This window comes from Streptomyces sp. SCSIO 75703, from assembly GCF_036607905.1.
In the GTDB taxonomy this organism is placed as follows: domain Bacteria; phylum Actinomycetota; class Actinomycetes; order Streptomycetales; family Streptomycetaceae; genus Streptomyces.
This window is the reverse complement of record NZ_CP144555.1, coordinates 6,463,245-6,520,915: the sequence shown is the minus strand read 5'-3', so window position 1 is coordinate 6,520,915 and position 57,671 is coordinate 6,463,245. Positions and strand designations below refer to the sequence as shown.

The window sequence follows — 57,671 nt, the reverse complement described above, 5'->3', positions numbered from 1 at the left end:
AACTGCTCCGGCGGCGGGGAGACGTGGTTCCAGCCGGTCAACGAGATCCTCAACCGCTACGGGCTGACGCTGCACACGGCCTGACGCCTCACGCGGTACGGAGGGGCCCCGCCGGTCGCACCCGGCGGGGCCCCTCCCGTGGCGGGCGCCGCCGGGCCGGACGTCGCCGGGCTCCGCCGGTTCCGGGACGCGCACCGTGGCGAGCCGGCGGTAGGCGGCGCGGGCGTGGACGAGGCGGGCCAGGGCGGTGCCGGCCAGGGCCGCGCCGAGCAGACAGGCCGGCCGGCCGGGCGCCGTCGCGCCCGGTCACCCGGGTCACGCTGCCGGCGGGCGGCACGGCGAAGCCGTTGAGGGAGAGCCGGAAGGGGGGCGGCCCGTGGCCGGGAGCGCGTTCCGGCTGCCGTCCGGCCATCCTCCGCACGCCGGTGACGGGCCCTCTCCCGCCGCCGGCCAAGGGCGGGGCGGGTGCCCGTCCCGGCACGGCGTGCGCCCCGCCGCGCGGGGCGGCGGGGCGCACGTGGCGCGGACGGCCCGTCAGGCCGGCGCGGTCGCCATGAGCCTCTCGAACGACGCCATGCAGTCCGGGCAGTGGCGTGCCCGTTCCCCGTCGGTCGCCTCGATCCGTTCGCGGAGCATCTGTCCGCACAAGGTGGCCGGGGCCTGTTTGGCCATCACGTGCCACACCAGTGCTCCGCCCTTCTTCTCCGGGCCCACGCACATCTCGTACATGACCGGCCTCCCAGTCTGGACGCCGCTGACACTCACCAGGAGACCCCACAACGGCCGCGGCCAGTACCGCTCGGGAGCCATTCGGGTGACGGCCGCCTCCCCGGCGCGGGGCTCCGGCGCACCCGTACGGGCCGAAACGATCAGCCAATCGGCTGGTCTCCGCCGGTTCCACGCGTCGCAACGCCGCGCGGCCCCCGGCCGGGGGCGGCCCGGACCGGGGCGGTGGACGAGCCGCGGCGAGTCCTGCCGGTGCACTACGGCGGCTACACGGTCTTCCGTTCGCCGCTCGACGTCTTCCTCGCCGAGGCGGGCGCGGGGGCTCGCCGACCGGGTCGTGCACTGCCCGCACGGCCGGCGGGCCGTCTTCCCGCCGGGCGGCGGCCCGCCCGTGGTGACCTGATCCGCCGGTGCCCCCGCCCGCCGCCCCGGGGGGCGGCGGGCGGGACGTGTGGGCCCGCGGGTCAGTACAGCTTGCGCAGGGCCGTGGCGGTCGTCTTCCTGAAGTCGGCGACGCGGGCGTCCTCGAAGGTGCCCATCTGGCCCCACTGGACGACGGTGACCGTCCTGCCGTCCCGGCCCACGGCGACCAGCCCGATGTCGGTGGCGCCCCACGAGGTGGCCGTGTGGACGCCGTAGACGTGGGCGCCCTCCTCGACGTTCACCCGGCCGTAGTACCGCTGGGCGGCGGTGATCTCCGGGTACCGCCGCATCAGGCTCTCGGCACAGTCCGCCAGGTCCGCGCGGAGCAGCTCGGCGAACCGCTCGGCCCGCCGGGCGTCGCGCTCGACGACGGTGACCTGCACGGCGCCGGTGTCCAGCTCGGTCCAGTACCGCCGGTGGACGGCGGTGGACGGCAGGGACTCGCCGACGCACAGCGGCGGCACCTCCGGCCGGCCCTCGGTGACGGGCCCGGCGTACCAGTCGGAGGCGGGGTGCGGCGGCAGGTCGGCCGGTTCCAGGAAGGCCGGCTGCCCGGAGCGCTGGGTCAGGGCGGCCGCCGGTACGGCCGCCGAGGCGAGGGCGGCGCCGGCCGCCACCACGGCGACGGCGGTACGGACGGCTCGGGCACGGACGTTCATGGTTCCCCCAGGTCGGTGCGTCGGTGTCGTCGGGCTCTGCCCTGTACGACCCGGCGCGGCGACGGGGGGTTGCCCCGCGGTGCGTCACGGATGGGCCACGGACGTCACCGCGCGCCACGCGGCTGCGGCCTCCCGGCGCCGGCCGGACCCGCGTGGCGCCGCCCGTGCGCCCGGTCAGCCGGCGGCGTGGCCGGTGCGCAGCCGCACCTGCTCCTCCAGCCGCCGCAGGCTGTCGTCGAGGGCGGCGGCGACCGCGCGGCTGCCCGGGTCGTGGCCCTCGTCGAAGAAGGACAGGTGCACGGTCACCTCGCTGGCCCCGCTGTCCAGTCCGGCGACCTGGAGCCAGCCCGCGTAGCCGCCCTGGTCGCGGGTGCCCCATTCGAGCCGCATCTGCTCGGGCCGGGAGCGCAGCAGCGCGGCGGTGTCCCGGCCGGCGTCGTCGTCGTGCACGGTGACGGCGGGCGGCTCCCCGGCGCGCACGTGCAGTCCGCCCGGCAGCCAGGTGCCGAGTTGGCCGACGTTGGCGGCCTGGTCGTAGACCTGCTCGGGCTGGGACGGCATGGTGCGGGAACGCTCGTACTCGGTCATCTGGCACCACTCCTCGGTGCTGGGGGTACCAGGCCCGCGTGCCCGGTCTGCCGGGTCCGAAGCACGGCCCGCGGGACCGGACCGGACCGGCGCGGGCGGCGGCGCGCGGGCGGCCCCGCCCTCCGGCGGGGCTCAGCGGCCGGCGGGCTCCTCCTCCGTGCCGCGGCCGAGGCAGGTGCTGCCGGCGGCGGCGAGGCCGGGCACGTCGATCTCGTGGAATCCCATGCGGTCGTAGAAGGCCCGGGCCCCGGTGTTGGCCGTCGCCATCACGAGGTGCACGGCCGGCACGCCGCGCTCGCGCAGCGCCCGCCGGAAGGCGCGCATGAGCCGCCCCCCGTGGCCCCGGCCCTGCCACTCGGGCAGCAGGTCGATGTGGAGGTGGGCCGGGTACGCCGCCGCCTCGGGGAAGACCATGCGCTCCGGGTCGTGCAGCAGGGTCGCCATGACCTCGTCCGGGGTGCCGGGCGGGCCCTCCGGCGCCGGGTACCGGTCGGCGACCCGGGGCAGCCACGCCGTGCGGAAGTCCGCGGCGAACCGGGCGGTGTCCGCCGTGCCGAGGATGTAGCCGACCGCCTTCCCGGTGCCGTCGTCGAGGACGAAGGCGAGGCCGGGGTCGAGGTGGACGTAGGGCGCGGCGAAGATCGCGGGCAGGATGGCGGGGTCGGCGTACACGGCCCGGCTGTCCCGGCCGTTGTGCCCGGTGCGGACGCAGATGTCGTCGAGGGCGGCGGCGTCGGCCGGACGGTAGGGGCGTATGGCGGCGGTTTCGGTCACCGGGGCATCCTGCCCATCCCGGGGGCGCTCGCTCAAGTACCCGGGTGCGCCGTATGCGTGGCACGGCCTCCCCGCGGCGCCGGCCCCGGCGCGGCCCCGCTCCCCCTCGCGACCTGCGCGGACCCGGTACGGCGGGGTCCGGGGCCCCGGGCGAGGGGCGCGGACGTCGAATGGCGCCGGGCGGGCGGGGCACCTGATGATCCGTACAGGTTCCCCCCCTCCGCGACTGCTTGGGAGAGCGTCATGAGTCTTCTGCGCGTGGCCGGCCGGCCGATGCTCGCCTCGATGTTCATCGCCGGGGGCCTGCGGTCCCTGCGCAAACCGGGCGAGGTGGCGCCGGCGGCCGAGCCGGTCGTGCGGCCGGTGGCCGACCGCGTGTCCCTGCTGCCGGACCGCACCGAGCACCTGGTGCGGATCAACGGGGCCGTGCAGGTCGTCGGCGGCGTCATGCTCGGGCTGGGCCGGTACCCGCGGCTGGCCGCGCTCGCGGTGGCCTCGACGCTGGTGCCGACCACGCTGGCCGGGCACCGCTTCTGGGAGGCGGAGGAGCCCGCCGACCGCGCCCGGCAGCGCGTCCACTTCCTCAAGAACCTCTCCATGCTGGGCGGGCTGCTGATCGCGGCCGACGACACCGGCGGCGCTCCCTCGCTGCTGTGGCGGAGCCGGCACGCGGCGAGGGACCTGCGCCGCGACGCCCGCCTCGTGCGCCGCACGGCACGGGCCACGGCCCGCCCGGCGGCGCTGGCGGGCGCGGTGCGGGCCAGGCTGGGCGGGACCGGCGGCTGACCGGGGGGCGGGCGAAGGCGGGTTCGGCGGCCAGGGCCGGGCCCGGCGCGGGCGCGGGCGGATGCCGGGGCCACGAGGCGGGTCGAGCGGGCTGCCGGGGGGCAGGTTCGGGGCCTGACGAGGCCAAGGTTCCGAGCCTGACGAGGGCAGGGCTCGGGGCCTTACGTGCGGCAGGGCCTCGGGGCCTGACGTGCGGGAGGGCGGTGGCGGGCGGTCTTGTCACCGTTCGTGCGGGTCGCTGCCCGGGGGGTGCCATCCTGGGGCCTGACGATCACCGGGTGGGTGCCCGGGTCGCCGGCGGGGAGGAGAAGCCCTGAGTACCGCCCTCGTCTCCGAGGCCGTCCCCGTGGCGCTGCTGCTGGGGGTGCTGGCCTTCGCCGTGCTGCGCCCGCGCGGTCTGCCGGAGGCCACGGCCGCCGTGCCCGCCGCCGCGTTGGTGGTGCTGCTCGGCGTGGTCACGCCTCGGGAGGCGTGGGAGCAGACGCGGACGCTGCTGCCGGTCGTCGGCTTCCTCGCGCTGGTGCTGATGCTGGCGCACCTGTGCGCGCGGGAGGGGCTCTTCGAGGCGGCCGGCGCCGTGGTGGCCCGCCGGTGCGGCGGCAGCCCGCGGCATCTGCTCGGCGGGGTGTTCGTGGTGGCCTGCGCGGTGACGGCGGTGCTCAGTCTGGACGCCACCGCCGTCCTGCTGACCCCGGTGGTGCTCGCCACCGCGGCCCGCGCCGGCGCCGTGGCCCGGCCGCACGTGTACGCCACCGCCCACCTGGCGAACTCGGCCTCCCTGCTGCTGCCGGTCTCCAACCTGACGAACCTGCTGGCGTTCACGGCCAGCGGCCTGAGCTTCACCCGGTTCGCGGCGCTGATGGCGCTGCCCTGGCTGGTGGCGATCGCCGTCGAGTACGCCGTCTTCCGCCGCTTCTTCCGCGCCGACCTGGACACGCCGGTCTCCGGGCCGGCCGCGGCGTCCGGCGTGGGACCGCCGCCCGGCGTGGCGCGGTTCCCGCTGGTGGTGCTCGCGCTGACGCTGGCCGGGTTCGCGGTGGTCTCGGCGGCCGGGCTGTCGCCCGCCTGGGCGGCGCTGGCGGGGGTGCTGGTGCTCGGCGGGCGGGCGCTGTCCCGGCGCCATGTCACGCCCCGGGAACTGGTGGGGGCCGCGGCGCCGCTGTTCTGCCTGTTCGTGCTCGCGCTCGGCGTCGTGGTGCGGGGCGTGATGGGCGGCGGGCTGGGCACGCTGCTGCGGTACCTGCTGCCGGACGGGGAGTCGGTGCCGGCCCTGCTCGGGATCGCGGTGGTCGCCGCGGTGCTGGCCAACGTCATCAACAACCTGCCCGCCGTGCTGGCGCTGCTCCCCCTGGCCGCGCCCGCCGGGGCGGGCCCCGTCCTCGCGGTGCTGATCGGCGTGAACCTGGGCCCCAACCTGACCTACGTCGGCTCGCTGGCGACCCTGCTGTGGCGGCGCATCCTGCACCGGCACGGCGTCGAGGCGGAGCTGGGCCGCTTCACCCGGCTCGGCCTGCTGACCGTACCGGCCACGCTCGTGGCCTCCACCCTCGCCCTGTGGGCGTCCCTGCGGCTGTTCGGCAGCACCTGACGTGCCGTGGCCCCGCGCCGGTCAGCGGCCCGTGGTCACCAGGCGCTCGGGGTGTAGGCGGGGCGGCGAACCGCCTCGGCGGCGTCGCGCAGGTGCAGGGCCACGCCGATGAGGGCGCGCAAGGCGGAAGGACGCAGGCTCTGGGCGCTTTCGGCGGCCAGGACGAGGAGGCAGCCGGCGGCCTGCTCGACGAGGGGCACCGCGAAGGTGTGGTCGCCGTCGGCGCCGCGGAAGGCCCGCCAGGGGGCGGCGGCGCCGTCGATGGCCTTGTGGACCGCGTGTTCGAGGTAGTCCGCGGCCTGTTCGCAGACCGAGGCGGGCAGCGTGATGCTGCGGGGGAACGAGGAACTGGTCATGTCCCCACTGGTCCCCCGTCGGCGGGGCTTCCAGGGCGTGCGGGGTGTTTTTCACCGGGTCGGCGGCGGGCGGCCCGGCCACGGGGCGAAGAGCCCGGCGGGACGTCACGGACACGGCCTACGCTGACCGGCATGACGCCCCCCGCCTCTCCCTCGGCCGCCGCGGCCCGCTTCACCGGCCGCGCGGTGACCGGTGAACGCCGCCTGTCGGACGCGCTCGCCGAGGTCGCCCTCGACGACGGGCGCACGGTGATGGCCAAACGCGGGGACGGCCCCGGCGCGGTGCGGGCCGAGGCGGCGGGCCTGCGCTGGCTGGCCGGCGCCGGGGCGGTCCCCGTGCCGGCGGTGCACGGCGAGGACGGGTGGTGGCTGGTGACCGGCCGGGTCGCACAGGGGCCGCCGGACGCGCGGGCGGCGGCGCGGTTCGGGCGGGAGCTGGCTGTCCTGCACGCCGCCGGGGCACCGGCGTTCGGCGCCGCGCCGCCCGGCGGCCCCGAGGACGCCCGGATCGGGCTCGCGCCGATGCGCAACGTGCCGGGGAACGACTGGCCCGGCTGGTACGCCGAGCACCGGGTGCTGCCGTACCTGCGCGCGGCGGTCGACGCGGGCGCCGTGGACGCCGCCGGAGCGGCCGACGTCGAGCGGGTCTGCGCGCGCCTGCCGGAGCTGGCCGGGCCCGCGGAACCGCCGGCCCGGCTCCACGGGGACCTGTGGAACGGCAACGTGCTGTGGGGCGCCGACGGGCGGGTGTGGCTGATCGACCCGGCGGCGCACGGCGGGCACCGGGAGACGGACCTGGCGATGCTGCGCCTGTTCGGCTGCCCGCACCTGGACCGGATCACGGACGCCTACGCGGAGGCGGCGCCGCTCGCCGACGGCTGGCGCGGCCGGGTCGGCGTGCACCAGCTCTTCCCGCTGCTGGTGCACACCGTGCTCTTCGGCGGAGGGTACGCCGGGCAGGCCGTCGCGGCGGCCCGGTCCGCCCTCGCCGCCGGGTGACCCGCGTCCGGGCGGGGCGAGGGGGACCGGTGCGCGTCAGCGGGTGACGACGTGCCGCTTGTCGGGGACGCAGTGCGTCATCGTCAGGCCCTCGACGTCGCGCGGCGGGTTCTTGCCGAGCCTGGCAAGCCGCTCGCGGTCCTCGTCGGTGAGGTCCTGTCCGGCCAGCGGCTCCAGACCCGCCACGTCCTCGGGCGAGATGCCGAGGCCCTCGCCGACCCGCAGGCCGAGGTCGTTCTCGACGAGCAGGAAGTGCCACACCATGCGCTCCTGGACGGGCCGGTCGCACTGGGAGAGCAGGTCGGTGAAGTTGGCGACGAGGTCGTCGCGCTCCCACTGCTCCATCAGGAGGTAGCGCTGTCCGGCCTGCTGGTAGTCGTTGGCGCGCGGGATGCGCTTGCGGGTGAGCCGGCCGCGGATCTCGGGGCCCTGCTCGTCGTGGGTCGGGTACTGCGCCTCGCGCAGGCCGCCGGTGATCGACGGCTCGTAGTTGACGCTCGGGTTCCCCTGGGCGCCGTCCACGTGGTAGGTCATCTGGCCGTCGCGCTGGTTGGTGCGGACCTGCGCGTGTTTGGCCTGGTTGACGGGGAGCTGGAGGTAGTTGGGGCCGACCCGGTGGCGCTGGGTGTCGCTGTAGGAGAAGGTCCGGCCGACGAGCATCTTGTCGTCGGAGAAGTCCAGTCCGTCGACGAGGACGCCGGTGCCGAAGGAGATCTGCTCGTTCTCCGCGAAGTAGTTCTCCGGCATCCGGTTCAGCACCATGCGGCCGACCGGCTTCGGCGGGAAGTCCTGCTCCGGCCAGGTCTTGGTGTCGTCCAGCGGGTCGAAGTCCAGTTCGGGGTGCTCGCCGTCCTCCATCATCTGGACGAGCAGTTCCCACTCCGGGTACTCGCCGCGCGCGACGGCCTCGTAGAGGTCCTTGGTGGCGTGGCCGAGGGACTGGGCCTGGACGTTGGCCGCGTCCTCCTCGGTCATGCTGTGCACGCCCTGCTTGGGCATCCAGTGGTACTTGACCAGGACGGTCTTGCCCTCGGCGTCGACCCATTTGTAGGTGTTGACGCCGAAGCCCTGCATGTGCCGGTAGTCGGCGGGGATGCCGCGCGGGCTGAAGAGGTTGACGAGCATGTGCATCGACTCGGGGGTCTGCGACATGAAGTCGAAGATGCGCCGGGGCTGCTGCTCGAAGGTGACCGGGTCCGGCTTGAGGGCGTGGATGACGTCCGGGAACTTGATCGCGTCCCGGATGAAGAAGACGCCGAGGTTGTTGCCGACGAGGTCCCAGTTGCCGTCCTCGGTGTAGAACTTGACGGCGAAGCCCCGCGGGTCGCGGGCGGTCTCGGCGGAGTCCCTGCCGCCGATGACGGTGGAGAAGCGGACGGCGACGTCGGTGCGCTTGCCCCGTTCCTGGAACAGCCGGGCCCGGGTGTACCGTGCGACCGGCTCGTCTCCCCAGGCGCCGTACGCCTCGAAGTAGCCGTAGGCGGTGACACCGCGGGCGTGCACGACGCGCTCGGGGATGCGCTCCCGGTCGAAGTGGCTGATCTTCTCCAGGAACTGGTAGTTCTCCAGCGTGGCGGGGCCGCGGGCGCCGACCGTGCGCTGGTTCTGGTTGTCGTAGACGGGGTGCCCCTGCCGGTTGGTGAGCACCTCACGGTCGTCGCCCGGGGCGGGGCCCCGGCTCGATACGTCCGTCATGGTCGTGGGCTCCTTCGACTCGTGGCCGTCCTCGGGCCGTCCTGAGCTGCGAGGCGGCCGTCGGCCGCGCACGCCGGCGGGCCGGGTACCCAGAGTGAGCCGCCCGTCACCTACCGGTTTGCCCGCATTTCAACACGGGCTCCGGGCCGGCGCCACGGGGGTCGGCCCGGTGGCGGCCCCCCGGGCGGGGGCCGGCGCGGCCCGGGGGGCGCGGCGGTCGGGTTCGGCGCCGGGCGGGTACCCGGGCCCGGACAGCGGACCGGACCGCCGGCGAAGGAGCACGCCATGAAGGCACTGCAGTACCGCACCGTCGGAGCGCCGCCCGAGGTGGTGACCGTGCCCGATCCGGAGCCCGGCCCCGGCCAGGTGCTGGTGAGGGTCACCGCGGCCGGCGCCTGCCACTCCGACATCGCGGTGATGGGCCGGCCCGCGGAGGGCTTCCCGTACGAGCTGCCCCTCACCCTCGGTCACGAGGGGGTCGGCACCGTGGCGGCGCTGGGCGCCGGGGCGGGCGGCGTCGCGAAGGGCGAGGCGGTCGCCGTCTACGGCCCGTGGGGCTGCGGCACCTGCGCGAAGTGCGCCCAGGGCAAGGAGAACTACTGCCTGCGCGCCGACGAGCTGGGCATCCGCCCGCCGGGACTGGGGCGGCCGGGGGCGATGGCCGAGTACCTGCTCGTCGACGACGCCCGGCACCTGGTCCCCCTGGACGGCCTCGACCCGGTCGCCGCGGCGCCGCTGACGGACGCGGGGCTGACCCCGTACCACGCGGTCAAGCACTCGCTGCCCAAGCTGGTGCCGGGGTCGACGGCGGTGGTCATCGGCGCCGGCGGACTCGGTCACGTCGCCGTCCAGTTGCTGCGGGCCCTCAGCCCGGCGCGGGTCGTCGCCCTCGACGTCAGCGAGGAGAAGCTGCGGCTGGCCCGGGAGGTGGGCGCGCACGAGGCACTGTCGTCCGACGCCCGGGCCGCGGACGCGGTGGTGGAGCTGACCGGCGGCCGGGGCGCCGAGGCCGTCCTCGACTTCGTGGGCGCCGAACCGACCGTGCGGATCGCGGGCGCCGTCGCCGCCGTGGAGGCCGACGTCACCCTGGTCGGCATCGGCGGGGCCGGACTGCCGGTCGGCTTCGGGATGCTGCCCTTCGAGGTGTCGGTCAGCGCGCCGTACTGGGGCAGCCGGGAGGAGCTGATCGAGGTGCTGGCGCTGGCCCGCTCGGGCGCGGTGTCGGTGCACACCGAGACGTACGCGCTGGACGACGCCCCGCTCGCCTACGAGCGGCTGCGCGAGGGCAAGGTCGGCGGGCGCGCGGTGGTCCTGCCCGGCGGCTGAAGGGAGCGGCCGGGTCTCCCGGCCGGTCCCGGACCGGCCGGGTCTCCCGGCCGGTCCGGGAGACCCGGCCGAGGGGGGCGCGACCGGTCCCCCGTTCCGGTCGTGCCCCCGCGGCTCGTCGAACCTACGCGTCCGCGCCCGGCGTTGTGAACCGTGTCGGTGCCCGCTGCGCACCGCCCAGGACTCAGCCGTGCACAGGTGAGTCCGGATGGGCCGGTTTCGTCCCGTGCAGCGGGGGCGGGTCGAGGTCGCCGAGGGCCAGGTGGGCGAGGACGACCTCGTACAGGTCGCTGCCGCCCGCGAGGAGCCGGCGCTCCAGGACGGGTTCCGCGCTGCGCACGTGCTCGCGGACGGTCTGGGCGTGGACGCCGAGCCGTCGCGCGGCCCGTTCGGCGTTGCCGCCCGCGGCGATCCAGGCGCGCAGGGTGCGCCGGGGGTTGCGGGTGTCGTGCTCCAGCCGTCCGAGCAGGTCGGCGGCCCAGGTGCGCAGCGCAGGCCCGGTGAGCAGGTCGGTGAGCCCGGTGCCGGCGGCCGGGCGCCGGGGCGCGGGGCGGTCGGCGAGGCCGGCGTGCGCGTTCAGCGCGAGGTGGACGGTGGCGCGCACGGTCAGGTCGGCGAAGTCGGTGCGCAGCAGTCCCTCGACGCGGTCCATGCGGGCGCGGACGGTGTTGCGGCTGACGCCGAGGATCTTCGCCGTGCTGACGGCGGTGAACTCCAGGCCGAGCCGGGTGGTGGCGAGGAGTTCGGCGCGGGTGTGGTGGGCGAGCGCGTCGAGGGGGTCCAGCACCCGGTCCGTCCACAGGCGCAGCGCCTCGGGGTCCATGAGGCGTTCGGGGCGGGTCCGCTGCGCGTACACGGCGGTCCGCCCGGGGCGGTACCGGGCCACGGCCAGCGCGCTCACGGCCTGCCCGTAGGCGGTGGCGGTGCGGGCGAGGCTCTGCCGGGCGCTGCCGCCGAGCCGGCAGCCGGGCATGCGGCCGACCAGGGCGCGCAGGGCCTCTCCGGCGTCCTCGCGCGGGGTCAGCGCGATCACGTGGCCGTCCATGGCGGGGCAGCGGACGACGAGGGCGCGTTCGCCGGTCGCCGCCAGGCACTCCTCGGCCAGGCGGTCGCGGATCTCGGGCCGCGACTCGGCGACGTAGACGCGGGCCGTGTCGGTGTCCAGGAGCCCCGGCCAGAGGCCGGCGGCCACGCGGCGGGCGGAGACGGTGTCCTCGACCATGAGCAGTTGCAGGATGGCCAGGCGCAGGTCGGCGGTGGCCCGGCGCAGCCGGTGTCCGGCGGCGGTCGACTCGTGGCCGGCCAGGAGGAGTTCCAGCACCTGCGCGGTGCGCGTGACGATGTCGGAGGCCCGCCGGTCGAAGGGGGTCTCGCGGATCACGGCGAGGGCGGCGGCGGGCGCGGGGCGGGCCCGTTCGACGCGGACCAGGCGCACGTGCCGGCCGCGGTCCTCGCAGGCGGCGGAGGCGATGCGGCCGGCGGCGATGTCGGCGACCAGGTCCTCGTCCAGGGCGAGGCCGCTGCCCGCCAGCAGCCGGCCGGTGCCGTCGCGCAGGGAGACGGCCGCGGACACGGTGGCCGCGAGCCAGGCCAGGAGCCGGCCGACGTCGCGCGCGGCGGGGCGCAGGTGTTCGAGGAGTTCCTCGGCCCATCCCGGGGGTGCGCCCGCCCTTGTCCCCCGGTGTCCCGTTCCGTCCGCTCGGCCCGCCACGTCGGCCTTCTCCTCGCCCTCGCCTTTCCTCCAGGTCGGGGACGTTACCTCATGAAGGATGCCGCGTCGGGGGCGCCCGCGGGGGCGGCCCCGGCGGAGGGGGTGCCCGGCGCGGCACCCGCCTGCGCGGTCCGGCCCTCCGGGCGGCATAAGCTCGGTGAATGGCGAAGTACTTCGACGTGCACCCCGACAACCCCCAGCCGCGCAGCATCGCCCAGGTCGCCGACAGCGTCCGCCGGGACGCGCTGATCGCGTATCCCACGGACTCCTGTTACGCGCTGGGCTGCCGGCTCGGCAGCCGCGACGGCATCGAGCGCATCCGCTCGATCCGGCACCTGGACGACCGGCACCACTTCACGCTGGTGTGCCAGGACTTCGCGCAGCTCGGCCGGTTCGTACGGATCGACAACGACGTGTTCCGGGCGATCAAGGCGTCGACACCCGGCAGTTACACCTTCATCCTGCCCGCGACGCGGGAGGTGCCCCGCATGCTCCAGCACCCGAAGAAGAAGACGGTCGGCGTGCGCATCCCGGACCACGTGGTCACCCAGGCGATCCTGACGGAACTGGGCGAGCCGCTGCTGTCGAGCACACTGCTCCTGCCCGGCGAGGAGGAGCCGATGACCCAGGGATGGGAGATCAAGGACCGGCTCGACCACGTGGTGGACGCGGTGATCGACTCCGGGGACTGCGGCACCGAGCCGACCACGGTGGTGGACTTCTCGGACGGCGAGGCGGAGATCGTCCGCAGGGGCGCGGGCGATCCGGCCCGGTTCGAGTGAGCGCCGGCCCGTCCGCCGCCGCCCGCCCCGGGCGGCCGTGAGGGCCTTTTCGCACCGCCCCGGCACCCCGCGGTGCCGTGCGCCCGCCGCGCGACCGACGACACAGAGAGGCAGGGCCCGCCATGACCGAGGTGCGGGGAACCACCGTCGACATCCCGACCGGGGACGGCACCGCCGACGCCCATCTGGCGCATCCGGCGGACGGGGAACCGCGCCCGGCGGTACTGGTCTACACGGACGCCTTCGGGGTGCGCCCCGGGTCGCGGGCCATGGCGGACCGGCTGGCCGCCGCCGGGTACACGGTCCTGGTGCCGAACGTGTTCCACCGGCACGGGCGGGCGCCGGTCGTGGACCTGCCGGAGTTCATCGACGCCTCGGCGCGGCCGGCCCTCTTCGACCGCCTCGGGCCGGTCATGCGGTCGCTCACGCCCGAGCGGGCGATGCGGGACGCCGGCGCCTGGCTGCGGTGGCTGGCGGACTGCCCGCAGGCGGCCGGCGGACCGGTGGCGGTGACCGGCTACTGCATGGGCGCGGGGATCGCCCTGCGCACCGCGGGCACCTACCCGGACCGGGTCGCCGCGGTGGCCGGGTTCCACGGCGGGCGGCTGGCGACCGAGGGTCCGCGAAGTCCGCACCTGGTGGCAGGGAACATCACCGCCGAGGCGTACTTCGGCCACGCCGACCACGACGCCTCGCTGCCTCCCGAGCAGCAGGAGCGGCTGGAGGCGGCGCTCACCGGGGCGGGCGTCCGGCACCGCTGCGAGGTGTACCGGGGCGCGTTGCACGGCTACACGCAGGCGGACACCGAGGCGTACGACGCGAAGGCGGCGGAGCGGCACTGGGAGGCACTGTTCGACCTGCTGGAGCGGACCTTCTGACGAGCGGTCGAGTCTCTGCCGGCCTGCCCCAATTGACCCCTACCGCACGGTGGTTGACGTAGCGGGGCACCAACGGGCGGTGATCCGCGGGTTGTTACCGTGGTGTGGTGTCCGACTCCTCACGTGATACCGCCGCGGGTGCCGGCTGGGGCGCGGCCGAGCCCGGCTCCTACCGGAGCCTGATGCCCGGCCGGGTGCGGAAGCTGTCCTGGCTGGACCCCCGGGTCCTGTGGGCCGCGCGCAACGGCGTCCTCGCCGCCTGGCTGGGCGACCCCACCGGCCGCACCCGCGCCCGGTGGGTGGAGCGGGCGGCGGCCCGGGGAGCCCCGGCCGACAAGGTGATCCGGCGGGACGACCCGGACCGCTTCTCCTTCCTGGTCGTCGGCGACACCGGGGAGGGCGGCGAGTCCCAGTACGCCGTGGTGCCGGGGCTGCTGACCGCCGGGCGGGACACCCGCTTCGCCGTCATCGCCAGCGACGTCATCTACCCGGTGGGCAGCGCCGACGACTACGGCACCAAGTTCTTCCGCCCCTACCGGGACTATCCGGCGCCCGTCTACGCCATACCCGGCAACCACGACTGGTACGAGGACCTCGGCGGCTTCATGCGGGTCTTCTGCGGCGAGGAGGAGGCGTCCCTGCCGCCCGAGCCCGTACCGCGCCGCCTCGTGAGGGCCCGGCTGCGGTCCCTGCTGTGGCACCGGCCGCGCCCGGACGACGGCAGGCACCTGGCGCGGGACCGCCGGCTGCGCTCCGCCCCCGGGCAGCGGGCCGTCCAGCCGGGTCCGTACTGGGCGATCGACGCCGGGCCGGTGCGCGTCGTCGGCATCGACACCGGGCTGCTCGGCACCGTCGACGCCGCCCAGGGCGCGTGGCTGCGCGAGGTGTCCCGGGGGCCGCGCCCGAAGATCCTCGTCACCGGGTCCCCGCTCTACGTGGACGGCGAGCACCGTCCCTGCCCGATCGAGGGCGGCGGCACCGTCGACGACATCGTCCGCGACCCCCGCCACCACTACGTCGCGGCGATCGGCGGCGACATCCACAACTACCAGCGCTACCCGGTCGACGTGGACGGCCGCACCGTCCAGTACGTCGTCGCGGGCGGCGGCGGGGCGTTCATGCACGCCACCCACACCATCCCCCGCGTGGCGGTGGCCGGGGTGAGCGAGCGGGAGTTCCGCTGCTACCCGCTGCGCGGCGACTCGCTCGCCTTCTACAGCGCCCTGTACGGGCGGCGGCTGCGGCTGCGGCGGCTGCTCACCCTGACGGAGGCCGAGGCGACGGCCGTGATCGCCGAGCGGCTGGACATCCGGCCGGGCCGGGCCGCCGGCACCGCCCGGGTCACCCGGCGCGCCCGGTTCGTCGCCGCGCTGCTGGGCACCGGGCGCCGGGCGGAGCGGCCCCGGCGGGTCAGGCTGCCGGTGCGCGCGACGTACGCGCGGCTCTTCTCGCCCGGTTCGGTGACGTACTCCCCGCCGTTCTTCAAGTCCTTCCTGCGCCTCGACGTCTCCCCGGACGCGGTCCGGCTGCGCTGCCACGCCGCCACCGGCAACCTCGCCCAGGAGACCGACCCGCCCGTCGAGGACGAGGTGACGATCCCGCTGCCCCGGGCCGCCGCCTGACCGGGTGCCGGGCCGCTCCCACCGGCGGCCCGGCGCACCGCCGGTGGGGACTTCGCGGGGTGCCGTCGGCGCCTCCCGCCGGCAGGCCACACCCGGTGCGTGACGCGCGGAGCGCGGGAGCGGGCGCCCCCGGCGGGGGCGAGGTGGAGGGTGGGCCGGCTGCCGCCCCGGAAGGCCACGCTGCCCGGCTCCCGGCGCTCTCCGGCACGCCCGGCGGTGACGCCGGCGCCTTCAGGACCCGGGGCGGGCGGACGCCGTCCGGCTGGTCGCGCGCCGGGGTGTCCGGGAGGCTGGAGGGAGGTCACCGCCCGGTCGAGGAGGTCCCATCGTGATCAGCATCCCGGCGTATCCGCTCAACGACGGCACGGCGCTGCCCGCCCTCGGGCTGGGCACCTGGCCGATGACGGACGACGAGGCCGAGCGCGCGGTCCGCGAGGCCCTGCGGTCGGGGTACCGCCTGATCGACACGGCCGCGAACTACCGCAACGAGAGGGGCGTCGGCCGCGGCCTGGCCGGGGCCGGGGTGGACCGGGAGGAGCTCGTGGTCACCACCAAACTCCCCGGCCGCGACCACGGCTACGAGGAGACCCTCGCCTCCTTCGAGGCGTCCCGCGCCCGGCTCGGCCTGGACCGCGTCGACCTGTACCTCATCCACTGGCCGCTGCCCCGCGTCGACCGGTACGTGGACTCCTGGAGGGCCATGATCAGGCTCCGCGAGGAGGGGCTCGTCCGGTCGATCGGCGTCTCCAACTTCACGGCCGCGCACATCGAACGGCTGGAGCGGGAGACCGGCGTCCGGCCGGCCGTCAACCAGATCGAACTGCACCCCTTCCTCCCCCAGGACGAGCTGCGCGCCTTCCACGAACGCGAGGGCGTCCGCACCGAGAGCTGGAGCCCGCTGGGCCGCGGCAGCGACCTGCTGGACGACCCGGCCGTGGCCCGCGTCGCCGCGGCACACGGCGTGTCCCCGGCCCGGGCGGTGCTGCGCTGGCACGTCCAGCTCGGCACGGTGCCCATCCCCAAGTCGGCCGATCCGGCACGGCAGCGGGACAACCTCGACGTCTTCGGGTTCACCCTGGACGACGCCGAGATGCGCGCCCTGTCCGACCGGGCGCCCCGGCGCATGGGCGGGGACCCCGAGGTGCACGAGGAGTTCTGAACGGGTGCCCGGCGCGGGCCGGCGGGAAGGAGCCGGGCGGGCCCGGGGTCACTCCCCGGAGGGCTCGCCCGGGGGCAGCGGCTGCTCGGCCCAGATGGTCTTGCCGCAGTCGGTCTGGCGGCTGCCCCAGCGCTGGGTGAGCTGGGCGACCAGCAGCAGTCCCCGGCCGCCCTCGTCGAAGGCGTGCGCCCGGCGCAGGTGCGGTGAGGTGGAACTCCCGTCGGAGACCTCGCAGATCAGGGTGCGGTCGCGGATCAGCCGGAGCTGGATGGGCGGCTCGCCGTAGCGGATGGCGTTGGTGACGAGTTCGCTGACGACGAGTTCGGTGATGAACGCCGTCTCGCCCAGCCCCCAGGCGGTCAGTTGCCGGATGACGGCCTGCCGGATCTCGGCCACCTGTTCCGGGTCGGCCGGCACGTCCCAGGTGGCGACCTGGCCGGCGCCGAGCGCGCGGGTGCGGGCCAGCAGGAGGGCGACGTCGTCGCCGCGCGCCTCGGGCATCACCGCCTTGAGCACGCTGTCGCACAGGGCGTCCAGCGAGGCGGCGGGCGCGGTCAGGGCCCGGCACAGCTCCGCCGTGGTCTGGTCCAGGTCGCGGTCGCGGTCCTCGACGAGCCCGTCGGTGTACAGGGCGAGGACGGAGCCCTCGGGCAGTTCGGCCTCGCTCGCCTCGAAGGGCAGGCCGCCCACGCCGAGTGGCGGGCCGGCGGTCACCGGGAGCAGCCGGGCGGTGCCGTCGGGCAGGACCAGGGCCGGGGCCGGGTGGCCGGCGGAGGCCAGGGTGAGGCGGCGGGAGACGGGGTCGTAGACCGCGTACAGGCAGGTGGCGCCGAGTTCGGCGACCTCGCCGGTGTCGTCGCCGGCGCCGAGGTGGGTGACGAGGTCGTCGAGGTGGGTGAGGAGTTCGTCGGGGGGCAGGTCGACGTCGGCGAGGGTGCGGACGGCGGTGCACAGGCGGCCCATGGTCGCCGAGGAGGGGATGCCGTGGCCGACCACGTCGCCGACGACGAGGGCGACCCGGCTGCCGGAGAGCGGGATGACGTCGAACCAGTCGCCGCCGACGCCGGCCGCCGACACCGAGGGCAGGTAGCGGTGGGCCACCTCGACCGCGGCCTGTCCGGGCATGCCCGTGGGGAGGAGGCTGTGCTGGAGGGCGAGGGCGGTGGTGCGTTCCCGGGCGAAGCGGCGGGCGTTGTCGATGCAGACGGCGGCGCGGCTGGCCAGTTCCTCGGCGAACACCACGTCGTCGGGTCCGTACGCGTCGGGGTGTTCGGCGCGTACGGTCACGACCACGCCGAGCGTGATGCCCCGGGCCCGCAGCGGCACGGCCAGCATGGAGTGGGCCCGCGCGCGGAAGGAACGGCCCTGCGGGGAGCGGGCGTCGCGTTCGGCGACCCAGCGGACGAAGTCCGGCTCGTCCGCCCGTCCGAGGTACGCCCTGCCCTCCCGCATCGACCGGACGAGCGGCGAGGGGGCCGGGTGCACCTCCACCCGGCCCAGGCGCACGGACGCCTCCGGGGTGCCCTCCGTGGTGGAGCCGTGGGCGACCCGGCGCAGCGGGATCTCCTCGCCGAGCGGTGCCGGCGCGTCCTGGGTCTCCAGCACCCATTCCATGAGGTCGATGCTGGCGAAGTCCGCGAACCGGGGGACGACGACCCCGACCAGTTCCTCGGCGGTGCGCACCAGGTCGAGCGTGGTGCCGATGGCCGCGGCGGACTCGTTGAGCAGGGCCAGCCGCTCGCGCGCCCAGTAGTACTCGCTGCTGTCGAAGGCGGCCAGGGCGGTGCCCAGCACCTCTCCGGCGTCGTCCCGCACCGCCCACATCTCCGTGACCCAGGCGTGGTCCTCGCGGGTGAAGGAGGCGGAGACGCTCTCGTAGCGCTGCGGGCGGCCGGTCTCGGCCACCTCGCGCAGGTGCTCCATGAAGTCGTCGGCCTGCGCGGGGTCGGCGAGGGCCTCCGGCAGGTGCCGGCCGACCAGCTCGGCCTCCGGGATGCCGAGGACGCCGGTGGCCGTACCGTTGAGGCGCACGAAGCGCTGGCGGGTGTCGAGGATGCTCAGGGACACGGCGGCCTGCTGGAAGGCCCGCTCGACCAGCGAGGGCTCGCCCTCGCCGGGTGGTTCCGCGGTGACGACGTACCCCGCGGGTGCCCCGCCGGGGCCGGTCAGGCGGCCGGCGCGCAGCCGGAGCGCGACGACGCCGCCGTCACGGCAGCGCACCATGGCGGTGCCCGTCAGCGCGGACAACGCTCCGGCCGGCGGTTCCTGGGCCAGAAGCTCCCGGGCGTCCCGTCCCACGGCCTCCTCGGCCGGATAGCCGGTCAGCCGCCGGGCGCCCTCACTCCATCCCGTCACCATGCCGTCGGCACTCAGGGTCGCCGCAGCGGAGACGTGCTCCATAGCGTCCAGGATTGACCCATTGCCGCCGGGTTTCAACCGCGGCGGTGCGCGCGGAGGGCGTCGGGGGCCCGACCGGCGGGCACGGACCCGCGTGTGGGGTCCTCGACCCGGTCGCCGGCGGCCGTGCGCCCTCCGACGGTCCGGGCGTCGCCGACGACCCCACCGCGCTCGCCGTGCCGAAGGCCGTGGCGCCGGAGCCCGGGGACACCCCTGCCGACCAGGTGGACGTACCGCGCCTTCGTCCGCACCGACCCGGCGGACATGCGGTCGGCGGCGCGGCGCCCCCACGGGACCGTCGGCGGGTCCGCTACGCGGCACAGGCGATCCCGCCCGCCGGCGGACTCCCCTGCCCGAGCCGATCGGTCCGCCCGCCGTCAGGCGTGTGCCGTCCCGTCGCCGCGGCGGGCACGGGGTGTCACGGGCGCCAGCCACATACCGACGATCGCGTCGACCAGGCCGTCGGCCGCGTCCTGCCAGGAGGGCCGGGGGGTGGGCTGTCCCCCGGCGAGGGCCCGCTCGCGCTCCGCCGCCGTGTGCACGATCAACTGGCGGGCCATGTCGCCGCGTTCTGCGCGCACCTCGCGGGGCAGCTCGGGCATGCACCGGTTGCGTCCGTCGAGGATCGCCCGCAGGGTCGGGGAGGCCAGCGACTCCTCCGTCACGATCCGCCGCAGCGCCGGGTCGGTGGTGACCTGGGCGCAGAACCGCGCGTACCAGGTCGGACTGCCGAGCGCGGCGAGGTGGTCGTAGAGCGGCCGGACCAGGCAGTCCACCCAGTCGCGGACGTCCGTGGAGTCGCCGAGGGCGGCCAGTTGCCGGGCCCGCAGCGCCTCGATGCGCTCGGAGTGCCGCTGGGCGATCGCGCGCACCAGATCGGTCTTGGTGCCGAAGTGGTAGCCGACCGCCGCGTTGTTACCCTGCCCGGCGGCCTCGCTGACCTGGCGGTTGGAGACCGCGTACACCCCGTGCTCGGCGAAGAGCCGCTCGGCCGTGGTGAGGATCGCCTGCCGGGTCGCACCGACCTGTTCCGCCCGTGCCGTCCCGCCCGTTCTGCCCATCGCCGCGCCGCCAGCCTTTCCGTACCCGTCGGCGGCAGCCTACGCAACCGCCCGGTGACCCGCCCCGGCCGTGCGGGGTGCGCCGCCCGGTTCCCGTACAGTACGTCAAGCGACTGATTTAAATCATGTACGTCTTCCTCTGGCCGTTGGCCGTACTCCCCGGAAAGGCACCTTCATGCCCTCTCCCCCCGCCGGACCCGCCGGTCCCGCCCGCGCCGAGACGTCCGCCCCGCAGCGGCCGAACGTCGTGGTGGCGGCGCTGGCGCTGGCCGGGATCACCGTCTCGCTGATGCAGACGCTCGTGATCCCGATCGTCCCGGAGCTGCCGAGGCTCCTCGACGCCCCGGCCTCGGAAACGGTCTGGGCGGTGACGGCGACCCTGCTGGCGGCGGCCGTCGCCACCCCCGTCGTCGGCCGGCTCGGCGACATGGCCGGCAAGCGGCGCATGCTGCTGGTCAGCCTGGTGGTGCTGGTCGCCGGTTCGGTGGTCTGCGCGCTGAGCGACTCCCTGGTCCCGATGATCGCGGGCCGGGCCCTGCAGGGACTGTCGGCCGCGGTCGTGCCGCTGGGCATCAGCATCATGCGCGACGAACTGCCCGCCGAGCGGCTGGCCGGCGCCACCGCCCTGATGAGCGCCTCGCTCGGCGTGGGCGGCGCCCTCGGCCTGCCCACCGCCGCGCTCATCGCGGACCAGCTCGACTGGCACATGCTCTTCTGGACCTCGGGCGCACTCGGCGCCGCCGCCCTGGCGCTGGTGGCGGTGTGCGTGCCCGAGTCGGCGGTGCGCGGCGGCGGACGGTTCGACCTGCCGGGCGCGCTCGGCATGGCCGTCGGCCTGGTCTGCCTGTTGCTGGCCATCTCCAAGGGCGCCGACTGGGGCTGGACGAGCGCGACCACGCTCGGCCTGTTCGCGGTGGCCCTGGTGGTCCTGCTGGGCTGGGGCCGCTGGGAACTGCGCACACCGCAGCCGCTGGTGGACCTGCGCACCACCGTGCGCCGTCAGGTGCTCTTCACCAACCTGGCCTCCGTCGCCATGGGCTTCTCCATGTTCGCGATGTCCCTGGTGCTTCCCCAGCTCGTCCAGTTGCCCGAGGCCACCGGTTACGGTCTGGGCGGCTCGCTGCTGACCGCCGGCCTGGTGATGGCGCCCTCCGGCCTGGTGATGATGGCGTTCGCGCCGCTGTCCGCGATGGTCTCCCGGGCCCGGGGCCCGAAGACGGCGCTGATGACCGGCGCCCTCATCGTCGCCGCCGGGTACGGGCTGAACGTCTGGCTGATGTCCGAGCTGTGGCACCTGGTGCTGGCCTCCTGCGTCATCAGCGCGGGCATCGGCTTCGCCTACGGCGCCATGCCGGCCCTGATCATGGGGGCAGTGCCGGTCGGCGAGACCGCCGCCGCCAACAGCCTCAACACGCTGATGCGGTCCATCGGCACCTCGGTCTCCAGCGCCCTCGCGGGCGTGATCCTGGCCCAGATGACCGTGAACCTCGGCGGCTTCGCCGTCCCCTCCCAGAGCGCGTTCAAGGCGGTCCTGGCCGTCGGGGCGGGAGCGGCGCTGCTCGCCTTCGCGCTGGCCGCCTTCGTGCCGCGCCACCGCCCGGCCGCGCCGACGCAGGCGCCGGCCCCCGCCGGCCGGGTCGGGGCCGGCGCCGTCCGGGGGCGCTGAGCGGGCGGTGGCGGCCCCGGGCGGGACCGGCGCCGTTCAGGCGAACCTGGCGGGCGACACGCGTGAGGGCGCGCGGGCCCGTCGAGAACTCCCCCGTGGACCTGCCTCTGATCGCGCCCATGCTCGCCACCGCCGGCTCCCTGCCGCCCCGCCGGCAGGACGCCCGTTGGGCCTACGAGACCAAGCAGGACGGCCAGCGCGTCGTGGTCTACCTGCCCGGCGACGGACGGGTGCTGCTGCGCGCCCGCTCCGGACAGGACATCACGCCCGCCTACCCCGAGCTGGCGCCGCTCGGCACCGCGCTCGGCCCGACCCCGGCGGTGCTGGACGGCGAGGTGCTGGCCCTGGACGAACGCGGCCGGGCCGACTTCCAGTTGCTCCAGTCCCGGATGGGCCTCGCCCACTCCCCCGCCCTCGCCGCGCACCGGGCGGCGCGGGTCCCGGTACACCTCGTCCTGTTCGACGTGATGCACCTGGGCACCGAGTCCCTGCTCCCCCTCGGCTACACGCGCCGGCGGGGCCGGCTGGAGGAACTGGCGCTCGACGGCCCGTCCTGGTCGACGCCGGGCGCGGTCGTCGGCCACGGCGAGGAGGCCCTGCGCGCGACCCGCGAGAACGGCCTGGAGGGCCTGGTCTGCAAGCGGCTGGACTCGGTCTACGAGCCGGGGGTGCGCTCCCGGGACTGGATCAAGATCCGCAACATGCGCAGCGAGGACGTGGTGATCGGCGGCTGGCTGCCCGGCAAGGGGCGCCTGGGCGGTCTGCCCGGCGCGGTGCTGGTGGGCCAGCGGGCCGCGGGCCGGCTGCGCTACGTCGGCGGCGTCGGCACCGGCTGGAGCGAGGCTGAGCGCACCGATCTGGCGGCGCTGCTCGACACCGCCGCGAGCGACACCTGCCCCTTCGACCCCGTGCCGGCCGTGCCAGGGGCCCGCTGGGTGGTGCCCCGGCTGGTGGGCGAGGTCCGGTTCAGCACCCGCACCCGGGAGGGGATGCTCCGCCAGCCCTCGTGGCTGCGGCTGCGCCCGGACCTGGCGCCCGAGGAGTCCGCGGCCGACGTCCCGGACGACCTCGTCTGACCCGGCCCGCACGGGGCGACTGCCCACGCGGTCGGGGTTGTTGTTCACCCCCGGGTCATCCGAACCCCCTGGGCGCGCAGGGGAATCGACGGCACCCTTGCCCCCTCGTGGGTCAGACGGCACCCTCGTCCGCCTGGCCGCGCAGGAAGGCGCTCACCTGGTGCGCCAGGCCGCCGTCCCACGCCGTGCCCGAGGGGACCGCACCGGTGGGGCCCTCGGGCAGGCCGAGCCCGCCCGTCCACATCCGGCGGCCGGCCCACTCCTCGTCGACGCGGAGCTGGACCTGGACGTCGACCCGGCACAGGTCCGCCTCCGGGGCGGCGGCGTAGAGGACGGCGGTGACCCGGCGCAGCGGGTGGACGTCGAAGCCCTCCACGAACTGGGAGTTGCGCCAGTCGAGGAAGGCGCTCTCGCCGTCGGGGCCGACCCGCACGTCGATCTGCCCGTCCTCCAGGTGGACGGCGCAGGGCCGCTCGCCCCGGTTCTCGACGGTGATCCGCACCCGGAAGTAGGTCAGTCCCTCGGCCGCGTCGTCGCGCCCGCGCGGAGGCTCGGCCGGTTCGAGACGGTGGACGCGGAGACGCAGACCGGCATGTTCGTCGTACTCCCGCCAGTCCCCGACCACGTTCGGCTCGTACACAGCACACCTCTCGACTTCCCGAAGCTGCTTCCTATCCGTGTGCTCAGCGCACTGTCAAATGCGCTGAATGCGCCGTGGCCAGGGATTTCGCCCCATCTGATCGTTGATCAAGCGCTGCGCAGGAACGATGCCCCGGCGGGCGCCCGCACGGGTGGTCCGGGCGTGCCGCACGTCACGTCCGGGCCGTGTCCGGCCGGTCACCGGGCGAGCCGGCCGAGCGGGGCGGAGGCGGCCAGGACCCCAGGGCCGCGGCGCCCGTGAGCACGGCGAGATCCGGCCCGAGGCGGGCGGGGGTGCCGAGCGGGAGGCCGCGCGGGGCGTCGACCTCGTAGCCGAGCGGGTTGGCCCTGCCGACCGCCTGGAGCCGGGCGGGCCTCACGGAGACCGGTGATCGGCGCGAATCTCGGAGTCGGCGTCACCAGCGGCTTGTTGGGCACCCCGGCGTCGCGTTCCGAGGTGATCTGGGTGCCGTGGAAGAGGGCGATGGACATCGCGGACTGGACGATTCGCCGGAGGTCAGCGGCCCGCGCGCCCGTTCGAGTGGCCACGCGGCCCCTCCAGGTCCAATATCCATATATATGAGGACTTGTTTCGCACGCGGCGGCCCCGGGCATGCCGCACCCAGTGCTTCGGACAGGAGGCACGCCCGCGGGAGCCGGCACGCCCGGGCCCCCGGTGCCCCCCATGAGGCCCGAACCGACGCGCCCCATGGTGTTCCTTCCACCCGGCACCCCTGCTGAGGAGGTGCGCCCATGCGTATCGCCGGCAGAACCAAGCCCCATCCGCACGACGACGCCCCCGACACCGTAGCGGCGTTCGAACGGCTCGCCACACTGCCGGACGGGCCCGAGCACAAGGCGCTGCGGGACGAGCTGATCCGGCTCTGGCTGCCCATGGCCGAGCGGATCGCCGTCCGCTTCCGGGGACGCGGCGAGAGCCTGGACGACCTGTACCAGGTGGCGGCCCTCGGCCTGGTCAAGGCCGTCGACCACTACGACCCCGAGCGCGGCCACGCCTTCGAGGCGTACGCCGTGCCGACCGTGACCGGCGAGATCAAGCGGCACTTCCGCGACCACATGTGGACGCTGCACGTGCCGCGCCGCGTCCAGGACCTGCGCAACCGGGTCCGCCGGTCCGCCAAGGAACTCGCCCAGACGACACCGGGCCGCTCCCCCACGATCGAGGAGATCGCCGAGCACGCCCACCTGAGCACGGACGAGGTCCGCACCGGCATGGAGGCCCTGGAGTGCTTCTCCGCGCTGTCGCTGGAGGCGGAGATGCCCGGCACCGACGGGTACGCCCTCGCCGACGCCCTCGGCGGTCCCGACCCCGCCTTCGACACGGTCGTCGACCGGGTGGCCGTGCGGCCCTGTCTGGAGGCGCTGCCCGAGCGCGAGCGGACCATCCTCTACCTGCGCTTCTTCCGGGGGATGACGCAGAGCCGCATCGCCCAGCAGCTCGGGATCTCCCAGATGCACGTCTCGCGGCTGCTCAGCGGCTGCTTCGACCGCATCCGCGAGGAGATCCTCACCGAGACCGGATGACGGGCGGGTCGCCCGGCACGCGGGTGGGTCCGTGGCGGTCGAGCGAGTCCTCGAGGGCGGCCCGGACCGGCTCGGGCATCACGCCGGTGCGGCCCCAGACGAGGATCGTCTCCGCGACATTGCGCAGTTTGGTGTTCGTGTGCTGGGAAACCTCCTTCAGGACGGCCCACCCCTCGTCGGGACCCACCCGGCCGAGCACCACGATCATCCCGATCGCCTGGTCGACGACGGCGTGCGAGACGACGGCCTCCTTGAGCTGGCGCACCTGCTCCTGGAGCGCGAAGATCTGGTCCGGGTCATCGTCCGGGGACATGGCCACCTCCGGGTCCGGCGGGTGAGCGACGCCCGCGCCGCGCGGTACCGCTCCGACGGGTCCATCGTGCGCAGATGCGGGGCCCGGCGCCACTGCGCCGTACGGGCCGCCGGGACCACCGTTTCGGCGGTGCCGCCGGGGTACCCGGCAGGCGCCCCCCACCGCCGCGGCCGGACACTGGTGGAGAGCGGCGCCCGCCGCGGACGAGAGCAGGACGCGACTGACATGAACGACCACAGGACCTCCCCCGCCGGCCGGCGGGGCACCCTCTCCACGCACTCCGTGTTCGGGGCGCCCTGCTGGGTCAGCCTGACCAGCCGCGACCTGAAGGTCACCGAGGAGTTCTACTCGGCCGTACTGGGCTGGCAGTGGCGTCCCGCCCGGCTCGGCGACCCCTTCCGTATCGCGCTGGCCGACGGGCGGCCGGTCGCCGGGATCGCCGCGGTGGCCGGGATGTGGCAGATGGCGGTGGCCTGGACGCCGTACTTCGCGGTGCGCAGCGCGAACGAGGCGGTGTCGCGGGCGCAGGAGCGCGGCGGCACCGCCGCGGTCGGGCCGATCTCCCTGCCGCCGGGCCGGGGCGCGCTGCTCGCCGACCGGGACGGGGCGACCTTCGGCATCTGGGAGGGCGAGCTGTTCACGGAGTGGGAGACCTGGCGCACCGCCCAGCCGGCCTTCATCCGGCTGCACACCCGCGACGCCTTCGACGCCGCCATCTTCTACGGCGAGGTGTTCGGCTGGGCCGACCCCGAGGGGGACTGCGAGGTCCAGTACGAGGGCGGCGAGGTGGTCCTGCGCAACCAGGGGCACGTCGTGGCGCGGATCGTGTCGGGGGCGCTGGGGGCGGCGCCCGACCCGGCCATCCGGCCGCACTGGCAGGTGCACTTCGCCGTCGAGGACGTCGCGGCGTGCGCGCGCGCCGCGGAGGTGCACGGCGGCGGGGTGCTGGCGGTGCGCGAGGACGAGGCGGTGCTGCGGGACGTGGACGGCGCGCAGTTCACGGTGACCGTGCGCCCGGCGCCCCGCTGAGCCGCCCGTCACCCGTCGGGCCGCCCCGCCGGCGTCCTGTCGGCGGGGCGGCTCACGTCGTTCCCCCGGCGGCCGGCGGGGGAGGCCGGCGGACGCCCTCCGCGGGGGAGGGGCGGGAGAGCAGGACGAGGCCGCGCGGCGTGACGGTGAGCGCCGTGCCGGCCTTGCGTTCGGTCTCGTCCGGGACGCCCTCCGGGTCGGCGGTGTCGACGAGGGCGGTCCAGCGTTCACCGTAGGCGGGGCCGGGCAGCCGGAAGCGGGCGGGCTCCCAGTGACTGTTGAGCAGCAGCAGGAAGGAGTCGTCCACGACGGGCCGGCCGTGCGGGTCGGGTTCGGCGATGGCGTCGCCGTTGAGGAAGACGCCGACCGCGTGGCCGTCGGCGCGCCGCCAGTCCTCGTCGGTCATCTCCCGCGCGTCCGGCAGCAGCCACACGAGGTCGGGCAGCGGGGCGCCGGCCCGGCCGGCTGCCGGCTCGCCCCGGAAGTAGCGGCGCCGGCGCAGCACCGGATGGGCGGCGCGCAGGGCGATCAGGCGCCGGGTGAAGTCGAGCAGGGCCCGCTGCTCCTCGTCGAGCCGCCAGTCGATCCAGGAGGTCTCGTCGTCCTGGCAGTAGGCGTTGTTGTTGCCCCGCTGGGTGCGGCCCAGTTCGTCGCCGTGGCCGAGCATGGGGATGCCCTGGGAGAGCAGGAGGGTGGCGAGGAAGTTGCGCTGCTGGCGCCCGCGCAGCTCCAGCACGGCGGGGTCGGTGGTCTCCCCCTCGGCGCCGCAGTTCCAGGAGCGGTTGTGGCTCTCGCCGTCCCGGTTGTCCTCGCCGTTGGCCTCGTTGTGCTTGTCGTTGTACGAGACGAGGTCGCGCAGGGTGAGACCGTCGTGCGCGGTGACGAAGTTGACGCTGGCCCGGGGCCGGCGGCGGCTGTGCTGGTACAGGTCGGAGGAGCCGGTCAGCCGGGAGGCGAACTCGCCGAGCGTGTGCTTCTCGCCGCGCCAGAAGTCCCGTACGGCGTCGCGGTACTTGCCGTTCCACTCCGACCACAGCGGGGGGAAGTTGCCCACCTGGTAGCCGCCCTCGCCCAGGTCCCACGGTTCGGCGATGAGCTTGACGCGGCTGATCACGGGGTCCTGCTGGATGAGGTCGAAGAACGCGGAGAGCCGGTCCACCTCGTGGAACTGGCGGGCCAGGGTGGCCGCGAGGTCGAAGCGGAAGCCGTCGACGCGCATCTCGGTGACCCAGTACCGCAGCGAGTCCATGATGAGCTGGAGGACGTACGGGTGCCGCATGAGAAGGCTGTTGCCGGTGCCCGTGGTGTCGTAGTAGTGCTGCCAGTCGCCGTCCACCAGGCGGTAGTACGAGGCGTTGTCGATGCCGCGGAAGGAGAGGGTGGGGCCCTTCTCGTTGCCCTCGGCGGTGTGGTTGTAGACCACGTCGAGGATGACTTCGAGGCCGGCCGCGTGCAGCGCCTTGACCATCGACTTGAACTCGGTGACCTGCTCGCCGCGGGTGCCGTGGGCCGCGTAGCCGTTGTGCGGGGCGAAGAAGCCGATGGTGTTGTAGCCCCAGTAGTTGGCGAGGCCGCGGTCCCGCAGGACGCCGTCGTGCACGAACTGGTGCACCGGCATCAGCTCCACGGCGGTCACGCCGAGGGAGGTGAGGTGGCCGACGACCGCGGGGTGGGCCAGCCCGGCGTAGGTGCCGCGCAGTTCCTCGGGCACGTCGGGGTGGGTGCGGCTGAGGCCGCGCACGTGGGCCTCGTAGATCACGGTGTCCGCGTAGGGGTGCCGGGGCGGGCGGTCGTCGCCCCAGTCGAAGTAGGGGTCCGCGACGACGCCGAGCATGGTGTGCCCGGCGCTGTCGGCGGGGTCGGGTCCGCCGGGGTCCCTCTCGAAGAGGGAGGCGTGGTTGTCGACCTGCCCGTCGACGGCCCTGCTGTAGGGATCGAGGAGCAGTTTGGCGGGGTTGCAGCGGTGGCCGGCGGAGGGGGCCCACGGCCCGTGCACCCGGTAGCCGTAGCGCTGCCCCGGACCGACGCCGGGCAGGTGGCAGTGCCACACGAAACCGTCGACCTCGGGCACGGGGACGGTGGTGTGGCGGCCGTCGTCGTCGACGAGGACGAGGTCGACGTGTTCGGCGACCTCGCTGAACAGCGCGAAGTTGGTGCCCCGGCCGTCGTAGACGGCGCCCAGGGGGTAGGGGTGCCCGCTCCCCACGGGCGCCCCTTCCCCGCTCGGCCGGGAACGGCTCACCGGGCCCCCTCCGGGACACCGGCGGCGGCCGGTGCGGCCAGACGGGCGGCCGGCAGGAGCGTGCGGGGCAGGCGCAGCCCCTCCCGGGTGATCGGCTCCGGCGGGTTCGGCACCAGCGGGACGCGTTCGCCGGCGCGGGCGCGCTGGGAGAACCAGATGACCTTCGCGCCGGTGCCGGTGGCGCAGCACCCCCAGCCGTCGCTGGTGGCGGCGAGGTGCCGCAGGCAGCCGCGCAGGTCCTGGTCGGGCCGCAGGGCCCGGTCGCGCCCGCCGACGGCGGTGATGAGGTGCTGGCGGTTCCACCACAGCTCGATCGACGTGTTCTTGTCGCTGGCGTGCTCGTCGATGCCCCAAAGCAGCATCTCCGCCCCCGAGCAGACGGGTTCGACGAGGTTCTCCAGGTCCCAGTGGCGCAGGTGGGCGGCCAGGATGCGCCTGACCTGTCCGACCCGGTCCGGGGTCACCTCCACGTCGAGGTGGTAGTAGCAGGGCACTGCGGTCTCCATCGTCTTGGCTCCTCACCGCGACAGCTCGCGCCGTATCCCCGTCCCTTGGGGGAGGGGTTCCCCGAACACGAAGCGTGAGCGTCGATCGCTTCTGAGTGACTCCAGCGTGCGATCGGTAGTCCATTCGTGCAACACGAACACCGCCCGTCACCACGCCCACGCGCACTGTTGAAGATCCAACAAGACGGCGCGTCACTGTCCGTGCACCATGTGTGAAGAACTCGACGCCCGTACCGACCGTCCCGAAAGGTGGCCGGCACCATGCTGCTCCCCGCGAAGACCGAAGTCGCCCGGCAGCTACGGCGTTTCCGCGCCTGGGAGCGGAGGATGCTCGCGTCGCCCGCGGACGTGGCGGTGCGGGCGACGTTCGAGGACTCCGGCTACACCCTCTGCGTGCTCATGGGGAAGCGGTGCGCACGCGAGGCCGCGGACGCCGCGGAGCGGTACCTGCGGACCACCCTGGTCACCTACCTGCGGGAGCAGGGCGAACGGCCCCGCGGCGTCCGGACGCCGCGCCGGGCCCCGGAGGCGGTGGACCGGCTCGCCCCGTCGGGGCGGACGGCCCCCTCCGGCGTGGCGTGACCCATCCGGCCGGGCCGGTCGGGCCCGGCGTCGAGCACGGCGGAGGTGAGAACGGATGAGGACTGTGGAGATCGGGCGGATTCCGGTGCGGGACGTCCGCCCGGCGGTGGAGGGCGGCAGACGGCCGGCGAAGGCGGTGCCGGGCGAGACGTTCGAGGTCACCGCGACCGTGTTCCGCGAGGGCCACGAGGCGGTGGCCGCCAACGTGGTGCTGGAGGACCCCGAGGGGCGGCCGGGACCGTGGACGCCGATGCGGGAGCTGGCGCCGGGCACGGACCGCTGGGGCGCCGAGGTCACCCCGGACGCCCCGGGGCGCTGGACCTACCGGGTGGAGGCGTGGGGCGATCCCCTCGCCACCTGGCGCGAGCACGCCCGGATCAAGATCCCGGCGGGCCTCGACACGGGGCTGGTGCTGGAGGAGGGCGCCGAACTGTTCCGCCGGGCGGCGGCCGGCGTGCCGCGCAAGGCGGGCCGGCCGGTGGTGACGGCCGCCGCGAAGGCACTGCGGGACGACGCGCTGCCGGCGGCCGAGCGGCTGGCGGCGGCGCTCGCGCCGGAGGTGACGGCGGTCCTGGCCCGGTACCCGCTGCGGGAACTGGTCACCAGCAGCGAGCCGTTCCCGCTGCTGGTGGAGCGGGAACGGGCGCTGTACGGCGCGTGGTACGAGTTCTTCCCGCGTTCGGAGGGCACCCCGGAGCAGCCGCACGGCACGTTCCGGACCGCCGAGCGACGGCTGCCGGAGATCGCCGGGATGGGCTTCGACGTGGTCTACCTGCCGCCGATCCATCCCATCGGCACCACCCACCGCAAGGGCCGCAACAACACCCTCACCGCCGCTCCGGACGACGTCGGTGTGCCGTGGGCGATCGGCTCGCCGGAGGGCGGACACGACGCCGTGCACCCCGCGCTGGGCACGGTGGACGACTTCGCGCACTTCGTGGGCCGCGCCCGCGCGCTGGGGCTGGAGGTCGCGCTCGACTTCGCCCTCCAGTGCTCGCCGGACCACCCCTGGGTGCACAAGCGTCCCGAGTGGTTCCACCACCGCGCCGACGGCACCATCGCCTACGCGGAGAACCCGCCGAAGAAGTACCAGGACATCCATCCCGTGGCCTTCGACACCGACATGGACGGCCTGGTCGCCGAGAGCGTCCGGGTGCTGCGGCACTGGATGGGCCTGGGCGTCCGGATCTTCCGCGTGGACAACCCGCACACGAAACCGGTCGTCTTCTGGGAACGCGTCCTGGGCGAGATCAACCGCGCCGACCCCGACGTCGTGTTCCTGGCCGAGGCGTTCACCCGGCCCGCGATGATGCGCACCCTCGCCCAGATCGGGTTCCAGCAGTCCTACACGTACTTCACCTGGCGCAACACCAAGCGGGAACTGACGGAGTACCTCACCGAGCTGACGGGGGAGTCCGCCGCCTCGATGCGGCCGAACTTCTTCGTCAACACCCCCGACATCCTCCCCGCCTACCTCCAGCACGGCGGCCGTCCCGCCTTCGAGGTCCGCGCCGTCCTCGCCGCGACCCTCTCCCCCGCCTGGGGCGTCTACAGCGGCTACGAACTCTGCGAGAACACCCCCCTGCGCCCCGGCAGCGAGGAGTACCTCGACTCCGAGAAGTACCAGCTCACCCCCCGCGACTGGGCCGGCGCCGCCCGCGAGGGCCGCACCCTCGCCCCCCTCATCACCCGCCTCAACACCCTCCGCCGGGAGCATCCCGCGCTGCGCCGGCTGCGCAACCTGAGCTTCCACCGGGCCGACAACGACCAGGTCATCGTCTACAGCAAGCGGGCCGGGTCGGACGTGGTCCTGGTGGTCGTCAACCTCGATCCCCACCACACCCAGGAGGCCACGATCTCCCTCGACATGCCGCGACTCGGCCTCGGCCGGCACGCGTCGACGCCGGTCCACGACGAACTCACCGGCGAGACCTACCAGTGGGGCGAGACGAACTACGTGCGGCTGGAGCCCGGCCGGGCACCCGCGCACGTCTTCCACGTCCCGTGCCCGTCCGCCGCAGCTGCGCACACCGAAGGGCCGGGAGCCTCATGACCGTCAACGAGCCCGTAGCGGACACCTTCGAGGACACCCCGGCCAGGGACCGCGACCCGGACTGGTTCAAACGAGCCGTCTTCTACGAGGTCCTCGTCCGCTCCTTCCACGACAGCAACGGCGACGGCATCGGCGACCTGAAGGGCCTCACCGCCAAACTGGACTACCTCCAGTGGCTCGGCGTCGACTGCCTCTGGCTGCCCCCCTTCTTCACCTCCCCCCTCAAGGACGGCGGCTACGACGTCTCCGACTACACCGCCGTCCTCCCCGAATTCGGCGACCTCGCCGACTTCGTCGAGTTCGTCGACGCCGCCCACCAACGCGGCATGCGCGTCATCATCGACTTCGTCATGAACCACACCAGCGACCAGCACCCGTGGTTCCAGGAATCCCGCGCCCACCCCGACGGCCCCTACGGCGACTACTACGTCTGGGCCGACGACGACACCCGCTACCCCGACGCCCGCATCATCTTCGTCGACACCGAAGCCTCCAACTGGACCTACGACCCGGTCCGCCGCCAGTACTACTGGCACCGCTTCTTCTCCCACCAGCCGGACCTCAACTACGAGAACCCCGCCGTCCAGGAGGACATGCTCGCCGCCCTCAAGTTCTGGCTCGACCTGGGCATCGACGGATTCCGCCTCGACGCCGTGCCCTACCTCTACGCCGAGGAAGGCACCACCTGCGAGAACCTGCCCGCCAGTCACGCCTTCCTCAAACGGGTCCGCAAGGAGATCGACGCCCAGTACCCCGACACCGTCCTGCTCGCCGAGGCCAACCAGTGGCCCGAGGACGTCGTCGACTACTTCGGCGACTACGCCTCGGGCGGCGACGAGTGCCACATGGCCTTCCACTTCCCCGTCATGCCCCGCATCTTCATGGCCGTACGCCGCGAATCACGGCACCCGGTCTCCGAGATCCTGGCCAAGACACCGGCCATCCCGTCCGGCTGCCAGTGGGGCATCTTCCTGCGCAACCACGACGAACTGACCCTGGAGATGGTCACCGACGAGGAACGCGACTACATGTGGGCCGAATACGCCAAAGACCCCCGCATGCGCGCCAACATCGGCATCCGCCGCCGCCTCGCCCCCCTCCTGGACAACGACCGCGACCAGATCGAACTCTTCACCGCCCTGCTGCTGTCCCTGCCCGGCTCGCCGATCCTCTACTACGGCGACGAGATCGGCATGGGCGACAACATCTGGCTCGGCGACCGCGACGCCGTCCGCACCCCCATGCAGTGGACCCCCGACCGCAACGCCGGCTTCTCCTCCTGCGACCCCGGGCGCCTCTTCCTGCCCGCCATCATGGACCCGGTCCACGGCTACCAGGTCACCAACGTCGAGGCGTCGATGGCGTCGCCCTCGTCGCTGCTGCACTGGACGCGGCGGATGATCGAGATCCGCAAGCAGAACCCGGCCTTCGGCCTCGGCACCTACACCGAACTGCCCTCCTCCAACCCCGCCGTCCTCGCCTTCCTCCGCGAGTACGAGGACGACCTGGTGCTCTGCGTCCACAACTTCGCGCGGTTCGCCCAGCCCACCGAGCTGGACCTGCGCGAGTTCGCCGGGCGGCATCCGGTGGAACTGTTCGGCGGGGTCCGCTTCCCGGCCATCGGCGAGCTGCCGTACCTGCTGACCCTCGGGGGCCACGGCTTCTACTGGTTCCGGCTCACCCGAGGCGCATCCCGCATCGGCCGCCCCGTGTGACCCCCGGCCGAGGAAAGGACGCGTCACCATGCAGAAGACCGCTCCCCCGCGCCCCAGGGCCACGCACCTCGCCGAGCCCATGGTCTCGCTCGGCGGGCTGCTGCGGGACTGGCTGCCGCGCCAGCGCTGGTTCGCGGGCAAGGACCGGCCCGTGGCCGAGCTCGCCCTGCTGTCGATGACCGAGCTCTTCCCGGGCTGCCTGCACCTGCTCGTCCACACCGGTCACGGCCCCGTGCCCGCCCCCGGCGGCACTCCCCCGGCGGGCGACTGCTACCAGCTCCTCCTCACCGTCCGCGAGCGCCCGGCACCGCACCTGGGGCGGGCGCTCGTCGGCCGGGTGCGGGAAGGGCCGCTGGCCGGACGGACGGTCTACGACGCGCTGCACGACCCGCGCACCGCCCAGCTCCTGCTGGAACGCCTCCGGCACCCGGGCACCGCCGGCCCGCTCCGCTTCGAACGGGACCCGGCCCGACAGGTGCCGGCCGGTCTCGCGCCCCGGCTGCTGGACGCCGAGCAGTCCAACTCCTCGCTGGTGTACGGGGACGAGTTCATCCTGAAGCTGTTCCGGCGGATCCAGCCCGGCGTCAACCCGGACCTGGAGGTGCCGGGCGCGCTGGCCCGGCAGGGCTGCGACCGGGTCCCCGCGCCGGTGGCGTGGCTGCGCACGACCCGTCCGTACCAGGCGACGCTCGGCGTGCTCCAGCCCTTCCTGCCCGACGCCGACGACGGCTGGACCCTCGCCCTCGCCGCGCTGGGCCGCGGGGACGACTTCACCGCCGAGGCCCACGCGCTGGGGCGGGCCACCGCCGACGTGCACCTGGCGCTGGCCTCCGCCTTCCCGGCCGCGCCCGCCGGGCAGAACACGCGGACGGCGGCGGCGATGTCCGAACGGCTGACCGCCGCCGCGCACTGCGTGCCCGCGCTCGGGCCCCACGTCGCCGGGCTCCGGGGAGCCTTCGCGGCGCTGGCCGGCTGCGACTGCGGCCCGCCCGACCAGCGCGTCCACGGCGACCTCCACCTGGGTCAGGTGCTCAGGGCCGGCCGGGACTGGTTCGTCATCGACTTCGAGGGCGAGCCGTCCCGGCCGCTGTCCGAACGGCGCAGCGCCCACTCCCCGGTGCGGGACATCGCGGGCATGCTGCGCTCCTTCGACTACGCCGCCCGCCAGCGCCGCCCGTGGCGCCCCGAATGGGCCCTGCGCTGCCGCGAGGCGTACTGCGCGGGGTACGCCTCCCGGGCCGGCTGGGACCCCCGCGAGAAGCACGGCCTGCTGCGCGCCTACGAGACGGACCGGGCGGTCTACGAAGTGCTGTACGAGGCCCGCCACCGTCCCGACTGGCTTCCCGTACCCATGGCGGCGATCGAACGACTCGCCGCGAGAGGAGACTGACCCGTGGCCCTGCGCGACACCACCCTCCCCGAGCCGTCCGGCCCCGTCCCGCCCGTCACCGGGCCGTGCGGCACGGCGCCGCCCCTCGATCCCGGCGACCGCGGGCGGCTGCTGGCGGGCGCGCACCACGATCCGCACGCCCTGCTCGGCGCCCACCCGGTGCCCGGCGGGATCGCGTTCCGGGCGCTGCGCCCGTACGCCCGCGGGGTGAGTGTGGTCGTCGGCGGACAGCGGCACGCCCTCGTCCCGGAGGGGGACGGACTGTTCTCCGGCGTCCTGGAACTGCCGGAGATCCCGGCGTACCGGCTGGCCGTGGCGTACGGGGAGGACAAGCGGGAGACGGAGGACCCGTACCGCTTCCTGCCCGCGCTCGGCGACATGGACCTGCACCTGATCGGCGAGGGCCGGCACGAGCGGCTGTGGCGGGCGCTGGGCGCGGAGCCGATGACGCACCAGGGCGTGACGGGCACCCGGTTCACGGTGTGGGCGCCGAACGCCCTGGGGGTGCGGGTGGCCGGCGACTTCACGCACTGGGACGGGACGGCGTTCCCGATGCGCTCGCTGGGCTCCTCCGGCGTGTGGGAGCTGTTCCTGCCCGGGATCGGGGAGGGCGCGCGGTACAAGTTCGAGATCCACTCCCGGCACGGGCAGCGGTTCCTCAAGGCCGACCCGATGGCCCGCCGGACGGAGGAGCCGCCGGCCACGGCCTCGGTCGTGACCGCCTCGCACCACACGTGGGGCGACGCGGAGTGGATGAGCCGCCGGGGTGCCGTGCCGGTGCACGAGGCGCCGTTCTCGGTGTACGAGGTGCACCTGCCGTCCTGGCGCCCGGGGCTCTCCTACCGCGAACTGGCCGACGTGCTCCCCGCCTACGTGCGGGACCTCGGCTTCACCCACGTCGAGCTGATGCCGGTCGCCGAGCACCCCTACGGCCCGTCCTGGGGCTACCAGATCACCGGCTTCTACGCGCCGACCGCGCGGCTCGGCTCCCCCGACGACTTCCGGTACCTGGTGGACGCGCTGCACCGGGCCGGCGTCGGCGTGATCCTGGACTGGGTGCCGGCGCACTTCCCGAAGGACGACTGGGCGCTGGCCCGCTTCGACGGTGACCCACTGTACGAGCCGGGTGACGCCCGGCGCGCCGAGCACCCGGACTGGGGGACGTACACCTTCGACTTCGCCCGCACCGAGGTGCGCAACTTCCTCGTCGCGAACGCCGTGTACTGGTGCGAGGAGTTCCACGTCGACGGGCTGCGCGTGGACGCCGTCGCCTCGATGCTCTACCTGGACTACTCGCGGGACTCCGGCCAGTGGGAGCCCAACGCGTACGGCGGACGGGAGGACCTGGCGGCGGTCGCCTTCCTCCAGGAGATGAACGCGACCGTCTACCGCCGCTGCCCCGGGGTGGTGACGATCGCCGAGGAGTCGACCGCCTGGGGCGGGGTGACGCGGCCGACCGACACCGGCGGGCTCGGGTTCGGGTTCAAGTGGAACATGGGCTGGATGCACGACTCGCTGGAGTACATGAGCCACGAGCCGGTGCACCGCAGGCACCACCACCACGAGATGACCTTCTCCATGGTGTACGCGTACAGCGAGAACTACGTGCTGCCGATCTCCCACGACGAGGTCGTGCACGGCAAGCGGGCCCTGGTGTCCAAGATGCCGGGCGACTGGTGGCAGCGGCGAGCCGGTCTCCGCGCCTACCTGGGGTTCATGTGGGCCCACCCCGGCAAGCAACTCCTCTTCATGGGACAGGAGTTCGCCCAGGGCGGGGAGTGGTCCGAGGCGCACGGGCCCGAGTGGTGGCTGCTGGACGACGGGTACCACTCGGCGGGGGACCACCGCGGGGTGCGGGACCTCGTCCGGGACCTCAACACCCGCTACCTGCGCACGCCGGCGCTGTGGCAGCGCGACACCGACCCGGCCGGGTTCCGCTGGGTGCGGGTCGACGCGGCCGACGACAACGTCCTCGCCTTCCTGCGGCTGGACGCGGCAGGCGCCCCGCTGCTGGCGGTGTCGAACTTCTCCCCCGTCGTCCGCCACGACTACGCGCTCGCCGTGCCGGAGGGCCCCGCCGCCTGGCGGGAGGTCCTCAACACCGACGACGCGAAGTACGGCGGCGGCGGCGTCACCCGGCCCGGCCCGGTCGCGCCGCAGGACGGCGCGGTCCGGATCACGCTGCCGCCGCTGGCCACGGTGTGGCTCGCGCCGGACGCGCCGTCGCTCCCCTGAGCCCCGGGGAGGTGTCCGCCCGGCGTGCGGGGGCAGTCGGGGTGCACGGGCGGGAGTGTCCCGCCGACACCGCGGCCGGGCCCGCGCAGAGAGGGCGGCATCAGGTGCGTACCGTCGGAGTGGAGGAGGAACTCCTCCTGGTCGACCCAGACTCCGGTGAGCCGCGCGCGCAGTCGGCCGCCGTCCTCGCCCGCGCGGGACGCGGCGCCGCCCCGCGGGGCGTCTTCGAGGAGGAGCTCCACGGCCAGATGCTGGAGTTCGCCACGCGTCCGCAGACGGACCTCGGGCTGCTGCACGCCGACATCGTGCGCTGCCGCGCGGAGGCGGCGCGGCACGCCGCGGGGGCCGGCTGCGCGGTCGCGGCGCTCGCCACCTCCCCGTTGCCGGTCACGCCCTCGGTCGGCGGGCACCGGCGCTACCGGTGGATGGCCGCCCAGTACGGCGTCGTGGTCCACGAGCAACTGGTGCTCGGCTGCCACGTGCACGTCGCGGTGGACGGCGACGAGGAGGGCGTCGCGGTGATCGACCGGGTGCGGCCGTGGCTGCCGGTGCTCTCGGCGCTCAGCGCCAACTCCCCCTTCTGGCAGGGCCGCGATTCCTCGTACAGCAGCTATCGCAGCCGGGTGTGGCAGCGGTGGCCGTCGGCCGGCCCGACGGAGCTGTTCGGCTCGGCCGCGGACTACCGGCGACGGGTCGCCGACATGGTCGCCACCGGCACCATCCTCGACGAGCGGATGGTCTACTTCGACGTCCGGCTCTCCCCGCGCTATCCGACGGTGGAGTTCCGCGTCGCGGACGTGTGCCTGGACGCCCGGACCGCCGTCCTGGTCGCCGCGCTGGCCCGCGCCCTGGTGGAGACGGCGGTGCGGGAGTGGCGCGAGGGCGCGGCGCCGGCCGCGCACAGCGTGAGCCTGCTGCGGCTGGCCGCGTGGCGGGCCGCCCGCTCCGGGCTGACCGGGGAGCTGCTGCACCCGGAGACGATGCGGCGGGCGCCGGCCGCCGCGGTGGTCGACCGGCTGCTGGCCCACACGGGGGAGGCGCTGGCCGCCGACGGCGACCTGGACCGGGTGCGGGAGGGCGCCGCGGAGCTGCTGCGCCACGGCAACGGCGCCCGGGTCCAGCGCGAACTGCTGGCACGCACCGGCAGCCTGCGCGAGGTCGTCGCCGCCTGCGTCGCCCGCACCCAGGCGGCCTGACAGCGGCCACCGTCACCGGTCGACGGGCAGCACGCGCGCGACGCCGGTGGCCGGGGCTCCCGGCCCGCAGCCGACGGCCCGGCGACGGCAGCCGCAGCCGGGCCCGCAGGGCCGCCGGGCCGCCGGGCCGCCGGGCCCGCGAACGCGGGAGACCGGCCGCGGGCCGGTGCCGGAGGCGGCGCGACGAGGTCCCGGCACGGCGGCCCCGAGCCCGCCCGGCGTGGCGAAGGGCCCGGCCGCCGGGCCGCCCGGCCCGCACGGGAGCGGGAGACCCCGCCGGGCGCCGCGCCAGGGGCGGGCGGGCCGGCGCGGGCGGGCCCGGAGACCGTGGCGGTGGCCATGCGTGCGGGCGGACGCCCGTGGCGAGGTCACCCCGGCGGGCGGGCGGGGCCGCCCGCCCGTTCCACCGGGGCCCGGGACGCGGACGGGGGCCCGTCGGCCCCAGCGGCCCGCGTCCGCGCGGGCCGGGGCCGCCCGGCGGCGGTCGGGGCGCCGGGCAGCGGCCGGGCGGTGGTCGGGCGCCGGGCGGTGGGGCGCGGCCGGTCAGAAGATCAGGGCGAGGGCGTATCCCAGCAGACCCGCCGCGAAGACCACGACCAGCGCGAGGATCAGCGTCAGCGGGCCCTTCGCCCATCCCTTGGGCGGGTTGTGCGATTCGTAGGGGCCCGCCTCCGGCAGGCTGCTCTCCGCGGGCGGGGTCTCCCCGGGCGGGACGCCGCCACCCGGCTCCAGGCCGGTGGTGCGCTCGGGATCGGGATCGGGGTTCGTGAAGGTCATGCTCCCCGGGTCCCCCGATCCGGCCGAGATCACCAGGCGGCCACACTTCCGCCGTCCCGGCCCCCCGGTGTCCCCGGCTCGGCTAGATTCGAGCTCCCGGCCGATGACGGTGCCCGTCCGCGACGTCACCCTCTGTACAGCTCAGGAGCAGCGCATGCGCGAACTCGCCCTCGCTCCCCCCGCCGCCTCGCCCCTGACCGGCGGACTCGCCGACAGTGTCTTCGAGACGGCGGACCGCACGCCCCGGCTCCCGGTGCTCGCCCGGCGGCCCGTGCCGTCCTCCGCCGAGTGGGTGACGGTGTCGGCGGCGCGGTTCCGGGACGAGGTGGTCGCCCTGGCCAAGGGCCTGATCGTCTGCGGCATATCCCCCGGCGACCGGGTCGCCATCCTCGCCCGCACCCGGTACGAGTGGACGCTCTTCAGCTACGCCCTGTGGACCGTCGGCGCCGAGGTCGTGCCCATCTATCCCTCGTCCTCGCGTGAGCAGGTCGAATGGATCCTGCGCGACGCCCGCTGCGTGGCCGTGGTGGTCGAGGACGAGCAGAGCGTGATGACCGTGGGCTCGGTCTGCGCCACCCTGCCCGCGCTCGGACACGTCTGGCAGCTCGACGCCGGCGCGGTGGAGATGCTGGTGGAGCGCGGCGAGTACATCCCGCCGGCCACGGTCGACTCGATGCGCCGGATCGTCCTGCCGGACTCCACCGCGGTCGTCGCCTACACCTCGGGCACCTCCGGCCAGGCCCTCGGCTGCGCGCTGAGCCACCGCAGCGTCGCCAGCCCGTGCGACACGCTGCTCGCCGGCTGGGGCCACACGGTGGCGCCCCCGGGCGAGCAGGGCGTGATCCTCGCCTTCCTGCCCTTCTCCCACGTGTACGGGCTGATGATCCAGACGCTGTGCCTGCGCGGCGGGCTGCTGATGGGGCACGAGCCCGCGATGAGCGAGGAGGCGTTGTCCCGGGCCCTGCGCACCCTGCGGCCGACGTACCTCTACGCGGTCCCCTCGGTGCTGGAGCGGCTCTACAAGAACTTCCTGCGCGCCGCGCAGGAGTCGGGCCGCGGCGCGCTGTTCGAGCGGGCCGCGGAGACCGCGCGGGACTTCGCCGAGGCCCTGGAGCGCCGCCGCCTCGACCGCGGGCCGGGTCCGGGCCTGGACCTGCGGATGCAGCACGCGCTGTACGAGCGGACGGTGTACCGCCGGCTGCGCACGGCCCTCGGCGGGCGGGTGCGCCGGGCCACCTCGGGCGGCTCGCCGCTCAGCCGCGACCTGTCGCTGTTCTACGAGGGCATCGGCGTCTACGTGCACGACGGGTACGGCCTGACCGAGACCAGCGGCGGGCTGACCATGCAGCCGCTGGGCCGCGAGAAGTCCGGCACGGTCGGCAAGCCGCTGCCCGGCGTCGACGTCCACCTGGCGGAGGACGGGGAGATCCTGGTCCGCGCCCCCTCGATGTTCCAGGGGTACGTGGGCCGGGAGGCCGCGACCCGTGCGGTGCTGCGGGAGGGCTGGTTCGCCACCGGCGACCTCGGCCACCTGGACCAGGAGGGCTACCTGACGATCACCGGCCGCAAGAAGGACGTCATCATCACCAGCGGCGGCAAGAGCGTGACGCCGTCCGCGCTGGAGGAGCGGCTGCGCGAGCACCCGCTGGTCCACCAGGCGGTCGTGGTGGGCGACAACCGGCCCTGCGTCGGCGCGCTGATCACGCTGGATCCGCGGTTCCTGTCGCACTGGCGGGCGGGCCTGGCCCTCCAGGGCGACGCGTCGATCCGCGAGGCCCGCGAGGAGAACGCGCTGCGCGAGGAGATCGCGCGGGCCGTCGCCGCCGCCAACAGCGCCGTCTCCCGTTCCGAGTCCATCCGGGTGTTCCGCATCCTGCCGGAACCGTTCGACGTCGCCAGCGGACTGCTGACCCCGTCGATGAAGCTGCGCCGCGACGAGATCGTCCGGACCTACGCCGCCGAGATCGACGCGATGTACGAGGCGCGCTCGCGCCGCCGGCCGCCCGCGGAGGAGCCGGCCAGCTGGGACGATGCGGACAACGTGTTCTTCCGCTGACCCCGCGCCCCCGCCGTCCCGTCCCCTCCCCGGCGCCCCTCGCGCCGCTCCGTCCCCGGTGCACGCGCGTAGGCTCCGCCCGCACGGGAACTAACCAACCAGGGGGGCGCAGGACAAGGACGATGCCCGGCCCGTGCCGGGCCGGGAAGGCGAGATGGCAGCCGAGCCGCGTTGGGACAGGACACTGGCTTCCGAGGAGATCACGAACCGCATCGCCAGCTTCACCGGGGAACTGCACAACGTGACCGGTGCGCGTCTGGTCGCCGAGGACTTCCTCGGCGACCTGGCCCGGGTGGCGCCCCCGGCGGCGCCCGAGCACTGGGACGACATCCTGCTGGTCGTCACCGAACTCGCGGCCAACGCCGTGCAGTACGCGCCGGGCCCCTTCCAGTTGCGGCTGCGCAGGACCTTCGACGGGGTGCACGTGGTGATGCACGACACCAGCGCGACGGAGCCCGCGCCGCGCCCCTTCCATCCCAGCAGCGGCGGCGGGGGCATCGGCTGGCACCTGATCCACACCCTGTCCGACCAGGTGAGCGTGGTCACCGGCGCGCGGGGCAAGGACATCCACGTGTTCATGCCCTGGTGAGCGGGGCGCCCCCCGGGGCCACGTGGCCGGGCCGGACACGCGCCGGCCGGGTCGGGGTCGGTCCTCGCGGGCGGCGGGGCGCAGGGGGTCCGGCCGGCCGGTTCCCCCTGCGTGGTTCCCCGGAACGTGCCGTGCGGGCGTGCGGCACCCGCTCAGGGGCGGCGGGCCTCCCCCGCCGCGAGCCGGTGGTAGTAGTCGCCGACGGCCGCCAGGTACGCCCGGTCCATCGTCTCGCTGTCGGTACGGAAGCGGGGCGCGGCCTTCACCTCCGCCCGGGTGCAGCCCAGGGTCACCCTGCGGGCGGCCGGGTCGACGCGCCGGACGACGCCCACCGGGACGAGCGCGCTGCGGCCGAAGACCCACACCCCCGTGTCGACGACCAGGTGGCGCATGCCGAAGTGGCCGGCCTGCCGGTCCACGCGCCCGACGGCACCGTCGCTCGCGTGGACGGCGAACCCCGTCGGGTCCCGCCCCTCCACGTACCCGCTGTCCGCCCGGAACGACCAGATGCTGTCCGTCGGCACGCTGCCCCTTTCCTCCCGCGCCGGTCGGTGGGTGACGGGCCCGGGGCGGATACCGCGGGCCGGACCGGCTCCCCCGGATGAATACCCGCCCGGGGCCGCCGCATTCGAACGCGTGTCGCCGGACGGGAGCGGTCCCACCCGGCCCGGGGTACTTCTTGGTGGGTTCCCGGCGCCCGGGTTAGCCTCTGACGTATTTTTCTCATCGGGCAGATCCGTGAACTGCGAAGACGTGTGCGGGGCAAGGACGCACGCACGACGGACGGGGCCGCGCGGCGGTCCCCGGAGGGGTTCCGAGTCCTCGGCGGCCGAGGACTCCTGGGGAGCGGAACGAGGATGCGCATGACCAGCGAGAGCGCCGGGACGGTGGACGCGGTCCCGGGCGACCGGGAGCTGCGGCGGCTCCTGGCGGGCCTGACCGCCGTACGGGACGGGGACTTCGGCACCCGCCTGCCGGACGACGCGGACGGCCTGATGGGCGACATCGCCACCGTGTTCAACGGGATGGTGGACCAGTTGTCCGTGTTCACCTCCGAGGTCACGCGGGTGGCCCGGGAGGTCGGCACCGAGGGCACCCTCGGCGGACAGGCGCGGGTGCCGGGGGTCTCGGGCACCTGGGCCGACCTGACGGACTCGGTCAACGCCATGGCGGGCAACCTGACCACGCAGGTCCGCGACATCGCCCAGGTGGCCACGGCGGTCGCCGAGGGCGATCTCTCCCAGAAGATCGACGTGGACGCGCGCGGCGAGATCCTGGAGCTGAAGAACACCATCAACACGATGGTCGACCAGCTCTCCGCCTTCGCCGACGAGGTCACCCGCGTCGCCCGCGAGGTCGGCACCGACGGGCGGCTCGGCGGGCAGGCCGACGTGCAGGGCGTGCGGGGCACCTGGCGCGATCTGACGGACTCCGTGAACTTCATGGCGGGCAACCTCACCGCCCAGGTCCGCAACGTCGCCCAGGTGGCCACGGCGGTCGCCGAGGGCGACCTCTCCCAGAAGATCACCGTGGACGCGCGCGGCGAGATCCTGGAGCTGAAGAACACCATCAACACGATGGTCGACCAGCTCTCCGCCTTCGCCGACGAGGTCACCCGCGTCGCCCGCGAGGTCGGCACGGCCGGCAACCTGGGCGGCCAGGCGCAGGTGCGGGGCGTCTCGGGCACCTGGAAGGACCTCACCGACAACGTCAACGTGATGGCGTCCAACCTGACCGGGCAGGTCCGCTCCATCGCCCAGGTCGCCAGCGCGGTGGCGCGGGGCGACCTGTCGCAGCGGATCACGGTCGAGGCCGAGGGCGAGGTGGCCGCGCTGGCCGACGTCATCAACACGATGGTCGACACGCTGTCCGCGTTCGCCGACGAGGTGACGCGGGTCGCCCGCGAGGTCGGCACCGAGGGACGCCTCGGCGGGCAGGCGCACGTGCCGAACGTGGCCGGCACCTGGAAGGACCTCACCGACAACGTCAACTCGATGGCCAACAACCTCACCGGCCAGGTGCGCAACATCGCGCTGGTGACGACGGCGGTGGCCCGGGGCGACCTGTCGCAGAAGATCGACGTCGACGCCCGCGGCGAGATCCTCGAACTCAAGACGACGATCAACACGATGGTCGACACCCTGTCCGCGTTCGCCGACGAGGTGACGCGGGTCGCCCGCGAGGTCGGCACCGAGGGGCGCCTCGGCGGGCAGGCCGAGGTGGAGGGCGTCTCCGGCACCTGGAAGCGGCTCACCGAGAACGTCAACGAACTGGCCGGCAACCTCACCCGGCAGGTCCGCGCGATCGCCGGGGTGACCAGCGCGGTCGCCGAGGGCGATCTGACGCGCTCCGTCAACGTGGAGGCGTCCGGCGAGGTCGCCGAGCTGAAGGACAACATCAACGCGATGGTGGAGTCCCTGCGCGAGACCACCCGGGCCAACCAGGAGCAGGACTGGCTCAAGACCAACCTCGCCCGGATCTCCGGCCTGATGCAGGGTCACCGCGACCTGCCCGTCGTCGCCGAGCTGATCATGGACGAGCTGGTGCCGCTGGTCTCCGCCCAGTACGGCGCCTTCTACCTGGCCGAGGACGGCGAGGACGGGCCCGAGCTGCGGCTGGTCGGCTCCTACGGCTGCCCCGCGGAGCCGGCGCGGCCGACGCGCATCGCCTTCGGGCGCACCCTGGTCGGGCAGGCCGCGCGCAGCCGGCGCACCATCGTCGTGGACGCGCTGCCGCCCGGTTACGTGACCATCTCCTCCGGGCTGGGCGAGGTGGTGCCGACCACGCTGCTGCTGGAGCCGATGGTGGTCGAGGGCCAGGTCCTCGGCGTGATCGAGCTGGCGTCGGTCACGCCGTTCGGCCCCGTGCACCGGACCTTCCTGACGCAGCTCATGGAGACCATCGGCGCCAACGTCAACACCATCGTGGCCAACGCCCGCACCGACGAACTGCTGGCCGAGTCGCAGCGGCTGACCGTCGAGCTCCAGGCCCGTTCCGAGGAACTCCAGGTGCAGCAGGAGGAGTTGCAGCGCTCCAACGCCGAGCTGGAGGAGAAGGCGTCCCTGCTCGCCACGCAGAACCGGGACATCGAGGCGAAGAACCTCCAGATCGAGCAGGCCCGGCAGGAGCTGGAGACCCGTGCCCAGCAGCTCTCGCTGGCCTCGAAGTACAAGTCGGAGTTCCTGGCCAACATGAGCCACGAGCTGCGCACCCCGCTCAACAGCCTGCTGATCCTCGCCCAGTTGCTCGCGCAGAACCCGTCGCGCAACCTCACCCCGAAGCAGGTCGAGTACGCGGGCATCATCCACTCCGCCGGCTCCGACCTCCTCCAGTTGATCAACGACATCCTGGACCTGTCCAAGGTCGAGGCCGGCAAGATGGACGTCTCCCCCGAGCGGGTGACGCTGCGTCAGCTCATCGACTACGTGGAGGACACCTTCCGGCCGATGACGACCCAGAAGGGCCTGTCGTTCGCGGTCACCACCGCCGCCGGTGCCCCGGCCGACCTGCTGACCGACGATTCCCGGCTGCGCCAGGTGTTGCGCAACCTGCTCTCCAACGCGGTGAAGTTCACCGAGCGGGGCAGCGTGGAACTGTCCGTCGCACCGGCCCCGGACGACGAGGTGCCCGCGGACGTGATCCGCGGCGGTGCCGTGGTCGCCTTCCGGGTGAGCGACACCGGCATCGGCATCCCGGAACAGAACCTGGAGTCGGTCTTCGGCGCCTTCCAGCAGGCCGACGGCACCACCAGCCGCAAGTACGGCGGCACGGGGCTCGGCCTGTCCATCACCCGGGAGATCGCCCAACTGCTCGGCGGCGCCGTCACGGTGGACAGCACGCCCGGCCGCGGCAGCACCTTCACCCTGTTCCTGCCCGTGGCCCGGCCGGACTTCGAGGAGGTGCTGGAGCACGCCGGCGAGAGCCTGCCGGCCTCCTCGGCCGCCCCGCTCCCCCGCCCCGCCCCGCGGGAACCGGCCGGCGGGCACCGCAACCGGCCCCGGCGCCTGCTGGTCGTCGAGGAACGGCCGCGGGGACTGCTCACCCTGGTGGCCGAGAGCGTGGTCGCCGACCTCGCGCACGGCCGGGACGACACGGGCGACCGGCCCCCGGTGGACGTCATCACCGCCGTCGGCGCGCAGGAGGCGGCCGGGGCGCTCGCGGCCGAGCCGTGCCACTGCGTGGTACTGGAGCTGGGCCTGCCGGACGGGGAGGCGTCCCGTTTCCTCGGCGCGCTGCGGGGCGACTCCGCGCTGGCGAGCGTGCCGGTGCTGGTGCACAGCGGGCACCGGGCGGACGCGGCGCAGGAGGCGAGCCTGCGCTCGGGCGCGCAGGGCGGCTCGCTGGAGTTCCTGTCCAGCCTGGACGAGCTGCGCGAGCGCATCGCCCTGCACCTGGCGGCCGACGAACCCGGCGACGTCCTGCCGCTGGTGCGGCACGAGCAGCCGGGGCGGCTGCCGGAGCCGCCCGCCGACGGGCCGCCGACGGGCCGTACGGTCCTGGTCGTGGACGACGACGCGCGCAACCTCTTCGCGCTCAGCGGCATCCTGGAGCTGCACGGCTTCCGGGTGCTGCACGCGGAGAACGGGCGGCGCGGCATCGAGACGCTGGTGGACCACCCGGAGGTCGCCCTGGTGCTGATGGACGTGATGATGCCGGAGATGGACGGCTACACGGCGACCGCGGAGATCCGCCGGATGCCGCGGTACGCCGATCTGCCGATCATCGCGGTCACGGCGAAGGCGATGCCCGGCGACCGGGAGAAAAGCCTCGCCTCCGGGGCCAGCGACTACGTCACCAAGCCGGTCGACACCCGGGACCTGATCGCCTGCGTCCGCCGGTGGTTGCCCGCATGAGCGCGTACGGCATCCTCCCCCGCGCCGCGTGCGCGGTGGCGCCGCGCCCCTCCGGCCGCGGAGCGTGGTCGGCGTGAACGGTCCCGGACGGCGGCACGAGACCCCGGACCGGCGGGGACCGGACCGCGGACCGTCCCCGGCACGGCCACCGGCCACGGCGGACGGGCTCGGCGCGATCACCCCGCTCACCCCCGTGGGCCGCCTCGCGGCCACCGTCGCCCGGCTCAGCCGCGAGGTGCGGGACGCACAGGCCGAGGCCGAGGGGCGCGCCCTGATCGAGCTGGCCAAGGGCATCCTCGTCGCCCGGCTCGGCTGCGGCCCCGCCGAGGCCGCCCGGCAACTCGCCGAGCTGGCGGAGCAGTCGCAGGCGACGCCGCTGGAGTTCGCGGTCGACGTCATCAACCAGGCCGCCCGGGACCGGATGTCGGAGATCACCGACTCCTTCCTCACCGCCACCGCCGCGGCCGGCGGCCGGGAGGCGGCCGGCGCCGACGGAACCGGCCCGGGCGCGGTGGCCGGTTCCGCCGCGGTGCGGCTGCGGGCCGCCGAGAGCCGGGCGCTCGCCGCGAGCGACACCCAGGCCGTCGCCGACGCCCTCCTCGAACAGGCGCTGCGTCCGCTCGGCGCGGTCGCGGTGGCCATCTGGGCGGCGGGCTCCGACGGGTCGCTGACCCTGGCCGGCAGCGCCGGGTTCTCCCCGGCCGAGGCGGCCCGCTGGCGCTACGTCCCGCCGGACGTGGCGACGGTGGCCCGCAGCGGGCTGACCGAGCGCGCCGGACAGTGGATCACCTCGCTCGCGCGGACCGGGCTGCCCAGCGTGGGCCGCCACCAGTATCCGGAGGGCGGCCGGGCCGCCGTGCCCGCCGGCACCGGGGGCCGTATCCACGGGGTGCTGGAGATCGCCTGGCCGGTGCCGCTCGCTCCGCAGCCGCCCCCGGTGGTCCGGCAGGTCGAGGCGCTGGCCGAGCTGTGCGCGCACACCCTGGAGACGTACGAGCCGCCGCCCGGCGGACCGCAGGAACCGCGGGTCATGCCGGACGCGGCGGAGCTGATGGACCTCGCCGACGGGCTGCACGACCCGGCGCTGGTGCTGGTGCCGCACCTGGACGACGCCGGGCACCTGGCGGACTTCCGCATCCAGCACGTCAACAAGCGCTTCCTGGACCCGGCCGGGCGGCCCCGCGCGGTCGTGGGCGGCGCGCTGCTGCTGGAGGCCTTCCCGATGGCCGCCGGGGACAGCGAGCTCTTCCAGAGCGTGGAGCGGGTCTACGCGACCGGCGAGCCGTTCCGGGCCCGGCGGATGAACCTCACCGCCCTCGTCGACCAGGTGCCGCTCTCCGCGACCGCGGACATCAGCATCAGCCGGCACGGCAACGCCGTCCTGCTGATCTGGCGGATCGAGGACGAGACGGCCCGGCTGGCCAGCCTCCTCCAGCACGCGCAGCGGCTCGGCCGGATCGGCGGTTTCGAGGAGAACCTGCTCACCGGCGAGATCACCTGGAACGGCCAGTTGTTCGACCTGTACGGGCGCCCCACGTCCAGCACCCCGGTACCGCTGGAGGAACTGGCCGCGCACAGCCACCCGGACGACGCGGTGGCCATCGGCCGGTTCCTGCGCACGCTGCTGCACCACCGGCGGCCCTCGTCGGCGGCCTTCCGGCTCCAGCGCCCCGACGGCGTGACCCGGCACGTGCGGGTCGTCGCCGAACCGGTGCTGGACACCGACGACCGGCTGCTCGTCGTGCGCGGCGCCTACCAGGACATCTCGGCCCAGCACTGGACGGAGGTGGCCCTCGCGGCCACCCGCGACCAACTGGCCCACACCGAGCAGCAGGCGATCGAGCGCAACCGGCTGACCCTCCAGTTGCAGCACGCGATCATGCCGCCCGCCCAGGCCCCGCTGCGGGTTCCGGACCTCCAGGTGGCCGTGCGCTACCGGCCCGCCGAGACCGAGCAGCTCGTCGGCGGCGACTGGTACGACGCCGTGATGCTGCCCAACGGCCTGGTGCTGGTCTGCGTCGGGGACGTGGCCGGGCACGGCATAGAGGCCGCGACCAGCATGGTCGTCCTGCGTAACGCGCTGCGCGGCCTCGCGGTGACCGGTGCCGGTCCGGGCCAGCTCCTGTCCTGGCTGAACATCGTGGCGCACCATCTGACCGGCGGGGTCACGGCGACCGCGGTGTGCGGACTGTACGACCCGGCGCGGCGCACCCTGCGCTGGGCGCGGGCCGGGCACCTGCCGCCGGTGCTGGTGCGCGGCCCGGAGGCGGCGCCGCTGCCGCTGGTGCGGGGCATGCTGCTGGGGGCGGTGGCGGAGGCGGCGTACGAGGAGGACGAGGTGCAGCTCGCCGGCGAGGACACGCTGCTGATGTACACCGACGGGCTGGTGGAGCGCCGGGACCGCACCGTGGAGGAGTCGCTGGCGCAGTTGCTGAGCACGGCCCGGCCGACGCCGGCCACGCTCGACCAGCACCTGGACCGGCTGCTCACCTACAGCCGTTCGGACACCGACGACGACACGTGTCTGGTGGGCATCCGCGTCGGGTGACGCGGGCCGGCGGACGGCGGGTGTGGCCGCGGGATTCGCGGGTAGTCGGGCGGCGCGGTGAGACGCGTGCGCGGAGGCGGGGGCGCGGCGGGCGGCACGACCGGCCCGCCGGCCGCGGCCCCGCGGACGGCGCGCACCGACGTCGCGTACGGGGGTGACCGAGCCGGCCGTCAGTCATGGAGGTACACGTGCCCATTGCCCAGAACCCGCTGTCCGTCGAGGTGACGCTGCCCCGTGAGGACGTCGCCCTGCTGAAGGTGGAGGGCTATCTGGACGTCGACACCGCGACCGAGTTCCAGCACCACCTGGCCAACCAGCTCCACCACGGCCGGCGGCACTTCCTGCTGGACCTGTCCGAGGTGCCGTTCATGGACTCCTCCGGGATGAACATCGTCCTGCGCGTCTACCAGGAGGCCCGGGAGCTGCCGGGCAGCGTGCACATCATCGCCCCGACGCCCGCGGTGCGGCGCGTCCTGGACCTGACGGGGGTCAGCATCACCGTGCCCGTCTCCGGGAGCCTCGACGAGGCGCTGGCCCGTGTCGACGCCGGTGAGCACGGGGCCGGGACGCCCGGCACGGGAGCGGCGGACGGCTGAGCGGCCGGGCCCCCGGGACCGGTGACACGGTGCCCGTGAACCAGGGGTCGTACGAGGCCGGCGGGTGGTTACAGTGGTCGACCGGCAGGGACAGACGTCGTCGCGCGGCCCTCGTGGGGCCCGGCGCGGCGCACCGCGGATGAGGAGTGGAGCAGGTGCCGGAGCAGGCGCAGCAGACGTCCGGATCGCCGACCCTGGAGGTGAGGGACTTCCTACGGCGCCGCCGGGAGCAGATCGCGCAGCGCTGGGCGGACGAGCCGCTTTTCCGGTCCGTGTTCACCGTGTCGCGGGACGAGGCGGTGGAGGCCGGCAAGGCGGTCGTGGACGCCCTCGCCCAGGTCGCGGACGGGGAGCGGGTCGAGGACCCGGACGCCGCCGGCTTCACGACGGTGCGCGAGCAGCTCGCCCGGATGGGAGCGGCCCGTTCCCGCGCGGGGCTGAGCACCGGTCAGGTGTCGAGCGAGCTGGCCGCGCTGCGGCCTCCGGTGGAGAACCTGCTGCTCGCCGACGTCCAGGACGCCTCGGCCGACCACGTCCGCGCCTCGGTGACCGTGCTGAACGTGCTGATGGGCACCCTGCGGGTGGTCGTGATGCAGACCGCGCTCAGCGAGGGCCAGTCGCTCATCGACCGCCAGCGGCTGCAGTTGCTGGAGGTCGCCACCCCGGTGATCAGGCTGTGGGACGGCATCGTGGCCGTACCGCTGATCGGGACGCTGGACAGCGCGCGCAGCCAGGTCGTGATGGAGACGCTGCTGGAGTCGATCGTCGAGCAGCAGGCGCGGTACGCGATCCTCGACATCACGGGGGTGCCGACGGTCGACTCGCTGGTCGCCCAGCACCTGATGAAGACGGTCGCGGCGGCCCGGCTGATGGGCGCGGAGTGCATCGTCTCGGGCATCCGGCCGGCGATCGCGCAGACCATGGTCCACCTCGGGCTGGATCTGGGCAACGTGGTCACCCGGGCGAGCCTGGCCGACGCGCTCGGCCACGTGCTGCACCGGCTCGGAGTCGGCATCGTCGCGCCGGGCTCGGACGGAGCGGTCACGCGGTGAACGAGGCGGTACCGGGGCCCCTCACCGGTCCCGTCACGGGTCGCGTACCGGTGCTGCGGCTCGGCGACGTGCTCCTGGTCACCCTCCAGGGGGACCTGTACGACAGCACGGCGGAGCAGCTCCAGCAGGACCTGGCGGAGACCGTCGCCCGCAGCGGGGCCACCGGGGTGATCATCGACGTCTCCGGGGTGGACGTCGTCGACTCCTTCCTCGGCCGGATCCTCGCGGAGATCGCGGGGCAGGCGGGACTGCTGGCCGCGCGGACGGTGCTGGTCGGGATGCGGCCGGCGGTCGCCATCACGCTGGTCGAACTGGGGCTGACGCTGCCGGGTCTGCGGACCGCGCTCAGCACCGAGGTGGCGATGGAACTGCTCACCGGCCAGGTCTGGACGGCCCGCCGGGGCGGCCCGCACCGGGGGAATCCGTGATGCGGACGGCCGCGGGCGCTCAGGCCCGCCTGCCGATCCGCTCGGACATGGACCTGGTGTGGGTGCGGCAGCACGTGCGGCAGACGGCCGCCGCGCTCGGCTTCGGGCTGGTCGACCAGACGAAGCTGGTCACCGCGGCGAGCGAACTGGCCCGCAACACGCTCGTCCACGGCGGCGGTGGGACGATGGAGGCGACGCCCCTCGCGGAGGGCGGCACGCACGGTCTGCGGCTCACCTTCCGCGACGAGGGTCCGGGCATCGCGGACCTGGAGCAGGCGCTCCGGGACGGTTTCACCTCCGGCGACGGGCTGGGGATGGGGCTGGGCGGGGCGCGGCGCCTGGTGCACGAGTTCGCCATCGAGAGCAGTCCGGGAGCCGGCACCACCGTGCGGGTGACCTCGTGGGTGGGACGGCCGCCGCTCCGGCGCGAGGAGGTGTGATGCCGCGGGTGTGGGACGTGCCGGTGCACGACTCGACCCGGGTGCGGGACGCCCGGGTGGCCGCGGAGCACGCCGCGGCCCTGGCCGGGCTCGACGAGCGGCGCACCGCCTCGGCGGCCCTGGTGGCGACCGAACTGGCGACCAACCTGCTCAAGCACGCGGGCGGCGGGCGGATCCTGGTCGACGTGGTCGCCCCGCCGGTCCTCGTGGCCGGGCGCGAGACGGACCGGCTGGTGCAGATCGCCGCGGTCGACCACGGTCCGGGCATCGGGGAGGTCTCCGCGGCGCTCGGCGACGGCTTCACCACCACCGGTTCGCTCGGGGCGGGCCTCGGCACCTGTGCCCGGATCGCCGACGACTTCGCCGTGCACGGCGCCCCGGGCCGGGGCACGGTCGCCCTGGCCCGCGTGGGCACCGCCCGGGGTGCGCGGGCCGCCCGGCTGGGGGCGGACCCGGTGGCCGGGGTGCGCGCCGGCGGGGTGAACGTGCCGTTCGCCGAGGCCGCGTACTCGGGTGACGCCTGGGCGTGGGTGCGGGACGGGGACCGGGTGACGCTGATGCTGGCCGACGGGCTGGGGCACGGTCCGGAGGCGGCCCGCGCCTCGTCCGCGGCCGTGGAGGCGCTGCGCGGGGCGGCGCGCCTCGGGCCGGCCGGCGCGCTGCGCGAGCTGGACGCCGCGCTGTCCGGGACCCGGGGCGCGGCCGTCGCGCTCGCCCAGGTGGACCCGGTCGCGGGGGTGCTGCGGTTCGCGGGCGTCGGCAACATCGGCGGGCGGCTCTGCGAGGACGGCACCTGGCGGCACCTGGTGTCCCGGCCCGGCATCGTGGGGGTGCACCGGCCGACGACGGTGCGTGAGGAGGAGAGGCAGTGGACGCCGGACCGGGTGCTGATCCTGCACAGCGACGGGCTGCCGAGCCGGTGGACGCCGTCGGCGGACGCGTGCCGCCCCGGCACCGACCCGGCGGTGACGGCCGCCGTGACCGTACGGGACGCGAGCAGTTCCGCCCGCCCGGTGCGGGACGACACCGCCGTGGCGGTGCTGACCTCGAGCCCCTCGGACCGGCCATGACCCGTACCTGGGAGATCTCGGACGTGGAGGGCGCGGCGCGGGCCCGGATCGCGGCGGCGCGGCTGGCCTCGGCGTACGGGGTGGCGCCGCTGGAGCGGATCCGGCTGACGGCCTCGCTGAGCACGCGGCTGCGGCAGTGCCTGACCAAGGGCGGCACCTGGCGGCTGACCCTGGAGACCGGGACGGAGGGCGGCGAGGGGAACGTGCTGCGGGCCGTGCTGACGCCGTCGCCGGAGGCGCCCGCCGCCGGGGAGTCCCCGTGGCGGATGTCGGTGCCCCGCCCCCGCCCGGCACCGGAGGCGGACGCGGCCGGCGAGGTCACGGCGGACGGTCCGGCCGAGGCGCTGCTCGGCGCCGACGAGGACACGGCGCTGGTGCTGGACCGGCTCCGCGAACAGGAGGCGCTGGTCGCCTTCCACCGGGAGGAGCTGCACCAGACCAACCAGGGCGTGGTGGCGCTCCACGCCGAACTGGACGCGGCCGGGCGGGCCCAGCGGGAGGCGTTCGCGGCCGAGCGGGCGGCCCGTACCGAGGCGGAGCACGCGCGGCGCCGGCTGACCTTCCTCGCGGACGCGAGCGCGGTGCTGACGGCCTCGCTCGACCACCACGAGATCGTGCGCCGTCTGCCGGGCCTGCTGGTGCCCGAGTACGCGTCGCACGTGGACGTGTGGCTCTTCGACCAGGACAGCGACCCGGGCGGGGTCCCGGCGCACCCGGCCGCCGCGGTGCTCGCCGCGCGCACCGGCCGGCCGCAGTACGCCGCCGGCCATCCGGGCGGGCTGCCCGGCGTCGACGACCAGCCGCCCTCGGCGCTGGACCCCGGCCGGCCGCTGCTGTGCATCCCGCTGCCGACCCGGCGGGCCCCGCTCGGCGTGCTGACCCTGTCCCCGCCCGGGGAGCGCTGGGACCCGGACGACGCGGTGATGCTGGTCGAGCTGACCCGGCGGGCGAGCATCGCCATCGACCACGCCCAGCGCTACCAGCACAACCGGGACATCGCCGAGACGCTGCAGCGGGCCCTGCTGACCGAGCTGCCGGCCACGCCCGGCCTCGCGCTGGCCGCCCGGTACCTGCCGGCCACCCACGGGCTGAACATCGGCGGGGACTGGTACGACGCCTTCCGCCAGCGCGACGGCGGGGTGATCGTCGTGGTCGGCGACGTGACCGGACACGGCCTGCGGGCCGCGGTCATGATGAGCCAGTTGCGGACCGCGCTGCGGGCGTACGCGGTCGACGGGGGCGGGCCCGGACGGCTGCTGACCCGGCTGCACACCTTCCTGCACGACCTCCAGCCGGATCTGTTCGCCACCGCGGTCATCGCCCGCTTCCACCCGGACGAACCCACTCTGACCTGGGCCGGCGCCGGCCATCCGCCGCCGGTGCTGCGCGAGCCGGACGGGCGGGTGCGGGTGCTGGACGCCAAACCGGGCGCGATGCTCGGCATCCCGCTCCACCAGGAGATCGCCGACCACACGGTGCGGCTGGAGCCGGGCTCGACGCTGGCGCTGTACACCGACGGTCTGGTGGAGCGGCGGGCGCGGGGCATCGACCCGGGCATCGAGCGGCTGGCCCGGGTGCTCGGCTCGTTCGGCCCGCGGGAACTGGCGACGGATCTGGAGGGCTCGGCGGACGGCATCCTGCGCCCGCTGCTGAGCGACTCCGAGCGCGACGACGACGTCTGCCTGCTCCTGTGCCACCACACGGGCCCCGCCTGAACCGGGCTCCACCGCCCCGGGTGAACCGCCCGTACCCGTCTTCCGGCGCCGGCCCCCGCGGCGCGCGGACGCGGGCCCCCGTCCCCTGGCTGCTCCATTCGGCTCGCCGGAACGACGCCGGTGGGGTGAGATCGAGGAGGTGCGAAGCGGCGCTCTCCGGGCAGGCGCATGGCCATCGCGGCAGAACCGCCCGAAGCCGCAGAAAGGGGATGGACACCGTGACACGACCCAGGATCCTGGTGGTCGGCGCAGGTTTCGCCGGCGTGGAGTGCGTCCGCCGGCTGGAGCGGAGGCTCACCCCGCAAGAGGCCCGCATCACCCTCGTGACACCGTTCTCGTACCAGCTCTACATGCCGTTGCTGCCCCAGGTGGCCTCCGGGGTGCTGACGCCCCAGTCGATCGCGCTGTCGCTGCGCCGCAGCAGCCGCTACCGCACCCGGATCATCCCGGGCGGCGCCATCGGCGTCGACCTCGGGGCGAAGGTGTGCGTGGTGCGCACCATCACCGACCAGATCGTCAACGAGCCGTACGACTACATCGTGCTGGCCCCCGGCAGCATCACCCGCACCTTCGACATCCCCGGCCTCACCGAGCACGCCTTCGGCATGAAGACGCTCGCCGAGGCCGCGTACATCCGCGACCACGTCATCTCGCAGCTCGATCTCGCCGACGCCAGCCAGGACCCGGCCGAGCGCGCCTCCCGGCTCCAGTTCGTGGTGGTCGGCGGCGGCTACGCGGGCACCGAGACCGCGGCCTGCCTGCAGCGGCTGACCCACGCCGCAGTGGAGCGCTACCCGCGGCTGGACCCGGGCCTGATCAAGTGGCACCTGATCGACATCGCGCCGAAGCTCATGCCCGAGCTGGGCGAGAAGCTGGGGCGCAGCGCGCAGGAGGTCCTCGCCCGGCGCGGTATCGAGATCTCCCTCGGCGTCTCCATCGCCAAGGCCGGCGCGGAGGAGGTCACCTTCACCGACGGCCGGGTGGTGCCGACCCGCACCCTCATCTGGACGGCCGGCGTGGTCGCCAGCCCGCTCGTCGCCACCCTCGGGGCGGACACGGTCCGGGGGCGGCTCGCGGTCACCTCCGAGCTGCGGCTGCCCGGCTACGACGGGGTGTTCGCGCTGGGCGACTCGGCCGCGGTGCCGGACCTGTCCCAGGACCAGGAGGGCGCCGTCTGCCCGCCGACCGCCCAGCACGCGAGCCGGCAGGGCCGGCGGGTCGCCGAGAACATCATCGCCACCCTGCGCAACCAGCCGCTGCGGCCCTACGTCCACCGGGACCTCGGGCTCGTGGTCGACCTCGGCGGCACCGACGCGGTCTCCAAGCCGCTCGGCGTGGAGCTGCGCGGGCTGCCCGCCCAGGCCGTGGCGCGCGGCTACCACTGGTCGGCGCTGCGCACCAACGTGGCCAAGGCCCGGGTCGGGGTGAGCTGGATGCTCAACGCGCTGGCCGGCGACGACTTCGTCCGCACCGGTTTCCAGGCCCGCAAACCGGCCAGGCTGAAGGACTTCGAGTACACCGACGCCTACCTGACGGCCGAGGAGGTGCGCGAGCGGGTCGAGGGCGCCGGCCGGGCCCGGTAGCGCCCCGGCGGACGCGGACCGCTCGGGGCATGACATCCTGTGAAGTGGATCTCGGCGTGATGCGGGTGTGAAGCGGGAGAGTACGGCGGAGTGAAGGCAGCGGGGCGCTCGGTGCGGACGCGACTGCGCGACCGGGTCGCCGCGTCCGACCCCGGCCTGCTGCGGCTCATGGCGGGGCTGCGCACCGTCGGCGCGATCGCGCTCGCGCTCCTGGTGCTGCGGCTGTTCGACGCCGACGTCACGCATCTGGTCGCGGGCGCCATGGTGGCGATGGTCGCCACCTTCGCCATCCGGGAGAAGCAGCGCGGCGCGCAGGCCGTCACCCTCGCCCTCGGGCTGCCGGTGGCACTGGCCTCCGTGACGCTGAGCACGCTGCTCACCTCGTGGGTCGTCGTCGGGGACGTGTTCTTCGTCGTCCTCATCTTCTGCGCCGTCTACGGGCGCCGGTTCGGGGACCGGGGCACCACCCTCGGGCTGATCGGCTTCCAGGTCTACTTCGTCTCCCTCTTCGTCGGCGCCGAGCCGGCCCAGCTCCCGTCGCTGTGGGGCGCCGTCGTGCTGGCCTTCGCGTGCAGCGCCACGGTGCGCTTCGGCGTGGTCGCCACCACGAGCGCGGGGGTGCTGCAACGGCTGCGGCAGGCGTTCCGGGCCCGGCTCGCCCAGCTCATCGCGGCGCAGATCGCCCTGCTGGAGGCCGGCCCCGAGGACGTCGACCGGGTGCTGGAGTCCATGCGGGAGGGCACCGCCCGGCTGCACGAGACCGCCCTGATGATCCAGTCCCGGCTGGAGGAGGGCACGCCGGACCAGTCCACGGCCCGGCTGGTGCAGCGCCGCATCGCCGACGCCGAGATCGCCGCCGAGCGGCTGGGGCTGCTCCTGCTGACGGCGCGCAGCGCCGAGCGGGCGGACACCCTGACCCTGCACCTGCCGGGTGCCGTCACCCCCCTGGTGGACCACGCGCCGGCCCAGAACGAGGCGATGGCGAAGCTGCGCCGCGACCTCGGCGCGCTGCAGACGCTCGTGCTGCGCCCGCCGGCCGAGGCCCGCGGCACCGCCCTGGCCCACCTGCGCAACCGTCTCCTCGGCTACCGCGAGGAGGAGAACCTGCCGCGGGCCGGCGCCGCCCTCCAGGACGTCTTCCGCGGCATCGGCGAGGCCGCCCGCGCGGTGATGGGCCTGCGGATCGCGCTGGACGGGCCGCAGGACGAGTCGGACGACAGCCCCGCGACGGCCCGCTCGCGCGAGGAGCTGGACGCCGAGGACGCGGCGATCGACGCCGGCGAGGAGCGGGCGGCCGAGGAGGAGCCGACCGGTCTGCGGCGGCCCACCACCCGGGCCGCGCTGCAGGTGGCCGTGGGGTCCTCGCTCGCCATCGTCGGCGGCGAGTTCCTGTCCTCGCAGCGCTGGTACTGGGCGGTGCTGACCTGCTGGATCGTCTTCCTGAACACCGCGTCCACCGGCGAGATCCTGGTCAAGGGCTACCGCCGGGTGCTCGGCACGATCCTGGGCGTGGTGGCCGGCATCGTGCTGGCCGGACTGGTCGGCGACCACACGTGGACCGCGTTCGCGCTGGTGCTGCTCTTCGTGTTCGCCATGTTCTACACCGCGCCGCTGTCGTACACGCTGATGTCGTTCTTCGTGACCGCGATGCTCGGCCTGCTCTACACGGTGCTCCAGACCTACAGCCTGTCGGTGCTGCTGCTGCGGGTCGAGGAGACGGCGCTGGGGGCGGCCTGCGGCATCTTCGCGGCGGCGCTGGTGCTGCCGGTGCGCACGGACCGGCGGACCAACGAGCTGCTGGGCACGGTGCTGGAGCGGCTGGTGGACGTCACCGAGGGCGCGGTCGACCAGCTCAGCGGCGGCCCGCCGGCCGATCTGCTGGACACGGCGCGCGATCTGGACCAGGCCCTGGGCGACCTGCGCGCGGCCACCCAGCCGCTGACCCATCCGATCACGCCGATGCGGGCCCGGCGGGACACCGCCCAGTACGTGGTGGCGCTGCTGGAGACGTGCGCCTACCACGCGCGGTCGCTGGCCGCGACGGCCGAACTGCTGCCCACCCACCCCTCGATCGCGGCCGATCCCCGGCTGCGCGGGGCGGTCGGCCGTACGGTGCGCAACATCGAGGCCATCGCCGCGCGGGTGGCCGACGAGGACGCGGCGGTCGAGGTCGAGACGGGGCCGAGCATCGCCTCCCTGCTGGAGCAGCGGGCGGACGGGGTGCCGCGCTACGGGCGGATCACCGGC

General features: G+C 74.9%; 46 protein-coding genes and 1 pseudogene (2 of these 47 cut by a window edge). 31 read left to right on the top strand and 16 right to left on the bottom strand.

Annotation, left to right across the window (positions count from 1 at the left end):
- Positions 1-84: the end of a S1 family peptidase gene (locus VM636_RS28670; protein WP_053914285.1), read on the top strand. Its footprint begins 1,077 nt before the window's first position; 84 of the gene's 1,161 nt are visible here — the last part of the coding sequence; its start codon lies beyond the left edge, outside the window; it ends in the stop codon at positions 82-84.
- Between the two features lie 450 nt (positions 85-534).
- Here VM636_RS28670 and VM636_RS28665 read toward each other — a convergent pair whose 3' ends face one another.
- From VM636_RS28665 to VM636_RS28650, 4 genes are all read right to left on the bottom strand, one after another.
- The gene (locus VM636_RS28665; protein WP_030419277.1) at positions 535-729 is read right to left on the bottom strand and encodes a hypothetical protein; all 195 of its coding nucleotides are present in this window, start codon (positions 727-729) and stop codon (positions 535-537) included.
- Positions 730-1,190: 461 nt separating this feature from the next.
- Positions 1,191-1,808, bottom strand: a complete 618-nt coding sequence (locus VM636_RS28660) for a hypothetical protein (protein WP_338486008.1) — start codon at positions 1,806-1,808, stop codon at positions 1,191-1,193.
- A gap of 174 nt (positions 1,809-1,982) precedes the next feature.
- Positions 1,983-2,396 carry an SRPBCC family protein gene (locus VM636_RS28655; RefSeq protein ID WP_338486006.1) on the bottom strand — a complete coding sequence of 138 codons (414 nt, stop codon included), beginning with the start codon at positions 2,394-2,396 and terminating at the stop codon, positions 1,983-1,985.
- Between the two features lie 132 nt (positions 2,397-2,528).
- Positions 2,529-3,170 carry a GNAT family N-acetyltransferase gene (locus VM636_RS28650; RefSeq protein WP_037857681.1) on the bottom strand — a complete coding sequence of 214 codons (642 nt, stop codon included), beginning with the start codon at positions 3,168-3,170 and terminating at the stop codon, positions 2,529-2,531.
- Between the two features lie 243 nt (positions 3,171-3,413).
- Here VM636_RS28650 and VM636_RS28645 point away from each other — a divergent pair, with 243 nt between their 5' ends.
- Positions 3,414-3,956, top strand: a complete 543-nt coding sequence (locus VM636_RS28645; protein WP_053914283.1) for a DoxX family protein — start codon at positions 3,414-3,416, stop codon at positions 3,954-3,956.
- A gap of 346 nt (positions 3,957-4,302) precedes the next feature.
- Positions 4,303-5,544, top strand: coding sequence for an SLC13 family permease (locus VM636_RS28640; protein WP_234340462.1), 1,242 nt, complete (start codon positions 4,303-4,305; stop codon positions 5,542-5,544).
- A gap of 35 nt (positions 5,545-5,579) precedes the next feature.
- On the opposite strand, the gene VM636_RS28635 is transcribed toward VM636_RS28640, so the two are convergent.
- Positions 5,580-5,900, bottom strand: coding sequence for a hypothetical protein (locus tag VM636_RS28635; protein ID WP_053914282.1), 321 nt, complete (start codon positions 5,898-5,900; stop codon positions 5,580-5,582).
- Between the two features lie 132 nt (positions 5,901-6,032).
- Here VM636_RS28635 and VM636_RS28630 point away from each other — a divergent pair, with 132 nt between their 5' ends.
- Entirely contained in the window at positions 6,033-6,899 is an 867-nt protein-coding gene (locus VM636_RS28630; protein WP_338486002.1) for a fructosamine kinase family protein, read from the top strand.
- A 36-nt stretch (positions 6,900-6,935) separates the two neighbouring features.
- Here VM636_RS28630 and VM636_RS28625 read toward each other — a convergent pair whose 3' ends face one another.
- Positions 6,936-8,594 (bottom strand): catalase, encoded by a 1,659-nt coding sequence (locus tag VM636_RS28625; RefSeq protein ID WP_338486000.1) that lies wholly within the window; start codon positions 8,592-8,594, stop codon positions 6,936-6,938.
- A 285-nt stretch (positions 8,595-8,879) separates the two neighbouring features.
- Between VM636_RS28625 and VM636_RS28620 the strand changes: the two genes are divergently transcribed.
- Positions 8,880-9,920 carry an NAD(P)-dependent alcohol dehydrogenase gene (locus VM636_RS28620; RefSeq protein ID WP_030419266.1) on the top strand — a complete coding sequence of 347 codons (1,041 nt, stop codon included), beginning with the start codon at positions 8,880-8,882 and terminating at the stop codon, positions 9,918-9,920.
- Between the two features lie 184 nt (positions 9,921-10,104).
- Here the strand turns inward: VM636_RS28620 and VM636_RS28615 are convergent, their stop codons facing one another.
- The gene (locus VM636_RS28615; protein ID WP_338485997.1) at positions 10,105-11,631 is read right to left on the bottom strand and encodes a helix-turn-helix domain-containing protein; all 1,527 of its coding nucleotides are present in this window, start codon (positions 11,629-11,631) and stop codon (positions 10,105-10,107) included.
- 161 nt (positions 11,632-11,792) lie between these two features.
- Here VM636_RS28615 and VM636_RS28610 point away from each other — a divergent pair, with 161 nt between their 5' ends.
- From VM636_RS28610 to VM636_RS28595, 4 genes are all read left to right on the top strand, one after another.
- A complete protein-coding gene (locus VM636_RS28610; RefSeq protein ID WP_030419264.1) occupies positions 11,793-12,413 on the top strand; it encodes an L-threonylcarbamoyladenylate synthase in 621 nt (206 codons plus the stop codon).
- 122 nt (positions 12,414-12,535) lie between these two features.
- Positions 12,536-13,291: a dienelactone hydrolase family protein gene (locus VM636_RS28605; protein ID WP_030419263.1), complete on the top strand. Its 756-nt coding sequence runs from the start codon at positions 12,536-12,538 to the stop codon at positions 13,289-13,291.
- 107 nt (positions 13,292-13,398) lie between these two features.
- Complete coding sequence (locus VM636_RS28600) at positions 13,399-14,913, top strand: metallophosphoesterase (protein ID WP_053914373.1); 1,515 nt, start codon at positions 13,399-13,401, stop codon at positions 14,911-14,913.
- A gap of 328 nt (positions 14,914-15,241) precedes the next feature.
- Entirely contained in the window at positions 15,242-16,072 is an 831-nt protein-coding gene (locus VM636_RS28595) for an aldo/keto reductase (RefSeq protein WP_030419261.1), read from the top strand.
- Positions 16,073-16,120: 48 nt separating this feature from the next.
- Here VM636_RS28595 and VM636_RS28590 read toward each other — a convergent pair whose 3' ends face one another.
- Together VM636_RS28590 and VM636_RS28585 are read right to left on the bottom strand one after the other, a co-directional pair.
- Positions 16,121-18,472: a SpoIIE family protein phosphatase gene (locus tag VM636_RS28590; protein WP_030419260.1), complete on the bottom strand. Its 2,352-nt coding sequence runs from the start codon at positions 18,470-18,472 to the stop codon at positions 16,121-16,123.
- Positions 18,473-18,846: 374 nt separating this feature from the next.
- Complete coding sequence (locus VM636_RS28585; RefSeq protein ID WP_037857679.1) at positions 18,847-19,530, bottom strand: TetR/AcrR family transcriptional regulator; 684 nt, start codon at positions 19,528-19,530, stop codon at positions 18,847-18,849.
- 175 nt (positions 19,531-19,705) lie between these two features.
- Between VM636_RS28585 and VM636_RS28580 the strand changes: the two genes are divergently transcribed.
- The gene (locus VM636_RS28580; protein WP_338485993.1) at positions 19,706-21,196 is read left to right on the top strand and encodes an MFS transporter; all 1,491 of its coding nucleotides are present in this window, start codon (positions 19,706-19,708) and stop codon (positions 21,194-21,196) included.
- A 95-nt stretch (positions 21,197-21,291) separates the two neighbouring features.
- Positions 21,292-22,272 (top strand): ATP-dependent DNA ligase, encoded by a 981-nt coding sequence (locus VM636_RS28575; protein ID WP_030419256.1) that lies wholly within the window; start codon positions 21,292-21,294, stop codon positions 22,270-22,272.
- Positions 22,273-22,384: 112 nt separating this feature from the next.
- Here VM636_RS28575 and VM636_RS28570 read toward each other — a convergent pair whose 3' ends face one another.
- Positions 22,385-22,912: a hypothetical protein gene (locus tag VM636_RS28570; RefSeq protein ID WP_030419255.1), complete on the bottom strand. Its 528-nt coding sequence runs from the start codon at positions 22,910-22,912 to the stop codon at positions 22,385-22,387.
- A gap of 197 nt (positions 22,913-23,109) precedes the next feature.
- Positions 23,110-23,418 (bottom strand): annotated as a pseudogene (locus VM636_RS28565) (multidrug ABC transporter permease); the annotation flags it as partial.
- A 246-nt stretch (positions 23,419-23,664) separates the two neighbouring features.
- Between VM636_RS28565 and VM636_RS28560 the strand changes: the two are divergent.
- Positions 23,665-24,456, top strand: a complete 792-nt coding sequence (locus tag VM636_RS28560) for an RNA polymerase sigma factor SigF (RefSeq protein ID WP_030419253.1) — start codon at positions 23,665-23,667, stop codon at positions 24,454-24,456.
- Here the strand turns inward: VM636_RS28560 and VM636_RS28555 are convergent.
- The gene (locus VM636_RS28555) at positions 24,440-24,769 is read right to left on the bottom strand and encodes an ANTAR domain-containing protein (RefSeq protein WP_030419252.1); all 330 of its coding nucleotides are present in this window, start codon (positions 24,767-24,769) and stop codon (positions 24,440-24,442) included. The genes VM636_RS28560 and VM636_RS28555 overlap by 17 nt on opposite strands.
- Positions 24,770-24,994: 225 nt before the next feature.
- On the opposite strand from VM636_RS28555, the gene VM636_RS28550 reads away from it, so the two are divergent.
- Complete coding sequence (locus tag VM636_RS28550) at positions 24,995-25,798, top strand: VOC family protein (protein WP_030419251.1); 804 nt, start codon at positions 24,995-24,997, stop codon at positions 25,796-25,798.
- Positions 25,799-25,850: 52 nt separating this feature from the next.
- Here the strand turns inward: VM636_RS28550 and glgX are convergent, their stop codons facing one another.
- Positions 25,851-28,040 carry a glycogen debranching protein GlgX gene (glgX, locus tag VM636_RS28545; RefSeq protein WP_338485990.1) on the bottom strand — a complete coding sequence of 730 codons (2,190 nt, stop codon included), beginning with the start codon at positions 28,038-28,040 and terminating at the stop codon, positions 25,851-25,853.
- Positions 28,037-28,546, bottom strand: a complete 510-nt coding sequence (locus VM636_RS28540; RefSeq protein ID WP_338485988.1) for a pep a2 — start codon at positions 28,544-28,546, stop codon at positions 28,037-28,039. The genes glgX and VM636_RS28540 overlap by 4 nt, the downstream gene beginning before the upstream one ends.
- Before the next feature lie 261 nt (positions 28,547-28,807).
- Between VM636_RS28540 and VM636_RS28535 the strand changes: the two genes are divergently transcribed.
- The 6 genes from VM636_RS28535 to VM636_RS28510 all read left to right on the top strand — a co-directional run bounded on the left by VM636_RS28535 (position 28,808) and on the right by VM636_RS28510 (position 37,717).
- The gene (locus tag VM636_RS28535) at positions 28,808-29,128 is read left to right on the top strand and encodes a DUF5133 domain-containing protein (protein ID WP_030419248.1); all 321 of its coding nucleotides are present in this window, start codon (positions 28,808-28,810) and stop codon (positions 29,126-29,128) included.
- Positions 29,129-29,183: 55 nt separating this feature from the next.
- A complete protein-coding gene (locus tag VM636_RS28530) occupies positions 29,184-31,181 on the top strand; it encodes an alpha-1,4-glucan--maltose-1-phosphate maltosyltransferase (RefSeq protein WP_030419247.1) in 1,998 nt (665 codons plus the stop codon).
- The gene (treS, locus tag VM636_RS28525; RefSeq protein ID WP_030419246.1) at positions 31,178-32,896 is read left to right on the top strand and encodes a maltose alpha-D-glucosyltransferase; all 1,719 of its coding nucleotides are present in this window, start codon (positions 31,178-31,180) and stop codon (positions 32,894-32,896) included. Before VM636_RS28530 ends, treS begins: the two co-directional genes overlap by 4 nt.
- 28 nt (positions 32,897-32,924) lie before the next feature.
- Positions 32,925-34,286, top strand: coding sequence for a maltokinase (locus VM636_RS28520; RefSeq protein ID WP_053914273.1), 1,362 nt, complete (start codon positions 32,925-32,927; stop codon positions 34,284-34,286).
- Positions 34,287-34,289: 3 nt separating this feature from the next.
- Positions 34,290-36,521, top strand: a complete 2,232-nt coding sequence (gene glgB / locus VM636_RS28515) for a 1,4-alpha-glucan branching enzyme (RefSeq protein WP_053914272.1) — start codon at positions 34,290-34,292, stop codon at positions 36,519-36,521.
- A gap of 104 nt (positions 36,522-36,625) precedes the next feature.
- Positions 36,626-37,717 carry a glutamate--cysteine ligase gene (locus tag VM636_RS28510; protein ID WP_053914271.1) on the top strand — a complete coding sequence of 364 codons (1,092 nt, stop codon included), beginning with the start codon at positions 36,626-36,628 and terminating at the stop codon, positions 37,715-37,717.
- 543 nt (positions 37,718-38,260) lie between these two features.
- On the opposite strand, the gene VM636_RS28505 is transcribed toward VM636_RS28510, so the two are convergent.
- Positions 38,261-38,494, bottom strand: coding sequence for a DUF6480 family protein (locus VM636_RS28505; RefSeq protein WP_030419242.1), 234 nt, complete (start codon positions 38,492-38,494; stop codon positions 38,261-38,263).
- 154 nt (positions 38,495-38,648) lie between these two features.
- Between VM636_RS28505 and VM636_RS28500 the strand changes: the two genes are divergently transcribed.
- Entirely contained in the window at positions 38,649-40,550 is a 1,902-nt protein-coding gene (locus tag VM636_RS28500) for an AMP-dependent synthetase/ligase (RefSeq protein ID WP_338485983.1), read from the top strand.
- A gap of 154 nt (positions 40,551-40,704) precedes the next feature.
- Positions 40,705-41,139, top strand: a complete 435-nt coding sequence (locus tag VM636_RS28495) for an ATP-binding protein (RefSeq protein ID WP_030419240.1) — start codon at positions 40,705-40,707, stop codon at positions 41,137-41,139.
- A gap of 152 nt (positions 41,140-41,291) precedes the next feature.
- On the opposite strand, the gene VM636_RS28490 is transcribed toward VM636_RS28495, so the two are convergent.
- A complete protein-coding gene (locus VM636_RS28490) occupies positions 41,292-41,663 on the bottom strand; it encodes a hypothetical protein (RefSeq protein WP_030419239.1) in 372 nt (123 codons plus the stop codon).
- Between the two features lie 339 nt (positions 41,664-42,002).
- Here VM636_RS28490 and VM636_RS28485 point away from each other — a divergent pair, with 339 nt between their 5' ends.
- From VM636_RS28485 to VM636_RS28440, 10 genes are all read left to right on the top strand, one after another.
- Entirely contained in the window at positions 42,003-45,992 is a 3,990-nt protein-coding gene (locus VM636_RS28485) for a HAMP domain-containing protein (protein ID WP_078962769.1), read from the top strand.
- 175 nt (positions 45,993-46,167) lie between these two features.
- Positions 46,168-48,540, top strand: a complete 2,373-nt coding sequence (locus VM636_RS28480; protein ID WP_234312535.1) for a SpoIIE family protein phosphatase — start codon at positions 46,168-46,170, stop codon at positions 48,538-48,540.
- A gap of 188 nt (positions 48,541-48,728) precedes the next feature.
- Positions 48,729-49,136, top strand: a complete 408-nt coding sequence (locus VM636_RS28475; RefSeq protein ID WP_051821233.1) for an STAS domain-containing protein — start codon at positions 48,729-48,731, stop codon at positions 49,134-49,136.
- A gap of 155 nt (positions 49,137-49,291) precedes the next feature.
- The gene (locus VM636_RS28470; protein WP_030419235.1) at positions 49,292-50,188 is read left to right on the top strand and encodes an STAS domain-containing protein; all 897 of its coding nucleotides are present in this window, start codon (positions 49,292-49,294) and stop codon (positions 50,186-50,188) included.
- Entirely contained in the window at positions 50,185-50,616 is a 432-nt protein-coding gene (locus VM636_RS28465) for an STAS domain-containing protein (RefSeq protein WP_053914269.1), read from the top strand. The genes VM636_RS28470 and VM636_RS28465 overlap by 4 nt, the downstream gene beginning before the upstream one ends.
- Positions 50,616-51,056 (top strand): anti-sigma regulatory factor, encoded by a 441-nt coding sequence (locus tag VM636_RS28460; RefSeq protein WP_053914268.1) that lies wholly within the window; start codon positions 50,616-50,618, stop codon positions 51,054-51,056. The genes VM636_RS28465 and VM636_RS28460 overlap by 1 nt, the downstream gene beginning before the upstream one ends.
- A complete protein-coding gene (locus tag VM636_RS28455; RefSeq protein WP_338485978.1) occupies positions 51,056-52,126 on the top strand; it encodes an ATP-binding SpoIIE family protein phosphatase in 1,071 nt (356 codons plus the stop codon). Before VM636_RS28460 ends, VM636_RS28455 begins: the two co-directional genes overlap by 1 nt.
- Entirely contained in the window at positions 52,123-53,841 is a 1,719-nt protein-coding gene (locus VM636_RS28450; protein ID WP_338485977.1) for a SpoIIE family protein phosphatase, read from the top strand. Before VM636_RS28455 ends, VM636_RS28450 begins: the two co-directional genes overlap by 4 nt.
- A 209-nt stretch (positions 53,842-54,050) precedes the next feature.
- Entirely contained in the window at positions 54,051-55,424 is a 1,374-nt protein-coding gene (locus VM636_RS28445) for an NAD(P)/FAD-dependent oxidoreductase (RefSeq protein WP_030419230.1), read from the top strand.
- A gap of 90 nt (positions 55,425-55,514) precedes the next feature.
- Positions 55,515-57,671, top strand: partial view of an FUSC family protein gene (locus VM636_RS28440; RefSeq protein WP_030419229.1) — the 5' portion only. 90 nt of this gene lie beyond the right edge of the window; the window shows 2,157 of its 2,247 coding nt (coding positions 1-2,157); it begins with the start codon at positions 55,515-55,517; its stop codon lies beyond the right edge, outside the window.

Coding starts and splice junctions, on each gene's coding strand:
- VM636_RS28665 (WP_030419277.1), bottom strand. CDS start 729: ATGTACGAGATGTGCGTGGGCCCGGAGAAGAAGGGCGGAGCACTGGTG.
- VM636_RS28660 (WP_338486008.1), bottom strand. CDS start 1,808: ATGAACGTCCGTGCCCGAGCCGTCCGTACCGCCGTCGCCGTGGTGGCG.
- VM636_RS28655 (WP_338486006.1), bottom strand. CDS start 2,396: ATGACCGAGTACGAGCGTTCCCGCACCATGCCGTCCCAGCCCGAGCAG.
- VM636_RS28645 (WP_053914283.1), top strand. CDS start 3,414: ATGAGTCTTCTGCGCGTGGCCGGCCGGCCGATGCTCGCCTCGATGTTC.
- VM636_RS28635 (WP_053914282.1), bottom strand. CDS start 5,900: ATGACCAGTTCCTCGTTCCCCCGCAGCATCACGCTGCCCGCCTCGGTC.
- VM636_RS28630 (WP_338486002.1), top strand. CDS start 6,033: ATGACGCCCCCCGCCTCTCCCTCGGCCGCCGCGGCCCGCTTCACCGGC.
- VM636_RS28625 (WP_338486000.1), bottom strand. CDS start 8,594: ATGACGGACGTATCGAGCCGGGGCCCCGCCCCGGGCGACGACCGTGAG.
- VM636_RS28620 (WP_030419266.1), top strand. CDS start 8,880: ATGAAGGCACTGCAGTACCGCACCGTCGGAGCGCCGCCCGAGGTGGTG.
- VM636_RS28610 (WP_030419264.1), top strand. CDS start 11,793: ATGGCGAAGTACTTCGACGTGCACCCCGACAACCCCCAGCCGCGCAGC.
- VM636_RS28605 (WP_030419263.1), top strand. CDS start 12,536: ATGACCGAGGTGCGGGGAACCACCGTCGACATCCCGACCGGGGACGGC.
- VM636_RS28590 (WP_030419260.1), bottom strand. CDS start 18,472: ATGGAGCACGTCTCCGCTGCGGCGACCCTGAGTGCCGACGGCATGGTG.
- VM636_RS28585 (WP_037857679.1), bottom strand. CDS start 19,530: ATGGGCAGAACGGGCGGGACGGCACGGGCGGAACAGGTCGGTGCGACC.
- VM636_RS28580 (WP_338485993.1), top strand. CDS start 19,706: ATGCCCTCTCCCCCCGCCGGACCCGCCGGTCCCGCCCGCGCCGAGACG.
- VM636_RS28560 (WP_030419253.1), top strand. CDS start 23,665: ATGCGTATCGCCGGCAGAACCAAGCCCCATCCGCACGACGACGCCCCC.
- VM636_RS28555 (WP_030419252.1), bottom strand. CDS start 24,769: ATGTCCCCGGACGATGACCCGGACCAGATCTTCGCGCTCCAGGAGCAG.
- VM636_RS28550 (WP_030419251.1), top strand. CDS start 24,995: ATGAACGACCACAGGACCTCCCCCGCCGGCCGGCGGGGCACCCTCTCC.
- VM636_RS28540 (WP_338485988.1), bottom strand. CDS start 28,546: ATGGAGACCGCAGTGCCCTGCTACTACCACCTCGACGTGGAGGTGACC.
- VM636_RS28535 (WP_030419248.1), top strand. CDS start 28,808: ATGCTGCTCCCCGCGAAGACCGAAGTCGCCCGGCAGCTACGGCGTTTC.
- VM636_RS28530 (WP_030419247.1), top strand. CDS start 29,184: ATGAGGACTGTGGAGATCGGGCGGATTCCGGTGCGGGACGTCCGCCCG.
- treS (WP_030419246.1), top strand. CDS start 31,178: ATGACCGTCAACGAGCCCGTAGCGGACACCTTCGAGGACACCCCGGCC.
- VM636_RS28520 (WP_053914273.1), top strand. CDS start 32,925: ATGCAGAAGACCGCTCCCCCGCGCCCCAGGGCCACGCACCTCGCCGAG.
- VM636_RS28505 (WP_030419242.1), bottom strand. CDS start 38,494: ATGACCTTCACGAACCCCGATCCCGATCCCGAGCGCACCACCGGCCTG.
- VM636_RS28500 (WP_338485983.1), top strand. CDS start 38,649: ATGCGCGAACTCGCCCTCGCTCCCCCCGCCGCCTCGCCCCTGACCGGC.
- VM636_RS28495 (WP_030419240.1), top strand. CDS start 40,705: ATGGCAGCCGAGCCGCGTTGGGACAGGACACTGGCTTCCGAGGAGATC.
- VM636_RS28485 (WP_078962769.1), top strand. CDS start 42,003: ATGACCAGCGAGAGCGCCGGGACGGTGGACGCGGTCCCGGGCGACCGG.
- VM636_RS28460 (WP_053914268.1), top strand. CDS start 50,616: ATGCGGACGGCCGCGGGCGCTCAGGCCCGCCTGCCGATCCGCTCGGAC.
- VM636_RS28455 (WP_338485978.1), top strand. CDS start 51,056: ATGCCGCGGGTGTGGGACGTGCCGGTGCACGACTCGACCCGGGTGCGG.
- VM636_RS28450 (WP_338485977.1), top strand. CDS start 52,123: ATGACCCGTACCTGGGAGATCTCGGACGTGGAGGGCGCGGCGCGGGCC.
- VM636_RS28445 (WP_030419230.1), top strand. CDS start 54,051: ATGGACACCGTGACACGACCCAGGATCCTGGTGGTCGGCGCAGGTTTC.